The organism is Vibrio sp. RC2502 (assembly GCF_054850435.1).
Genome location: NZ_CM141453.1, coordinates 1 through 57,671, shown reverse-complemented (window position 1 = coordinate 57,671; position 57,671 = coordinate 1). Strand labels below are relative to the sequence as shown.

40 protein-coding genes, 8 tRNA genes and 3 rRNA genes (1 of these 51 running past the window's edge) are annotated in these 57,671 nt (G+C 47.1%); 20 read left to right on the top strand and 31 right to left on the bottom strand.

Translation table 11 applies throughout. The features are described from left to right. From ACYJZR_RS00255 to ACYJZR_RS00235, 5 genes are all read left to right on the top strand, one after another. On the top strand, positions 1-42 hold the final stretch of the coding sequence (locus ACYJZR_RS00255; RefSeq protein ID WP_406966242.1) for a serine/threonine-protein kinase. It extends 1,311 nt beyond the left edge of the window; the window shows 42 of its 1,353 coding nt (coding positions 1,312-1,353); its start codon lies beyond the left edge, outside the window; the stop codon is at positions 40-42. Positions 43-55: 13 nt separating this feature from the next. Continuing rightward, positions 56-1,528: a chromosome partitioning protein ParA gene (locus ACYJZR_RS00250; protein ID WP_406966241.1), complete on the top strand. Its 1,473-nt coding sequence runs from the start codon at positions 56-58 to the stop codon at positions 1,526-1,528. Between the two features lie 2 nt (positions 1,529-1,530). Then, the gene (locus ACYJZR_RS00245; protein ID WP_005455178.1) at positions 1,531-2,103 is read left to right on the top strand and encodes a sigma-70 family RNA polymerase sigma factor; all 573 of its coding nucleotides are present in this window, start codon (positions 1,531-1,533) and stop codon (positions 2,101-2,103) included. A 3-nt stretch (positions 2,104-2,106) separates the two neighbouring features. Further along, positions 2,107-3,708, top strand: a complete 1,602-nt coding sequence (locus tag ACYJZR_RS00240) for a hypothetical protein (RefSeq protein ID WP_406966240.1) — start codon at positions 2,107-2,109, stop codon at positions 3,706-3,708. 235 nt (positions 3,709-3,943) lie between these two features. Further along, positions 3,944-6,265, top strand: a complete 2,322-nt coding sequence (locus ACYJZR_RS00235) for an acid phosphatase (RefSeq protein ID WP_229619486.1) — start codon at positions 3,944-3,946, stop codon at positions 6,263-6,265. A gap of 237 nt (positions 6,266-6,502) precedes the next feature. On the opposite strand, the gene ACYJZR_RS00230 is transcribed toward ACYJZR_RS00235, so the two are convergent. From ACYJZR_RS00230 to ACYJZR_RS00210, 5 genes are all read right to left on the bottom strand, one after another. After that, entirely contained in the window at positions 6,503-7,507 is a 1,005-nt protein-coding gene (locus tag ACYJZR_RS00230; RefSeq protein WP_406966239.1) for an SPOR domain-containing protein, read from the bottom strand. Between the two features lie 156 nt (positions 7,508-7,663). Next, positions 7,664-8,620, bottom strand: a complete 957-nt coding sequence (locus ACYJZR_RS00225; protein WP_005455202.1) for an ABC transporter permease — start codon at positions 8,618-8,620, stop codon at positions 7,664-7,666. Positions 8,621-8,622: 2 nt separating this feature from the next. Beyond that, positions 8,623-9,600, bottom strand: coding sequence for an ABC transporter permease (locus ACYJZR_RS00220; protein ID WP_005455219.1), 978 nt, complete (start codon positions 9,598-9,600; stop codon positions 8,623-8,625). Between the two features lie 175 nt (positions 9,601-9,775). Further along, positions 9,776-11,329 carry an ABC transporter substrate-binding protein gene (locus ACYJZR_RS00215; protein WP_005478744.1) on the bottom strand — a complete coding sequence of 518 codons (1,554 nt, stop codon included), beginning with the start codon at positions 11,327-11,329 and terminating at the stop codon, positions 9,776-9,778. A gap of 92 nt (positions 11,330-11,421) precedes the next feature. Further along, complete coding sequence (locus ACYJZR_RS00210) at positions 11,422-13,137, bottom strand: ABC transporter ATP-binding protein (protein WP_005455179.1); 1,716 nt, start codon at positions 13,135-13,137, stop codon at positions 11,422-11,424. A 669-nt stretch (positions 13,138-13,806) separates the two neighbouring features. On the opposite strand from ACYJZR_RS00210, the gene ACYJZR_RS00205 reads away from it, so the two are divergent. Beyond that, positions 13,807-14,532 carry an HAD family hydrolase gene (locus ACYJZR_RS00205; RefSeq protein WP_005496615.1) on the top strand — a complete coding sequence of 242 codons (726 nt, stop codon included), beginning with the start codon at positions 13,807-13,809 and terminating at the stop codon, positions 14,530-14,532. A 243-nt stretch (positions 14,533-14,775) separates the two neighbouring features. Here ACYJZR_RS00205 and ACYJZR_RS00200 read toward each other — a convergent pair. From ACYJZR_RS00200 to ACYJZR_RS00180, 5 genes are all read right to left on the bottom strand, one after another. Further along, positions 14,776-14,852, bottom strand: a tRNA-Pro gene (locus tag ACYJZR_RS00200). 24 nt (positions 14,853-14,876) lie between these two features. Further along, positions 14,877-14,952, bottom strand: a tRNA-His gene (locus tag ACYJZR_RS00195). A 49-nt stretch (positions 14,953-15,001) separates the two neighbouring features. After that, positions 15,002-15,078 (bottom strand) — tRNA-Pro (locus ACYJZR_RS00190). A 72-nt stretch (positions 15,079-15,150) separates the two neighbouring features. Continuing rightward, positions 15,151-15,226 (bottom strand) — tRNA-His (locus ACYJZR_RS00185). A gap of 32 nt (positions 15,227-15,258) precedes the next feature. Continuing rightward, a tRNA-Arg gene (locus ACYJZR_RS00180) sits at positions 15,259-15,335 on the bottom strand. Positions 15,336-15,672: 337 nt separating this feature from the next. Here ACYJZR_RS00180 and ACYJZR_RS00175 point away from each other — a divergent pair. Beyond that, positions 15,673-16,086: a c-type cytochrome gene (locus ACYJZR_RS00175; protein WP_005455203.1), complete on the top strand. Its 414-nt coding sequence runs from the start codon at positions 15,673-15,675 to the stop codon at positions 16,084-16,086. 92 nt (positions 16,087-16,178) lie between these two features. On the opposite strand, the gene rep is transcribed toward ACYJZR_RS00175, so the two are convergent. Further along, positions 16,179-18,194, bottom strand: coding sequence for a DNA helicase Rep (rep, locus tag ACYJZR_RS00170; RefSeq protein WP_069497001.1), 2,016 nt, complete (start codon positions 18,192-18,194; stop codon positions 16,179-16,181). A gap of 169 nt (positions 18,195-18,363) precedes the next feature. Here rep and ACYJZR_RS00165 point away from each other — a divergent pair, with 169 nt between their 5' ends. From ACYJZR_RS00165 to ubiK, 4 genes are all read left to right on the top strand, one after another. Then, the gene (locus ACYJZR_RS00165; RefSeq protein WP_005487525.1) at positions 18,364-18,945 is read left to right on the top strand and encodes a TetR/AcrR family transcriptional regulator; all 582 of its coding nucleotides are present in this window, start codon (positions 18,364-18,366) and stop codon (positions 18,943-18,945) included. A gap of 18 nt (positions 18,946-18,963) precedes the next feature. Next, positions 18,964-20,070, top strand: coding sequence for a multidrug efflux RND transporter periplasmic adaptor subunit VmeC (gene vmeC, locus ACYJZR_RS00160; protein WP_005487557.1), 1,107 nt, complete (start codon positions 18,964-18,966; stop codon positions 20,068-20,070). An 11-nt stretch (positions 20,071-20,081) separates the two neighbouring features. After that, positions 20,082-23,204 (top strand): multidrug efflux RND transporter permease subunit VmeD, encoded by a 3,123-nt coding sequence (gene vmeD, locus ACYJZR_RS00155; protein ID WP_005478703.1) that lies wholly within the window; start codon positions 20,082-20,084, stop codon positions 23,202-23,204. A gap of 131 nt (positions 23,205-23,335) precedes the next feature. Beyond that, the gene (gene ubiK, locus ACYJZR_RS00150) at positions 23,336-23,587 is read left to right on the top strand and encodes a ubiquinone biosynthesis accessory factor UbiK (RefSeq protein ID WP_005487540.1); all 252 of its coding nucleotides are present in this window, start codon (positions 23,336-23,338) and stop codon (positions 23,585-23,587) included. Positions 23,588-23,770: 183 nt separating this feature from the next. Here the strand turns inward: ubiK and ilvC are convergent, their stop codons facing one another. After that, positions 23,771-25,255, bottom strand: a complete 1,485-nt coding sequence (ilvC, locus tag ACYJZR_RS00145) for a ketol-acid reductoisomerase (RefSeq protein ID WP_025501944.1) — start codon at positions 25,253-25,255, stop codon at positions 23,771-23,773. A 143-nt stretch (positions 25,256-25,398) separates the two neighbouring features. Here ilvC and ilvY point away from each other — a divergent pair, with 143 nt between their 5' ends. Beyond that, positions 25,399-26,289 (top strand): HTH-type transcriptional activator IlvY, encoded by an 891-nt coding sequence (gene ilvY, locus ACYJZR_RS00140; protein WP_005455228.1) that lies wholly within the window; start codon positions 25,399-25,401, stop codon positions 26,287-26,289. Positions 26,290-26,399: 110 nt separating this feature from the next. Here the strand turns inward: ilvY and rrf are convergent. The 9 genes from rrf to ACYJZR_RS00095 all read right to left on the bottom strand — a co-directional run bounded on the left by rrf (position 26,400) and on the right by ACYJZR_RS00095 (position 34,838). After that, a 5S ribosomal RNA gene (gene rrf, locus ACYJZR_RS00135) occupies positions 26,400-26,515 on the bottom strand. Positions 26,516-26,606: 91 nt separating this feature from the next. After that, positions 26,607-29,497 (bottom strand): 23S ribosomal RNA (locus ACYJZR_RS00130). Between the two features lie 319 nt (positions 29,498-29,816). Further along, positions 29,817-29,892, bottom strand: a tRNA-Val gene (locus tag ACYJZR_RS00125). A gap of 30 nt (positions 29,893-29,922) precedes the next feature. Beyond that, a tRNA-Lys gene (locus ACYJZR_RS00120) sits at positions 29,923-29,998 on the bottom strand. 2 nt (positions 29,999-30,000) lie between these two features. Continuing rightward, positions 30,001-30,076: transfer RNA gene (locus tag ACYJZR_RS00115), tRNA-Glu, on the bottom strand. A gap of 89 nt (positions 30,077-30,165) precedes the next feature. Continuing rightward, positions 30,166-31,718 (bottom strand): 16S ribosomal RNA (locus ACYJZR_RS00110). Together the 16S, 23S and 5S rRNA genes with 3 tRNA genes alongside form the textbook arrangement of a ribosomal RNA operon. A gap of 455 nt (positions 31,719-32,173) precedes the next feature. Next, positions 32,174-32,701, bottom strand: coding sequence for a menaquinone-dependent protoporphyrinogen IX dehydrogenase (gene hemG, locus ACYJZR_RS00105; protein ID WP_406966432.1), 528 nt, complete (start codon positions 32,699-32,701; stop codon positions 32,174-32,176). A 9-nt stretch (positions 32,702-32,710) separates the two neighbouring features. Next, positions 32,711-34,168, bottom strand: coding sequence for a TrkH family potassium uptake protein (locus tag ACYJZR_RS00100; protein ID WP_005465049.1), 1,458 nt, complete (start codon positions 34,166-34,168; stop codon positions 32,711-32,713). Positions 34,169-34,214: 46 nt separating this feature from the next. Beyond that, the gene (locus ACYJZR_RS00095; protein WP_017449305.1) at positions 34,215-34,838 is read right to left on the bottom strand and encodes a YigZ family protein; all 624 of its coding nucleotides are present in this window, start codon (positions 34,836-34,838) and stop codon (positions 34,215-34,217) included. 257 nt (positions 34,839-35,095) lie between these two features. Between ACYJZR_RS00095 and fadB the strand changes: the two genes are divergently transcribed. The 3 genes from fadB to acuI all read left to right on the top strand — a co-directional run bounded on the left by fadB (position 35,096) and on the right by acuI (position 39,678). Next, entirely contained in the window at positions 35,096-37,267 is a 2,172-nt protein-coding gene (fadB, locus tag ACYJZR_RS00090; protein ID WP_461715834.1) for a fatty acid oxidation complex subunit alpha FadB, read from the top strand. A gap of 15 nt (positions 37,268-37,282) precedes the next feature. Further along, the gene (fadA, locus tag ACYJZR_RS00085) at positions 37,283-38,458 is read left to right on the top strand and encodes an acetyl-CoA C-acyltransferase FadA (protein WP_005458696.1); all 1,176 of its coding nucleotides are present in this window, start codon (positions 37,283-37,285) and stop codon (positions 38,456-38,458) included. Between the two features lie 239 nt (positions 38,459-38,697). Next, complete coding sequence (gene acuI / locus ACYJZR_RS00080) at positions 38,698-39,678, top strand: acrylyl-CoA reductase (NADPH) (protein ID WP_021449039.1); 981 nt, start codon at positions 38,698-38,700, stop codon at positions 39,676-39,678. Between the two features lie 89 nt (positions 39,679-39,767). Here the strand turns inward: acuI and ACYJZR_RS00075 are convergent, their stop codons facing one another. Both ACYJZR_RS00075 and ACYJZR_RS00070 read right to left on the bottom strand, forming a co-directional pair. Beyond that, positions 39,768-40,709 carry a LysR family transcriptional regulator gene (locus ACYJZR_RS00075; RefSeq protein WP_005458693.1) on the bottom strand — a complete coding sequence of 314 codons (942 nt, stop codon included), beginning with the start codon at positions 40,707-40,709 and terminating at the stop codon, positions 39,768-39,770. Between the two features lie 165 nt (positions 40,710-40,874). Continuing rightward, positions 40,875-41,057 carry a hypothetical protein gene (locus ACYJZR_RS00070; RefSeq protein WP_005458692.1) on the bottom strand — a complete coding sequence of 61 codons (183 nt, stop codon included), beginning with the start codon at positions 41,055-41,057 and terminating at the stop codon, positions 40,875-40,877. 132 nt (positions 41,058-41,189) lie between these two features. On the opposite strand from ACYJZR_RS00070, the gene tusA reads away from it, so the two are divergent. Beyond that, positions 41,190-41,438, top strand: coding sequence for a sulfurtransferase TusA (tusA, locus tag ACYJZR_RS00065; protein WP_005426051.1), 249 nt, complete (start codon positions 41,190-41,192; stop codon positions 41,436-41,438). Positions 41,439-41,482: 44 nt separating this feature from the next. On the opposite strand, the gene ACYJZR_RS00060 is transcribed toward tusA, so the two are convergent. Beyond that, positions 41,483-41,743: a hypothetical protein gene (locus tag ACYJZR_RS00060; RefSeq protein ID WP_005497541.1), complete on the bottom strand. Its 261-nt coding sequence runs from the start codon at positions 41,741-41,743 to the stop codon at positions 41,483-41,485. A 206-nt stretch (positions 41,744-41,949) separates the two neighbouring features. Then, on the bottom strand, positions 41,950-42,504 hold the full coding sequence (locus tag ACYJZR_RS00055; protein ID WP_005458690.1) for a TMEM165/GDT1 family protein: 555 nt from the start codon (positions 42,502-42,504) through the stop codon (positions 41,950-41,952). A gap of 481 nt (positions 42,505-42,985) precedes the next feature. Here ACYJZR_RS00055 and glyQ point away from each other — a divergent pair, with 481 nt between their 5' ends. From glyQ to ACYJZR_RS00035, 4 genes are all read left to right on the top strand, one after another. After that, complete coding sequence (gene glyQ / locus ACYJZR_RS00050) at positions 42,986-43,903, top strand: glycine--tRNA ligase subunit alpha (RefSeq protein ID WP_005458688.1); 918 nt, start codon at positions 42,986-42,988, stop codon at positions 43,901-43,903. 13 nt (positions 43,904-43,916) lie between these two features. After that, complete coding sequence (glyS, locus tag ACYJZR_RS00045; RefSeq protein WP_406966434.1) at positions 43,917-45,983, top strand: glycine--tRNA ligase subunit beta; 2,067 nt, start codon at positions 43,917-43,919, stop codon at positions 45,981-45,983. A gap of 217 nt (positions 45,984-46,200) precedes the next feature. Beyond that, a complete protein-coding gene (locus ACYJZR_RS00040; RefSeq protein WP_461715833.1) occupies positions 46,201-48,285 on the top strand; it encodes an alpha-amylase in 2,085 nt (694 codons plus the stop codon). Between the two features lie 217 nt (positions 48,286-48,502). Then, complete coding sequence (locus ACYJZR_RS00035; RefSeq protein WP_005458682.1) at positions 48,503-49,756, top strand: valine--pyruvate transaminase; 1,254 nt, start codon at positions 48,503-48,505, stop codon at positions 49,754-49,756. An 84-nt stretch (positions 49,757-49,840) separates the two neighbouring features. Here ACYJZR_RS00035 and ACYJZR_RS00030 read toward each other — a convergent pair whose 3' ends face one another. From ACYJZR_RS00030 to dnaA, 6 genes are all read right to left on the bottom strand, one after another. Beyond that, positions 49,841-50,278, bottom strand: coding sequence for an Hsp20 family protein (locus tag ACYJZR_RS00030; RefSeq protein ID WP_005458680.1), 438 nt, complete (start codon positions 50,276-50,278; stop codon positions 49,841-49,843). Positions 50,279-50,815: 537 nt separating this feature from the next. Next, a complete protein-coding gene (locus tag ACYJZR_RS00025; protein ID WP_005486183.1) occupies positions 50,816-51,232 on the bottom strand; it encodes a GreA/GreB family elongation factor in 417 nt (138 codons plus the stop codon). A gap of 348 nt (positions 51,233-51,580) precedes the next feature. Further along, positions 51,581-53,998, bottom strand: a complete 2,418-nt coding sequence (gene gyrB, locus ACYJZR_RS00020) for a DNA topoisomerase (ATP-hydrolyzing) subunit B (RefSeq protein ID WP_020904416.1) — start codon at positions 53,996-53,998, stop codon at positions 51,581-51,583. A gap of 13 nt (positions 53,999-54,011) precedes the next feature. Next, the gene (gene recF, locus ACYJZR_RS00015) at positions 54,012-55,091 is read right to left on the bottom strand and encodes a DNA replication/repair protein RecF (RefSeq protein WP_005458661.1); all 1,080 of its coding nucleotides are present in this window, start codon (positions 55,089-55,091) and stop codon (positions 54,012-54,014) included. Between the two features lie 9 nt (positions 55,092-55,100). Further along, complete coding sequence (gene dnaN, locus ACYJZR_RS00010) at positions 55,101-56,201, bottom strand: DNA polymerase III subunit beta (protein ID WP_024703787.1); 1,101 nt, start codon at positions 56,199-56,201, stop codon at positions 55,101-55,103. A 63-nt stretch (positions 56,202-56,264) separates the two neighbouring features. After that, the gene (gene dnaA, locus ACYJZR_RS00005; RefSeq protein WP_005488867.1) at positions 56,265-57,671 is read right to left on the bottom strand and encodes a chromosomal replication initiator protein DnaA; all 1,407 of its coding nucleotides are present in this window, start codon (positions 57,669-57,671) and stop codon (positions 56,265-56,267) included.

Sequence of the window (57,671 nt, the reverse complement as noted above, 5' to 3'; positions counted from 1 at the left end):
TGTCAGCCAAATTGTGCGTCTAAGGACAGCACCAACCAATAAGGCTTAAAACAAGATGTATACACGTTCAGTGGTATTTTGGCTGTCTGCATTGACGGCTACGTCCACTTTGGCGGCAGATGCTTCTGCAGCCACTTCACACCCGCCAGCTTCAACCTTGAAGCAAGGCTACTTTATCGACTCTCCAGTGACTGGTCTGTATTACAAAACCAGTTCCAATATCACGGGAGTCACTCAGCAAGGCGCATTTCATTACCAACCAGGTGATGTGATCAGCTTCTTCCTTGGTAACGATGACAAAGGTTATCTGCTGACAACCTTATCGAGCCAAGAAGTGCTTACGCCAACGATGGCGACAACCAAACCCAGCCGCAGCATCAATATGACGCGTCTGCTGCTTTCTCTCGACAGCACGCCTGAGAATCGTGAGGAAATTGTCTTAGCCAACCGTGTGTTGTCTGATCCTCGCTTTCAAAGCCAGCTCAAGAGTCTCGATCTCAATTATCTGGATGACGCTAAACGACATCTCAACCTCGACTGGGTTTCTGTCGATGAGGCGATTGATCACTTGAACGAAAGCCAGCAGTACATTGAGGAAAACTTTGCCTCTGATGAGATCATCTTTGAACCTCGCGGCATCACGTTCAAAAACATCGTGATCAAAAAGAAAGATTGGCAGGGCCGCGCTTGTGCCTACGATCTGCGCTATAAACATCACCCCAAATATCGCCCCCCATTTGGTGAGACCCGATTCACCATCACCAAAGATTCGTTAATTGAACACCCGAGTGTTGGCGACCATTTTCAAGGTTGCTTCATATCACCGAATCACCAAATTACGGAAGATATTGTCGAGCCGATTAGCAAGTTTGCAGATTGGTTTAACCTTGTTGGTTGCTCTATCACAGGATGCACCCGCAACGACTTGAACGGCTTCTCTCTCGAAGACTTTGACGATGAAGGCGACTGGAAATATCGCTCAGTCGCGATGAATTTTGACCCAAGCACTGAGCTCTTTATGGAGAAAGTACAAGGTCTCGGGCGCAACAAACACATCCAACACAGCAACCGCACTGAAATGCTGTGGTTTTCCTACCCTAACACCAGCGAGCACGACATCGACTACCTCGGCGTGTGGCAGCAAACCCAATACCACCAGCAATCCATGACACAATCGTGTCTGTTAATGCGCCACCAACAAGTGATGCGATTGCCACGCAGCGCCGAGACCTGCCCAACCGATGCAAGCCTATACACCCAAGATGTCACCCGCGGGTTTGCCGATATGTGGTGGGTAAACAATGACGAACCGAAAGCCAATTTGGCGCAAATGAACATCATGGTGCGCTGGTCAACCACTCCGGCAGAAATCAACTACACCACTTGGGAGTACTTACCGGCGGGAGCCAACTGGGAGCAAGGCATTTTGTATCGCTACCAACAGAACGTTAGTCGTAACCGAGATGGTTCTGATCATATTGAAACGCATACGATTTCTGAATTTGTCAAAGTGAGCGAGGAGGTATAACCATGGCAACGACTTCAGCCCTAACCCACATTATTCAGCAGTGGCAGTCTGGTAATAAACAAGCCGAAAGCGAGCTGTACCAATTCGCCTATTTGCAACTGCGTAAAATCGCCCAACAAGAACGTGAGCGCAACGCCGAAAAATACGGCACCGACAACATGGTATTGGCAGACAGCGTCAACAGCACCACCGCATTGATTCATGATGCTTACCTAAAGATGTCAAACTGCGACATGAGTGAAATCGCGACCAAGCGTGATTTTTTCTTAATGGCCGCTAAAGTCATGCGCCAAATATTGATCGACAACGCTCGCTCACACCAAGCGCAAAAACGCCAACACATCACGTTGATGAAGGACGAAGAAGACCGCTTTGAGCAGTTGATCATCATGGACAAAGCCTTAGATAGCTTTAGCACACGCTACCCACGTCAATCGAGCGCCTTAAAACTCAAATACCTGATGGGCATGAAGAACCAGGAGATCAGCGAACTGCTAGAGTGCAGCGCAAGCCTAATCGAAAAAGACCTCAAGTTCTCACGCAGCTGGCTGCAATCAAGAATGGCACACGCATAAATCATGACCAAGAAACTGTGGATTATCGGCGCTATCGGCGCCGGTTTATTGGGTGTTTACTTGTTAAGTGACGAGAGCAGCATGGCGTCTGCGGCCAGCTCTTTAAATAGCTCTCCTGTCGATAAAAGAAAAAGCCAACATCACTATGGTGAACGTACGTCGTTAATTGAGGTGAAGCAGGCGCTCACAACATCGGCGTTGGATGGCTCGAGCTCTCTCGATTTAGATGCTGTGCTTAATGCCACCCCATTCGATCAACAAAACGTCGCCGAGAACCCTTTCGATACGTTTGATGGTTACTACCCTTACGATCTGACGGCGGTGACACCACAACCCAAGGTTGATGCGGCGAACAACAGCAAACCCATCATCAATCTATCGGTCGAACAGCAACTGCAAACCATCATTTATGGTTGGGAGCTGACGCAAAACAAGCCGATCAGCAATTCGTTAAGTCTGAACCAATTGTTTGAAGACCCCGATGGTGACCTGCTCACCACTCGGATCTGGTTAGAAAACGCCAATGGTCTTCAGGTGCTCAACCAAGGTCAAATCGTGGTACAAGGTGCGCCAGAAGAAATCGACCAAACCACTTACTTAGCCGTGGCAGCTCGTGACAATCATCATGGTGAAGAAGATTACGCCTGGGTCACGACCCGTTTTGAATTGCCAGTCGTTAAAGAAGAGCAAAACAACACCGACCATCCTTTGGTCGGTGACATTGTGTATCGCCTAGAAACCACACAAAACCTTGGCGGTATCGCGTACGCGTATGAAGTGGTGTATTGCGAAGCGTTTCAGTTTGAAAACGAAGAAGTGTACTTTGCCGCCTCCAACAACAAGCGCTTATGCCCAGAAAAGGGAGCACTAAAAAAAGTGGGCCATTACAAAATCAGTGATGACTCGTTGATTGTTAGCGCAAATGGTGCTCGTCAAATCTGGACCACCAAAAAGGTGTACCCATCTCAGGTTCATAAAGAGACTCAGAACTATTTCACCACCGTGTTTGATGGCAAACAATTCGAAAGCTATACCATGCAAAAGAACAAGCAATCGATGGAAAAACGCATCAACGCACCGACAGGACGATATTTATACCAGATATCCTTTTTTGACTATTTGCTACCTCGCCCAAACGGCGATTATCTCGTGGCTGAAATTGGCAATTATATTTATCACCATGGAACTCAAGTCATTGGGCCTCATGGTGAAAGCATCGATTCCGATCTCAACTTACGCACTTACAATCCAAACTTGTATTGTGCTGATGTCGCCATCTGGTACGGCAGCCATGTCATTGCTGGTCAAGGAGACTATCAGGTTGACATCATCTCCGATCCTAACCCCTACGATCCGACTTACCTAATTGACTGCTACGAATACATTAGTAACCCCACGACCAGACAACAATCGTTAGCATTTGATCTGAGCTACTCGCCTTACGACGAACTACTTGATGGCGAGGTGTACAGCTACATTTTGCGTCCAAAGCCTGAACTGGCTGATCGCGTTGAAGAATTTAAAATCAATATGATTTATCACAGCCCAAAGCCGTTACGCTCAAGCAAAAAAAATAACCACTTAAAATACATAATGTTATTTTGACCATTAAATCACTAAAAACAAAAAGTGGAACCGTGATCAAAGTCTCATTTCCTTCCTCATCGACAAAAAACTCAAATAAATTTTACGGGTTTTATGCGGTTTTTCGTGTCTTGAACACTTACTCAATAGTGATTAAAAAGACACAACTTTCTTAAATCTCACTAGTGAGATTTAAGAAAAACAACAATAAAAAAAGCGACTTTCTCATTCGGAAACGAACAAGGACAAATGAATAATGAATAAGGTGAGTTTATTAGCAGCGTCAGTGGCTATCGCTCTTACAGGCTGTGGCGGTTCAGATAGCGGTTCAAGCAGTGCAAGCAACGGTGTTGTGATCACAGGTTTTGACGGCTACTTCAAAAATGCAGTTGTTTTTGAAGACACGAACAACAACGGTCAATGGGACACTCAAGAATCTATTCTTGGTCTGACCGATGAGAAAGGTCAGCTTACACTGGCCGCTAAACCAGAAAAAACCTTAGCACTGCAAACTCTCGTTCCAAACGGTGCGAAACAGAAACAACTTATCGCCTTGGATGCCAAGAAATACGCTGGCACCTACACCGTAGATATGGACCACCCAAGCCAAGCTATGGCGCACGAAATCGTATTCCGCGCACCATCATCGTCTAACGTGATCTCACCTATCACGGACCTTGTGGCGATTGAAATGGCAAAAGACCCTTCAATTACTGAAGAAGACGCGAAAGCAAACGTAAACAAAGCATTGGGAGGCTCAGAGGAAGCTCCGATTGATCTGTACAGTGACTTTGTTGAAGGTGCGACAAAAAACGCCGAACTACATAAAACCGCTCAGATTCTGACAGAATCTAAAGCGCAAAACCCAACAAATTACGAGAAGAAAGCGACTGAGTTTGCTCAAGCGGCAAACCAAGAAGTGGATCGTCTTGTCGCGTCTGGCGAAAACATCAATGACCCAAGCCTACGTCCAGTCATCACTGATAGCACGCCAAATAGCGACAACTTGGCACCTGAAACGCTAGTCAACAACAAGCTAACCGTCAACGAAACCGTAGAAGACGCAGCTGAAGATAAATTGGATAAGCTACCAGAAATCGTAAAAGGTGCCGCATTTGATGGCGTTGAGCTAAACATCGAAGGTCTTTTCAAAGACAAAGACCAAAGCCTTGTGAGCACAAAACTGACGCACAATTTAGCGGGCACAGGCATTGAAGTTGAGCAAGTTGGTAACCTAATTGTTCTACACCCAACCGCTATCGTAGAAAAATCCGGTGATTTTGAGATTGTTCTAACGGCGCAGGACAAAAACTCTAACGGTGATGTGCTATCAACTGTGAGCACAGTATTCGAAATCGAAATCGAATCTGCAAACTTACCACCAATGGTTGTTGAAGCAGAGCAAGCTCGCCTGCAATCCATTGTCGATGGCTGGTACCTACAACAGGGCGAACTGTTTGAACAAACGCTCGATATTTCTGGTTTGTTCCAAGATAAAGACGGTCAGATCACCGACTACTCAGCGGACTACGTAGGCATTGAAGGCCTATCAGCAATTGAAGATGGCAATGCGATTATCACCATTAAAGGCACACCGACAAAAGCTGGTGAATCTGGTGCAGCACTTACCATTAGCGCAACAGATGGTCATACTGCGGTGCAGATTGCACTCAGCATGCCAGAAGTAAAAGAAGGCGTTACGCCACCACCAGTAGTACCGACTTTGGGCTTCACGCAAGCGCACTTCAACGGTCAAGAATGGAAAATGGGTAGCTTTGCACAAAAAGATGGTGAAATTGGCTATGCCATGTTGATGCAGGACTCTGAGGGCCTACTATTCTGCTGGGGTTCAAACCACGATGAGATGAACCAAGAGTACAAAGCGAACATCAGCGACGTCCTAGAAAACACATGGGAACACGATGCCTACGCCATTCTTGCAGATCTTGACCAACAAACCGGTTACGCGGAATACAACAACAAAGACTGTGAAGACGTCGAGCTAAAAGACGGCAAGCTATACAACAGCTACGGCGAAGAGTATGAAATGCTGTACCAGCACAAAACCGGGAATAACGGCACTCAGATTATCGTTAAAATCTCAGATGATGAACTGTTCTGGATGGATTCAAGCAACACACCGTTTGCGGAATCACTTTCGGTTGCAGAACACATCAAGCATGGCACGGTAGAGCATGACTTGATGGTAGAAAGTAAAGGCAAAGACGACGACAAAATCCTGAAATACTCTTCAGGTACATACGAATACGACGCTGACACTTACAATTACTCGTCGTTCATGCCGACCGGCTTCCAAACGCCAGGAAACTGGGAAATCAAGGATGATGAAGGTCGTGAACTGCTGATTCTAGAAGAAACGGGCTCACAATCAGATTACAAAACTCGTCATCGTTACATCAACCGTGATTTTGGTGATTTCTACATCGGTATTCATTGGAGTAAAGAGCAAAACGGTCATGAATCAGCGCCGGAATATGGCCTGTACTCTCACAACAAAGAAGTAATGACAAGCATCGCGGCTTCACTACCAATTTTGGAGCCAGGTGACGATGACTAAAGCAACCATCGTCAACCCTTGTTGCGACAGTGTGCATTTACGTAGAAGACGTCGAACCTTCTGGGAACGATTTGTCGGTATCAAAGAAGTGTACATTTGCTCAAACTGTCACAAAGAAACACCTCTCAAGTAGCAACAATATTTGAGACCGCCAAAAAGCCCCGCATCGCGGGGCTTTCTTCGTTTTGAAAAACGCGTTTCGTCCTAAAATGTGGATACATTAAGGATGAACAACCGCTACTTCACACACATCACATTCAACAACGACGTGCCGGTTAACTGATTTGGTTCTCGATCGGCAAACAAGCCTTTCTTATCTTTACCCCAATACGGCAATTGCAGCGGCCATTTGTTCTTCTCCATCACACCAGAATCTCGCAACGCTTTAAATTCAGTCGCCGTGGCGAGCGACATGCCCAACTGCTGACAAATCTGTTGCGAGCTTTCGTAGTTGAGTCGATTCCACGGCTTACCATATTCCATATAAAACTGATTATCTAACAGGTAAGGCACGACATACGTTTTGCCATGTAGAGACGCTCGCAAGCGCACTTCCACCTCTCCATTGCCTTTTACGCTCGGTGCTGGTTTTGCTTTCGCTACCGGTTTTGTTGTCGTGCTTGATTTCGGCTCTTTTGCCGTAACTGGCTGCGCCGTCGTTTCTGTCGCAGAAGCTTTAAACGCCTCGGTATCTGGACGACTGGCCACGACTGGCGCAACAGGCTTCGGTGCGACGTTTGGTTTGGCGACAGGAGTCGACTTTGATGACGGCTGCATTTGCTTCACGGTGTTGTCACTCCCTTTGCCAACCACACGAATAAATGCCTCGCGATAGTTCGACAAGGTTTTGACTCCTCGCAAATCAGCAGACGCTTTAGAAAATTCTGTATAAGGCCCAATAAGACAACGATAGCCCTTTGCTTCGGGCTTCATCCAAACATCGGTGGTGATTTTGCTGTAAATGGGTTTGGCTTTGGCAAGTGGCATTGGTTTAGGCAGCAAGCCACATTGAATCCAATAGAAATCATTGCCTCTTTGCGGCACTTTCTTTCCCCAAACACCCTGACCGATTGGGCAACTTTTCTCTAGCATCGGCAGTTCTTTGTCGCTCGCTTGAGTCGCCTGACAAAGAAAGTCATCGGCCAATACCGGGGCTGAAAATTGGGCGCACAGCAATAGCCCTCCTAAGCTGAGGCCTGATTGGACAATGCGTGATGAGAGGTGTGCCTTCTTCATTTCCATACGCTTCACTCTGAACTAGTGGGTAAGGTCATTATGGCGGCAAAGCGCCAAAAAAATGTGAATAAAGAATAACAAGCAAAAAAAGAGCCGGAATTGCATCCGGCTCTCAGTTTAGGAAGGAAATGAGCGATTTAACAATGCTCTATGTCTAAATTCTTAACCTTTGTACAGTTTCGGGTTAAATACATCGCGTAACCAGTCACCCAGAAGGTTAATAACCAGTACCAAAGTAACTAGCACAATACCTGGGAAGGCTGTAATCCACCAAGCACCAGAGAAGATGTAGTTAAAGCCGATGCTGATCAACGCGCCCAAAGATGGTTGGTCAACAGGCAGACCCAAGCCTAGGAACGACAGCGCCGCTTCCGACATGATGGCGTTGGCCACCTGAACGGTTGAGATAACCAAGATTGGTGACAAACAGTTCGGCAAAATATGGCGGAACATGATGCGCGGAGCTTTAAAGCCCATCACACGTGCCGCTTCTACATATTCTTTCTTCTTCTCTGCCAGTACCGATGCACGAATCGTACGCGCGTACTGTGGCCATTCAGCCACACCAATGATCACCACCAGCATCACGACCGCGTATTGGCTGTAAAAATCGCTGCCAAAGCTGGCTTTGAAAATGGCCGAGACGATGATCGCTACCATCATGGTTGAAAACGACAACTGCACATCTGCAAAACGCATCAAGAAGCTATCGATACGACCGCCGAAGTAGCCTGCCGACAAACCAATGATGATGCCCAGTACAAGCTGTAGACCGACCGCTAGAAAACCGATCGTCAGCGACAAACGAGAGCCGTAAAGAATGGTCGATAAAATATCACGGCCTTGCTCATCCGTACCGAGCACAAAGCGTTCTTCACCGCCGTCCATCCAAGATGGTGGTAATTCTGAATCCATGATATCGATAGATGTCAGATCATACGGGTCAGTCGGTGCCAGAATTGGCGCCGCCAGTGCTAGCACCAAGAACATCAAAAACACCGTAAAACTCGCCATCGCCACTTTGTCGCGCTTGAAGTAGTACAAGAAATCCGAGTTTTTAAAGCGCTCCCACGCAGATGGAACGGCTGAAGGAGCAGCAGGAGTATTGGTTTGGCTCATGATTAAGCTCCTTTTCCAGTTAGGTTCACAGTTGGGTTGATGATGCCGTACAGCAAGTCAACGATGGTATTGGTTACCACGAAGATCAGACCAACAAAGATTACGTAGGCTGTGATTAGCGGTGTATCAACACGGTTAATCGCCTCTAGGAAAAGGAAGCCAGTGCCCGGCCATTGGAACACGGTTTCTGTGAGGATGGTGTAGGCCACCATGGTACCAATTTGCACGCCACCTACCGTCAGTACCGGTAGCATGGTGTTCTTAAGTGCATGTTGGTAATAAATCTTTTGTAAGTTCAGTCCTTTAGCCTTAGCGAACTTGATGTATTCCGAACTCAGTACTTCCAGCATTTCTGAACGAACCAGACGGATAAACAACGGCAACATGATCGATGCCAGCGCAATACACGGCAAGATCAGGTGCTTGATGCCATCAATGGTAAAGAAGCCAGATTCCCAACCGAGCACGTTGACGGTCTCGCCCCGTCCGTAGGAAGGCAGCCAACCAAGCTCTATGGAGAAGACGTACATCAGCATGATCGCCGTCAGGAAGACCGGAATCGAGATGCCGACGCTACTCATCGCCATGACAAATTTGGTGAAGATACTTTTCGGGTGAATCGCGGAGTACACCCCAAGTGGTATCGATAAAACAATAATGATGAGCGTCGCGCCAAATACGAGCTCTAGTGTCGCCACCAGCTTATCAAGAATAACCTCAACCGCTGGGCGCTTGAAAAAGTAAGACGTACCTAAATCACCTTGCAGTGCATTACCGACAAAGCGAGTGTACTTTGTGATAAAGGGATCGTTCAGGCCCAGTTCATCACGCAGCGCTTGACGCTCCGACTCTGAAACCGACTGACCTACAAGCTCACGCAGCGGGTCACCCAGGTTGTCCTGAATGGCAAACGCCACCAAACTGATCACAAACATCACTATCAGTGCCTGAAACAGGCGCTTGACCAGAAACGAAAACATTCCTTGCCCCTTAACTATCCATAGATCTCTAAATTTAGAGAGAAAATTCAGTCTGTAAAACTCGCTCAATCCGACTGAAACAAAACTGAGCTGAGTGATGAGCCTCATCAAGCATTCCTTGAGAGAAGCTCATGAAGGAGGGAATACGTCCCCTCCTTCTAACTACATCATGTGATTATTCAACCACTAGGTCACCGAAGTAAGGCATAACCATTGGGTTCACAATGTCTGCTGCTTTCACGTTAGACTTCGCGCCCCATGCTTCACTTTGCCAGTGTAGCGGTACAAATGCTGCGTCGTTGTAAAGCGTCGCTTCAACGCCTTTTAGCATTTCTGCACGTTTCGCTGGATCCGTTTCCACGTTCGCTGCTTCTACAATTTTGTCCATTTCTGGGTTTGAGTAGTAACCACAGTTGTACTGACCACGACCTGTCTCTTCGTTACGAGTCATTGTTAGGAACTCGTTGAAGTTCGCAGAGTCTTCAGTGTCTGAGTGCCAACCGATCATCAGCATGTCACCCGCACATTTATCAAACTCTGGCCAGTATTGCGCTTTTGGCATGGTTTTCAGATCAACCTTAATACCAATCTTAGACAACATTGCCGCCGCAGCCTGTGCAACTTTTGCATCGTTCACGTAACGGTTGTTTGGCGCAATCATAGTTAGGGCAAAGCCGTTCTCGTAGCCCGCTTCTTTCATCAGCTCTTTAGCTTTCTTCAGATCGTAGCGAGGAACCAGTTTTTCGTTGTGACCAACGTAACCCGCAGGGCTTTGCTGACCAGCAGCTGTCGCGAAACCTTTCATGATTTTCTTCACGATGCCTTCGTTGTTGATCGCATGCACGATAGCTTGACGAACGCGCACGTCTTTCAACGCTTCATTGCTGTTTTGGTTCATTTGGAACGTGATGATTCGCGTACCAGGTAGTGTCACGAGATCGATGCCTTTCGCATCTTTCACACGTTGGTGATCGTTTGGCGCTACTGGGTGAATCATATCGACGCCACCAGAAAGAAGCGCAGCCACACGAGTCGCGTCTTCTTTGATTGGTACTAGCGTTAGCTTATCAACGTTACCTTTCGACGCTTTATCCCAGTAATCTTTGAAGCGTTCAAATTCCACTTTTACGCCTTGTTCACGTGATGTCACGATGAATGGGCCAGTACCGGAAACGTGAGTCGATGCAAATGAGTTACCGTGCTTCACTAGTTCAGACTTGTCTTTGCCGTCTTCTGTCTTACCTGAGTAGAACTTGCTGTCCATAGGGAAGATGTACGTCGCCGTTTGCAGAACAAGTGGGTATGGACCTTTAGTAACCAAATCGAACGTGTAGTCATCCACTTTTACGATTTTCTCGTACGGGTCGAAGATCGCTTTAAAGTCTGGAGAGCTTTGTAGACGCTCAAATGTCCACACCACATCATCCGCTGTTAGCGAGTTACCAGAGTGGAACTTCACGCCTTCACGCAGTTTGAAGCGTACCGTTGTGTCGTTAACACGTTCCCAGCTTTCTGCTAGACGAGGTTCGAAGTCCATTGTTTGAGTGAAACGAACTAGAGGGTCAAATACCATGTGTGACATTTGCAGTGTACCGCCAGACAATTGCTCATGCGGGTCAAGCGATACTGGGTCAGCAGCGTAGCCAACTTTAATATCTGCTGCTAGCGCATTAAAACTAAGGCCCGCAGCCATTAGCGCCACTGCTAATTTGCTTTTCATGGTTTTCATTTGCATAACTCCTTCATGCGGGGATCCGGATCCCTTGTTATTGTGTTTGCGTCTTTATAATGACTAAAGATCAGCCAAGCGAAATACTTGGTTTATGCCGTTTTGATTTCTTCTCGCAAGCCCGTAAATTCAGGCATTAGAGAGATCAATTTTTTGCTGTATTCGTGCTGTGGAGCAGTAAAGAGCTGCTCGGTAGGCGCGACTTCCAATAACGTGCCCATCTGCATTACACCTACTCGGTCACACATCTGACGAATCACCGGTAAATCGTGACTGATAAACAACATCGTTAGGTTCAGTTCACTTTGCAGATCTTTTAGCAAGTTCAGAATTTGTGCCTGTACCGACACATCCAACGCTGATGTCGGTTCATCACAAATCAAAAGTCGAGGACGAGTTGCCAGAGCGCGCGCAATCGAAATACGCTGACGCTGACCACCAGAGAATTCATGAGGATATTTCACGCCAGCCATGCGACCTAAACCAACATGATCAAGCAAATCATTCACGATTTGACGTGTTTCTGCTTCATTTTTGGTGAGTTTATGGAAACGAATTGGCTCGGCAATAATGTCTGCCACCTTCATACGAGGGTTCATAGACGTGTATGGATTTTGGAACACCATCTGCATTTGACGTCGCATCGGACGACGCTCTTTTTCCGACTTCATCGCCGTGAGATCGATGCCTTCAAATTTCACTTGGCCAGAGTTTGGCTCATACAAGCCAGCAATCACGCGCGCGATGGTCGACTTACCCGAACCTGACTCACCCACCAGACCAAACGTCTCACCTTCGTGCACCTCAAAACTCACATTGTTCGATGCCTGCACGTACTCACGGCGGCTTTCAAACAAAGAGTCCTTAGTCACAAACCTTAGGTTGACGTTTTTTACATCCAACAACGGGCCAGTGTACTCACGCTGATCTTGGCTTTGACCCAGCCAGTGATTCTTAATGTCTAGCGACTTCATTTCTGTCGCTTCTTCGATGTAACTCACCAGAGGGAAACGGTCGAGCTTTCTGTCTGAGCGAGGAACCGCCGAAATCAAGCTGCGCGTGTATGGATGATCTGGGTTGCCCAACACTTTTGCCGTTGGCCCAAACTCAACAAGATCGCCACGGTACATTACCGCCACGCGGTCTGTAACGTTTGAAACCACCCCCATGTCGTGCGTAACCAACATACAACCAACATTGTTCTGGATACACAACTCACGGATAAGATTCAGGATTTGGTCTTGGATTGATACGTCCAGTGCCGTGGTTGGCTCATCGGCGATGATCAGATCTGGCTCACCAGCCAAAGCGATCGCGATAACCACACGCTGACGCATACCACCAGAAAACTGGTGAGGATACTGTTTAAGACGGTTTTCAGGCTGAGGGATGCCGACTTGCTGCATCAGAGACAACGCGCGTTGATACGCCTCGTCGTCAGACACTTTCATGTTGGCATGAATGGTTTCTTTTAGCTGCTGCTCAACCGTAAACAAAGGGTTAAGAGAGGTCATAGGGTCTTGGAAGATAAAACCAATCTTCGAGCCACGCACCTTACGCATCGCTTCTGGTGTTAAGCCAGAGATTTTTTCACCATCCAAAAAGACATCGCCACTGGCAACGCGTCCCGGAGGGCTCAGCAAATCGATAACGGCGTTACCAACGGTGGACTTACCCGCACCGGATTCGCCAACAACACCCACGATTTCACCTCGTTCAATATTAAACGAAAGTGATTTCACGGCCGCGTGAACGCCGTGTCGGGATGGATACTCAATACGAAGGTTTTTCACCTCTAATAGTGACATTTCAGACCTCTACTGCCTTGTCTGTGGTATCGAATCGCACTGGGAAAGCCCGTGCCATTCATCACCTGAATGAATCCGTTCAAATTCAGAATAATACTCTGAAATCTTAATGCGGAAACAATTTGGCAAAAATCACACAAAAAAGCAACAATTAAAGTATATTCAGCCGTAAAAACATTGAATACACGCACAATGAGCGAATAAAAATGCATTAACAAGTATTTAACCACTTTCATATCACCCCATTTTTGTGCGCCATGCACCATTAAAACTAGAAAAATGCTCTAAATATAGGCACAACATCACCTCACACTATAACCGCACTATTCATGTGTGATTATTAACATTTACCAAACAATATATCGTACCAAAAGCAATTTTTCGGCATAAAATGTTACTAACAAAATAGTCGGCAAACATAAAAAACCAAAGTTAACTGGCTTCACCTAAGGCTAAAACGTGAGCACCACAACAAAACAGAGGAAACCTCCTCAAAGTTGCGATTATGCGCCCGTTATGCGGTTTAATGATTAAGCCAAAAGAACAGCATCACTTAAGCGTAAACGAAACTGCACAATTTGCTGACGGATTGCCTCTTTACGATGCGATTTAGAGTGGGATAATAGGCTTTCGACGCCAGTGACTAAGTAGTGAATGAAAGGAGCCCCTGTGCTTAAAGCGATTTTTTTTGATATGGACGAGACGTTATGTGGCACATCCCAAGCAGACAAAGCTGCAGGGCAAAAATTTGCTGCCTGGATTCAACAAACGTATCCCCAAGTCTCTGATCCTCAAGCATTCTTACAACGCTACTTGCAAGGGGTATATAAAAAGCTCAACGCAGAGTTTCCTCAGCTGGTTGCTCTTCTTCCAGACGAAAATGCTTTTCGCTGTGGTCTGATCCAAACGATTTTGGCAGAGAACGGCATCCACATCGATGCAGAGCAAGCTCAGCAAGCACAACACTATTTTGATTCAGCACGTATGGGCGCGTTCACTTTCTTCCCTGGCGTAAAAGAAATGCTGACGGATCTACGTAAGCACTACAAACTCGTAGTGATCACTAACGGTCCAATTTTCTCGCAGCACCCCAAATTGAAAGCAACACAAATGGATGAATGGGTGGACCATATTATTGTGGGTGGCGAAGAGCCAGAAGAAAAACCAGCGGCCAGCATATTCCAAAAAGCCTTGAATCTTGTCGACATCAAACCAGAAGAAGCCTTACACATCGGTGACTCTCTAGCGGCAGACATCGCAGGCGCAAACAACATGGGTATTTTGAGTGTGTGGGTGAATGCGACTGGCGCAAGTAATCCAACAGAGATAACGCCGAACTTTGAAATCCGAGAAACCGTCGAGCTAAAAGAAATCCTGAAAACACTCGCCCAATAACAACAGCGGATTAAGAAAATCACAACCCCAGACATTGAGCTGGGGTTTATTTTATCTGCGCGAAAAGCTCTGGGATCATGGGTGGTCTAAAGCACCAAAAGCTGCACCAACCTTACAATTCGAACGCAAAGCGAGATTCTGCTGATAGAAATCTTCTGGCTAGCCATTCTCAGCTAATATGGAGGAAAATAGAGTGGCTAAAATGCAAAAAAGCCTCAGTCTTTCGACTGAGGCTTTAAATAGTGGTCGGTGAAGAGGGATTCGAACCCCCGACCCTCTGGTCCCAAACCAGATGCGCTACCAAGCTGCGCTATTCACCGAGCATGTATTCTTTATAGAAAGAATGGGGTGGCTAACGAGACTTGAACTCGCGACAACCGGAATCACAATCCGGGGCTCTACCAACTGAGCTATAGCCACCATCAAATTTTTATGTTCACCGCTACTTATGTAGCCATAAACTAGATAGTGGTCGGTGAAGAGGGATTCGAACCCCCGACCCTCTGGTCCCAAACCAGATGCGCTACCAAGCTGCGCTATTCACCGACTTATGTTTTATCCTGATTCAACATCAAGATGGGAAGCAATGCTACCGTATTCTATCCAAAAAGGAAAGAATGGGGTGGCTAACGAGACTTGAACTCGCGACAACCGGAATCACAATCCGGGGCTCTACCAACTGAGCTATAGCCACCATTGAGTTTTACCGACTTTTCCTCCGGGGTATGGTACGCCCGAAAGGATTCGAACCTTCGACCTTTGGCTCCGGAGGCCAACGCTCTATCCAACTGAGCTACGGGCGCATGCCCTATCGGCGGAGTGGAATAATACGGATATCACACTATGCCGTCTAGTACTTTTTTTACTTTTTTTATCGTTTGGTCTCTTTTTCGACAGTTATCTGCCTTTAAAGTGTATTTTTGATGTGATTCACGCCCTGTCATGGATAAGTTGTTGTTTATTGCAACAAGTTATCGGGATATAATCACCCATTATTTACATTGATTTAACAGCCGCAACCAAGTTGTTTAATCATTTTATGCCATCGGAGAGATTTCGAATGATTTTCTCGACGCGGTATCAATACTCTAACTATATAAATAGGTAAGTCACTTACCTCGGGAATGTGAAGTGGGTTTAATGGATATGTCTCGACAAATGATTAGCGTTTTGTTCGCTGCCTTAACTTTCTCTACGGCAGCTTTAGCTTCTGACATCAGCCAAACTGAATACGATGCGATCGCAGAACGCATCAAACCTGTCGGTGATGTTTATCTAGCAGGTTCAGAGCCTGTGAAGGAAGAACCAACCGGTCCACGTGATGGCGCCAAAGTTTACGGTACTTTTTGTATTGCTTGTCACGCATCTGGTGTAAACGGCGCGCCAAAATCGGGCAATGCTGACGATTGGGCTCCGCGTATCGCGCAAGGCAAAGACGTGCTAGTGAAGCACGCGCTTGAAGGCTTCAACGCGATGCCAGCAAAAGGTACATGTATGGACTGTTCTGATGATGAAATCATTGCAGCCATCGACCACATGATTGATGGCTTGTAATCCAGCGGCCACTCATCTGAAATAAGAAAGGCTTGCCAATCGGCAAGCCTTTTTGTTTGGAGTGAACTTGATTTACAGTGATACCAAAGTGATCACTTCTTAAACATCGAGCGCAGGTTTGCAATGTGCGCCTGACCTTTTGCCATTCGTTCTTCTTGAGACACAGGCTTTTTGTTCACTTCCCATTCGACATCATCAAACGGCAGCTCATCCAAAAAACGACTTTGAGTCGGCTTGATCAACTCACCAAACTGGCGACGCTCTTTACACATGGTAAACGTCAGCTCTCGCTGTGCGCGGGTGATGCCTACGTACATCAAGCGTCGCTCTTCTTCGACGTTATCTTCATCAATACTGGTTTGATGCGGCAATATGCCCTCTTCCGAACCAATCAAATAAACGTAAGGAAACTCTAGACCTTTTGATGCGTGTAATGTCATCAATTGAACGGCATCGCTGTCTTCGTCTTCTTCGCCGCGTTCCATCATGTCACGCAAGGTCAAACGTTGAACCACTTCTTTTAGCGTTTTCTCTTCTTGGTCGTAATTGTCACCTTCTAAGTCAGCCACAATCCAAGAGTAGAGATCCGAAACGTTCTTCATGCGCATTTCAGCAGCTTTCGGGCTGGCTGATGTTTCGTACAGCCAATCTTCGTAATGAATGTCACGAACCAAGGAGCGAACAGCTTCTACTGTGTTACCTCGCTCAGCTTGATCGGCTATCGCCACCAACCATTGTGTAAAGCAACGCAGATTTTCGAGACCACGTCCCGATAGGTGTTGCTCTAATCCCATTTCAAAGCTTGCTTCAAATAGGCTTTTGCCGCGCATATTGGCGTAACTGCCCAATTTTTCTAACGTTACCGGGCCAATTTCGCGTCGCGGCGTGTTCACAATTCGCAGAAATGCGTTGTCATCGTCAGGGTTCACCAACACTCGAAGATACGCCATGATGTCTTTGATTTCGGCACGCGCGAAAAACGACGTACCGCCAGACAGTTTGTAGGGTACGCGGTTTTGCATCAGTGATTTTTCAATCAAACGCGATTGATGGTTACCACGATACAAAATCGCATAATCTCGATATTCCGTGCGATTTAAGAACTTGTGCGCAATCAACTCACCCGTGACCCTTTCTGCTTCGTGCTCTTCGTTCTTGGCTAGCAACACTTTCAGTTTTTCGCCGTCAGGAATTTCTGAGAACAGTGATTTTTCATACACGTGCGGGTTATTGGCAATCAAAATGTTTGCAGCACGAAGAATTCGACTGGTCGAGCGATAGTTCTGCTCCAGCTTGATCAGACGCAGATTCGGGTAATCTTGCCCGAGCAGCACCAAGTTTTGCGGTTTGGCACCACGCCACGAATAAATCGATTGGTCATCATCACCCACGACGGTCAAGCGACCGCGCTCACCCACAATCAATTTGACCAGTTCATACTGACTGGTGTTGGTATCTTGGTATTCATCAACCAATAGATAGCGGATGCGATTTTGCCAACGCTGACGCACGTCTTCATTATTACGCAGCAGCAATACCGGCAGCAGGATCAGGTCGTCAAAATCGAGCGCGTTGTACGCCTTCATCTGCTTCTGATACATCTCAAAACAAAAAGCGAACAGCTGTTGTTGCTCGCCTTTCGCCATCGCTTTGGCTTGCTCTGGCGTTAACATGTCGTTTTTCCAGTTGGAGATCGTACTCAATAGTTGTTTGAGTAGGTCTTTATCACCGTCGAGTTGCTTTTCCGTCAACTCTTTCAACAGCGCCATCTGGTCTTGATCATCAAACAACGAAAAGCCCGCTTTTAACCCAAGCTGCTTGTACTCACGTTTGATGATATTCAAACCCAAGGTATGGAAAGTAGAAACCATCAAACCTTTCGACTCGGCTTTACCCAAGGTTTGACCAACACGCTCTTTCATTTCGCGCGCGGCTTTGTTGGTAAAGGTCACGGCCGCGATGTTTCTTGCTTTGTAACCACATTGCTGAACCAAGTAAGCAATTTTATTAGTAATTACGCGCGTTTTACCTGAGCCTGCGCCGGCAAGCACTAAGCATGGACCAGACACGTATTTTACGGCTTCATCTTGTCTAGGGTTCAGCTTCATACAAATTCTCTGCGGGTGACAAATGTGGCGCCTATGATAAAGGGGTGGCTCTTTGAATGCTACGGTGATTTTCTCGTAAATTTTACCCCGATTGGTGCAACATTCTGTTGCATAGTAGACCAGACTTTAAGCTATAATGAATGAACGTTCATTCACTGGTAGTAGGATTATGACGGACAACCCTGCTGTAGATAAACGCGATCAAATACTTGCCGCTGCGGAGCAGTTAATTGCAGAGTCTGGCTTTCAAGGGCTTTCTATGCAAAAGCTGGCCAACGAAGCGGGTGTCGCCGCCGGGACGATTTATCGCTATTTCTCAGACAAAGAACATCTATTGGAAGAAGTGCGTCTTAACGTAGCCAAACGCATTGCCTCTGCAGTGCAAGCGGGCGTTAATGACGACATGCCATTGAAGGAACGCTATCGAACCATGTGGCTCAACATCTGGAATTTGGCGGGTTCCAACTTAAACGCCATCAGTAATCGAGTTCAATATGATTCGTTACCTTGCACAACAAGAAACAAGACGTGGGAACTTGAGCGAAAAATGTTTGCCCAAGTAGATCGCCTTTTCAACCAGGGCAAAGAAGAAGGGGTTTTTAAGCCTCTCGATAACGAAGTGCTCTCTGGATTAAGCTTTGAAGCAAGCGTCGCGCTTGCGAGAAAACATGCTTTGGGATTTTATCAATTGGACGACGATGCGCTGGAAGCAGCCATTGAAGCCAGTTGGGATGCAATTATTAAACACTAACTTGGAGTTCTTAATAGAATGAAAAAGTGGACTTTCTTTATGTTACTTATCGCCGTTCTCTTGTTCGGCAGCGTGATAGGTTTCAATTTATTTAAGCAACAAAAGATCGCTGAATACATGGCAAACCGTCCTGAACCTGAGTTCCCAGTAACCGTTACGGAAGTAAAAGCGGTGGATTGGGTACCAGTGATCGAGGCTATCGGTTTTATCGAGCCAAACCAAGGTGTGACGGTAGCGAACGAAACGAGCGGTGTTATCGACAAGATCGCTTTTGAATCAGGTACTCAAGTTGAAGCTGGCCAACCCCTCGTTTTGCTTGATTCTGAAGTGGAAAAAGCGAACTTGAAGAGTTCACAAGCGAAACTTCCTGCAGCAGAAGCGAAATACAAACGTTACCAAGGTCTGTTTAAGAAAGGTTCTATTTCTAAAGAAGCTTACGATGAAGCTGAAGCAAACTACTACTCGCTTAAAGCAGATATCGAGAGTTTAAAAGCAACCATCGATCGTCGTGAAATCAAAGCGCCATTTGCAGGTGTGGTTGGTATCCGTAACGTTTATCTTGGTCAATACATCCAAGCTGGTAGCGACATTGTTCGTCTAGAAGATAGCAGTGTAATGCGTCTGCGCTTTACCGTGCCTCAAACAGACATCTCGCGTATCAAACTTGACCAAGAAGTGGATATTTTTGTAGATGCCTACCCAGATCAGCCATTCAAAGGCTCAATTTCTGCCATTGAACCTGCAGTAAATGTACAAAGTGGTCTGATCCAAGTACAAGCTGACATTCCAAACAGCGATGGCAAACTTCGCAGCGGTATGTTCGCACGTGCAAACATCATCATGCCTAAATTGGCAAACCAAGTGACGCTACCTCAAACAGCAATCACCTTCACTTTGTACGGCGATAACGTCTACATCGTGACAGAAGAAGATGGTGAAAAGCGCGTGAAACAACACGTAGTTAAAGTGGGCGAACGTACTAAAGACATCGCACACATCTTGGAAGGCGTGAAACCAGGTGATGTTGTGGTGACGTCGGGCCAAGTCCGTTTAAGTAACCACGCGAAAGTTAGCATTGTTGAAAGCAATGCCATTACTCCACCTGCTGAAACACCAATGCTTTAATTGGAGGCATCATGCGCTTTACTGATGTTTTTATAAAACGTCCAGTTTTAGCGGTATCGATCAGCTTTTTGATTGCACTACTTGGTTTGCAAGCAGTGTTCAAAATGCAGGTTCGTGAATACCCTGAAATGACAAATACGGTGGTTACCGTAACCACCAGTTACTACGGTGCAAGTGCCAACTTAATCCAAGGCTTTATTACTCAGCCTTTGGAGCAAGCAGTAGCACAAGCCGACAACATTGATTACATGACTTCTCAATCGGTACTGGGTAAATCGACCATTACTGTAAACATGAAGTTGAATACTGACCCGAATGCGGCGTTGTCTGACATTCTGGCGAAAACCAACTCGGTACGTTCACAGCTTCCAAAAGAAGCCGAAGACCCAACCGTAACCATGTCGACTGGTTCGACAACGGCAGTACTGTACATCGGCTTTACGAGTGACGAGTTATCTTCAAGCCAGATCACTGACTACCTTGAGCGTGTAATCAACCCGCAGTTGTTCACCGTAAACGGTGTGTCCAAAGTTGATCTCTATGGTGGTATGAAATACGCACTACGCGTATGGCTAGATCCTGCCAAAATGGGCGCTTTGAAGCTGACTGCAACGGATGTGATGAGCGTTCTTAACGCCAACAACTACCAATCTGCAACGGGTCAAGCAACGGGTGAGTTCGTGCTTTACAACGGTAGCGCAGATACTCAGGTATCAAACGTTGCTGAACTTGAAGCTTTAGTTGTGAAAACTGGTGAAGGGGATGTGATTCGCCTAGGTGATATCGCTAAAGTAACGCTAGAGAAGAGTCACGACGTTTACCGTGCAAGTGCAAACGGTCAAGAAGCCGTGGTTGCGGCGATCAACGCAGCGCCAAGTGCTAACCCGATCAACATCGCGGCAGACGTGCTTGATCTGTTGCCTCAACTTGAGCGCAACCTACCAAGCAACATCAAAATGAACGTGATGTACGACTCTACGATTGCGATCAACGAATCGATTCACGAGGTGGTGAAAACCATCCTGGAAGCGGCGGTCATCGTACTTGTGGTTATCACACTGTTCCTGGGCTCATTCCGTGCGGTAATCATTCCTATCGTAACCATTCCACTTTCATTGATTGGTGTGGCAATGGTGATGCAGGCAATGGGTTTCTCTTGGAACTTGATGACGCTACTAGCAATGGTTCTTGCCATCGGTCTGGTGGTGGATGACGCGATCGTTGTACTAGAAAACGTTGACCGTCACATCAAAGAAGGGGAGTCGCCATTCCGAGCTGCAATCATTGGTACGCGTGAAATTGCGGTTCCAGTTATCGCGATGACATTGACGCTAGGTGCAGTGTACGCACCGATCGCATTGATGGGTGGTATCACCGGTTCATTGTTCAAAGAGTTCGCTTTGACACTGGCAGGTTCAGTATTCGTATCCGGCATCATCGCTTTGACACTATCACCAATGATGTGTTCGAAGATGCTGAAAGCGAACGAGAAGCCAAGCAAGTTTGAGCAAAAAGTTCACCATATCCTTGATGGCATGACCACTCGTTACGAAGGCATGTTGAAAGCGGTAATGGCTCATCGTCCGGTTGTTATTGCGTTTGCAATCATTGTATTTGCAAGCTTACCAGTCTTGTTCAAGTTCATTCCTAGTGAACTTGCACCTTCGGAAGATAAAGGTGTGGTTGTACTAATGGGTACGGCGCCTTCGAACGCGAACTTGGATTACATCCAAAACACCATGAACGATGTAAACAAGATTCTGTCGGATCAACCAGAGGTAGAATACGCGCAGGTATTTAACGGTGTTCCTAACTCGAACCAAGCGTTTGGTCTAGCAACACTTAAACCTTGGAGTGAGCGTGAAGCCAGCCAATCTGAGATCACCAAACGTGTTGGTGGATTAGTTGCAAGCGTACCAGGCATGTCAATCACGGCATTCCAGATGCCAGAACTGCCTGGTGCGGGTTCAGGTCTACCAATTCAGTTCGTTATCACGACACCAAACAGCTTCGAAAGCTTGTTTACGATCGCAAGCGACGTTCTGACAGACGTAGCCAGCAGTCCAATGTTCGTCTACTCGGACTTAGATCTGAACTACGACTCTGCAACCATGAAGATCAAGATCGATAAAGACAAGGCGGGCGCATACGGTGTGACGATGCAAGACATCGGTATCACGCTAAGCACCATGATGGCTGATGGCTACGTAAACCGTATCGACCTAAATGGCCGTTCATACGAGGTAATTCCTCAAGTTGAACGTAAATGGCGTTTAAATCCAGAATCAATGAAGAACTACTACGTTCGTTCTGTGGATGGAAAAGCAGTACCACTTGGTAGCCTGATCACTATTGATGTTGTCGCCGAGCCTCGCTCACTGCCTCACTTCAACCAGCTGAACTCAGCAACCGTTGGTGCTGTACCATCGCCTGGCGTCGCAATGGGTGATGCAATTAACTGGTTCGAGGACGTAGCGCAGAACAAACTGCCTGCCGGTTACAACCACGACTACATGGGTGAAGCACGTCAGTTCGTGACGGAAGGTAGCGCGCTATACGCAACATTTGGTCTTGCGTTAGCCATCATCTTCTTGGTTCTTGCGATTCAATTTGAATCACTTCGTGACCCGATTGTTATCATGGTATCGGTACCGCTAGCGGTGTGTGGTGCGTTGATCGCCTTGGCTTGGGGCACAGCCTCGATGAACATCTACTCGCAGGTCGGTCTGATCACGTTGGTCGGTCTGATCACCAAACACGGTATCTTGATCTGTGAAGTAGCAAAAGAAGAGCAATTGCACAACAAACTGTCTCGAATTGATGCGGTAATGGAAGCGGCGAAAGTTCGTCTACGTCCAATTCTTATGACCACTGCGGCGATGATTGCGGGTCTTATCCCACTCATGTACGCAACGGGTGCAGGCGCAGCACAGCGCTTTAGTATCGGTATCGTAATCGTGGCTGGTTTGGCAATTGGTACGTTGTTCACACTATTCGTACTACCTGTGATTTACAGCTACTTAGCTGAAAAACACAAACCACTGCCAGTTTTTGTTGAAGATAAAGACTTGGAAAAGTTAGCTCGAGTTGATGAAGCGAAAGCAGCGCACCGCGAACTAGCAGAAAACAAATAAGCTCAAGAAGCTAAGAAAAAGGTCACTTCGGTGGCCTTTTTTATTGCTGCTCTCTTTTTTACCATCTAAATGGCGACTTTCCCGTATCATTTACTTAGAATGTCGGCAAATCAAAAGGAGTTTTAGCCACTATGTTTGACCCAAAGAAATTAGAGCAAATTGCTAAACAAATTCATGACTCAATGCCAGCACCAGTAAAAGAGCTAGGCGCAGACGTTGATCAAAAAGTTCGCCAAGTAATCCAAGGCCAACTAAATAAGCTAGATGTAGTAAGCCGCGAAGAATTTGATGTTCAAACTCAAGTTTTACTACGCACGCGTCAAAAGCTGACGGAAATGGAAAAGAAATTAGCCGAGCTTGAAGAAAAGCTAGCTGATAAATAAGCCCCTAAACGCTCCTTCGACAGGAGCGTTTTTCTTATCAGCACATGGACAAATCGACTAAAAACGAAAAGGCTTGGTCAACGGAGACCAAGCCTTTTAATTAGATGTCGTGTTTTTTGTATTTATCGACTCCACTCTGTCTGGAGTTCATTTAATATCTTCAATGCTGTACAGCGAAGAGAATTAGCCACCAACCGCGATGCGCTTCATATCCGTCATATAGCCACGTAGTTCTTCGCCAATGTATTCCACTGGGTGGTTACGGATAGTCTCGTTCACTGCGATAAGAGTCGCGTTATCCACTTGGTTAGACGTTTCGCCTAAACCTTTACCAATAACCTCTGTACCAACAGAAGGCATGAATTTCTCACGTAATAAAGGCGTTGCTACGTTAGCAAATAGGTAGTTACCGTATTCAGCCGTATCAGAGATAACCACGTTCATCTCATATAGACGCTTACGTGCGATAGTATTAGCAATCAGCGGAAGTTCATGTAGAGACTCGTAGTACGCTGATTCATCGATGATTCCAGAAGCTGTCATCGCTTCAAATGCCAGTTCAACCCCAGCACGAACCATTGCAATCATTAGAATGCCGTTGTCGAAGTACTCTTGCTCAGAAATCTCAACGTCCGTTTCTGGGTAATTTTCAAATGCAGTTTCACCAGTTTCTGCACGCCATCCTAGAAGATTTTTATCATCATTTGCCCAGTCAGCCATCATGGTGCTAGAGAAATGACCAGAAATAATGTCGTCCATGTGCTTGTTATACAGTGGACGCATTAGGTCTTTTAATTCTTCAGAAAGCTCGAACGCCTTGATTTTCGCTGGATTAGATAGACGGTCCATCATGTGAGTGATACCACCGAATTTCAGAGCTTCCGTAATGGTTTCCCAACCGTACTGCAGTAGCTTACCTGCATAACCCGGATCAATGCCTTCAGCAATCATCTTCTCGTAACATACGATAGACCCCGCTTGTAGCATGCCACATAGAATGGTTTGCTCACCCATTAGGTCTGATTTCACCTCAGCGACAAAAGAAGACTCAAGACAACCCGCACGGTGACCACCTGTAGCTGCAGCCCAAGCTTTCGCGATATCCCAACCTTCACCTTTCGGATCATTCTCTGGATGAACCGCGATTAGGGTAGGAACGCCAAAACCACGTTTGTATTCTTCACGAACCTCTGTACCAGGACACTTAGGAGCAACCATGACAACGGTCAGATCTTTACGAATCTGCATGCCTTCTTCCACAACGTTGAAACCGTGAGAGTAACCTAGTGCAGCGCCTTCTTTCATTAGTGGCATCACCGTCTCAACAACGTTAGTGTGCTGTTTGTCTGGAGTTAAGTTAACAACCAGATCTGCTTGAGGAATTAGCGTTTCGTAGCTACCAACTTCAAAGCCATTATCTTTGGCGTTTTTAAACGATTGACGCTGTTCATCGATCGCAGCTTGACGTAGCGCGTAAGACACATCAAGACCAGAATCGCGCATGTTTAGGCCTTGGTTTAGACCTTGAGCACCACAGCCCACAATGACCACTTTTTTACCTTTCAGGTAATCCGCTTCAGATACAAATTCTTCACGGTCCATAAAGCGACAACGACCAAGTTGATCCAATTGCTCGCGCAAGTTTAGGGTATTGAAATAGTTAGCCATCTGGGTGCTCCTTAAACATTCTTCCATAAAGGTCGGTAACCGTCTTACCGAATAACTTCATACTAAAACAGACATAACGTTGCTTAAAGTGATATATTCACAATTACTTATTGCAATTTATGCAACATGGAAATGAAGATTTAATGAATATCAAAAGCCTGCAACTTTTCATTCATCTCTGTGAGAGTAAAAGTTTTGCCAAAACCGCTGCAGCCATGCACATCAGTCCTTCTGCCCTCAGTCGGCAAATACAAAAGTTGGAAGAAGAAACAAATCAACAGCTGTTTGTTCGCGATAACCGCAGTGTAGAGCTGACAACCCAAGGCAAAAAATTAATGCCTGTCGCGTTAAAAATTCTTAGTGAATGGCAACAGTATCAAAACCATATAAAAGGAACCGAAGGCGAGCTAAAGGGGGAAATCCGTCTCTTTTGTTCGGTGACCGCCAGCTACAGCCATTTACCAGAGTTAATTTCCGATTTTCGTCTTCAGCATCCTTTTATTGAATTTAAGCTATCAACCGGTGACCCAGCTCAAGCAATCGACAAAATACTAGCAGATGAAGCCGATATTGCCATCTCAGCCAAATCGGAGCAGATGCCAAACAAAATCGCGTTTGAAACGATCAGTGAAATCCCTCTGTCTGTCATCGCTCCTGTCGGTGTCAGTTCATTTGCTGAGGAATTGCAAAAGGAGCAGCCAGATTGGTCAATCATTCCATTCATTCTTCCGGAAGCAGGCACAGCAAGGGACAGGGCTAATACTTGGCTCAAAAAAATGAAAATAAAACCGAATATCTACGCGCAAACGTCTGGACATGAGGCCATCGTAAGCATGGTTGCATTGGGATGTGGGGTGGGTATCGCACCGGATGTCGTAATCAACAACAGTCCAGTAAGGGAAAAGATTAATCGCTTAAAAGTATTGCCAATTAAGCCATTTGAACTTGGCGTCTGTTGCACCAAAAACCAGTTAGAAAACCCATTAGTGAAAGCTTTTTGGAAGGTAGCGGAGAGCAAATACATTGCACCTTAATAATAGGTATATGGATTCGAATTACTTGGGTTATTTTTTATAACCCTAATTTTCAGAACTCTGAAATGCAAAAAAGCCCACTCTTTCGAGTGGGCTTCTTCAAATTTAAAGCCTGGCGATGTCCTACTCTCACATGGGGAAACCCCACACTACCATCGGCGCTATTTCGTTTCACTTCTGAGTTCGGAATGGAGTCAGGTGGGTCCAAAACGCTATGGTCGCCAAGCAAATTCTTTAATTCGGAAAGCTGTTTTTGTGTTCTCTACACATTCAATTCTGTTCTTGCTTCGAGTCCATCAAAACCCCTTGGGTGTTGTATGGTTAAGCCTCACGGGCAATTAGTATCAGTTAGCTCAATGCCTCACAGCACTTACACACCTGACCTATCAACGTCGTAGTCTCCGACAACCCTTTAGGATACTTAAAGTATCAGGGAAGACTCATCTCAGGGCTCGCTTCCCGCTTAGATGCTTTCAGCGGTTATCGATTCCGAACTTAGCTACCGGGCAATGCGTCTGGCGACACAACCCGAACACCAGAGGTTCGTCCACTCCGGTCCTCTCGTACTAGGAGCAGCCCCCTTCAATCTTCCAACGCCCACGGCAGATAGGGACCGAACTGTCTCACGACGTTCTAAACCCAGCTCGCGTACCACTTTAAATGGCGAACAGCCATACCCTTGGGACCGACTTCAGCCCCAGGATGTGATGAGCCGACATCGAGGTGCCAAACACCGCCGTCGATATGAACTCTTGGGCGGTATCAGCCTGTTATCCCCGGAGTACCTTTTATCCGTTGAGCGATGGCCCTTCCATTCAGAACCACCGGATCACTATGACCTGCTTTCGCACCTGCTCGAATTGTCATTCTCGCAGTCAAGCGGGCTTATGCCATTGCACTAACCTCACGATGTCCAACCGTGATTAGCCCACCTTCGTGCTCCTCCGTTACTCTTTGGGAGGAGACCGCCCCAGTCAAACTACCCACCAGGCACTGTCCGCAACCCCGATTAGGGGTCGACGTTAGAACATCAACACTACAAGGGTGGTATTTCAAGGACGGCTCCACACATACTGGCGTACGTGCTTCAAAGCCTCCCACCTATCCTACACATGTAGGGTCAATGTTCAGTGCCAAGCTGTAGTAAAGGTTCACGGGGTCTTTCCGTCTAGCCGCGGGTACACTGCATCTTCACAGCGATTTCAATTTCACTGAGTCTCGGGTGGAGACAGCGTGGCCATCATTACGCCATTCGTGCAGGTCGGAACTTACCCGACAAGGAATTTCGCTACCTTAGGACCGTTATAGTTACGGCCGCCGTTTACCGGGGCTTCGATCAAGAGCTTCGACCGAAGTCTAACCCCATCAATTAACCTTCCGGCACCGGGCAGGCGTCACACCGTATACGTCATCTTACGATTTTGCACAGTGCTGTGTTTTTAATAAACAGTTGCAGCCACCTGGTATCTGCGACTCTCGTCAGCTCCATCCGCGAGGGACTTCACCATCAAGAGCGTACCTTCTCCCGAAGTTACGGTACCATTTTGCCTAGTTCCTTCACCCGAGTTCTCTCAAGCGCCTTGGTATTCTCTACCCGACCACCTGTGTCGGTTTGGGGTACGATTCCTTACAATCTGAAGCTTAGAGGCTTTTCCTGGAAGCATGGCATCAATGACTTCACACCCGTAGGTGCTCGACGTCGTGTCTCAGCCTTAAAAAGAGCCGGATTTACCTAACTCTTAAGCCTACGCACTTGAACCTGGACAACCGTCGCCAGGCCCACCTAGCCTTCTCCGTCCCCCCATCGCAATTGTAAGAAGTACGGGAATATTAACCCGTTTCCCATCGACTACGCCTTTCGGCCTCGCCTTAGGGGTCGACTTACCCTGCCCCGATTAACGTTGGACAGGAACCCTTGGTCTTCCGGCGAGGAGGTTTTTCACCCCCTTTATCGTTACTCATGTCAGCATTCGCACTTCTGATACGTCCAGCATGCGTTACCACACACCTTCAACCGCTTACAGAACGCTCCCCTACCCAATGTGCAAAAGCACATTGCCGCAGCTTCGGTTTACTACTTAGCCCCGTTACATCTTCCGCGCAGGCCGACTCGACCAGTGAGCTATTACGCTTTCTTTAAATGATGGCTGCTTCTAAGCCAACATCCTGGCTGTCTGAGCCTTCCCACATCGTTTCCCACTTAGTAGTAATTTGGGACCTTAGCTGGCGGTCTGGGTTGTTTCCCTCTCCACGACGGACGTTAGCACCCGCCGTGTGTCTCCCGGATAGTACTTACTGGTATTCGGAGTTTGCAAAGGGTTGGTAAGTCGGGATGACCCCCTAGCCTTAACAGTGCTCTACCCCCAGTAGTATTCGTCCGAGGCGCTACCTAAATAGCTTTCGGGGAGAACCAGCTATCTCCAGGTTTGATTGGCCTTTCACCCCTAGCCACAAGTCATCCGCTAATTTTTCAACATTAGTCGGTTCGGTCCTCCAGTTGATGTTACTCAACCTTCAACCTGCCCATGGCTAGATCACCTGGTTTCGGGTCTATATCCAGAGACTGAACGCCCAGTTAAGACTCGGTTTCCCTACGGCTCCCCTAGATGGTTAACCTTGCCACTGAATATAAGTCGCTGACCCATTATACAAAAGGTACGCAGTCACAGGACAAAGCCTGCTCCTACTGCTTGTACGTACACGGTTTCAGGTTCTATTTCACTCCCCTCACAGGGGTTCTTTTCGCCTTTCCCTCACGGTACTGGTTCACTATCGGTCAGTCAGTAGTATTTAGCCTTGGAGGATGGTCCCCCCATATTCAGACAGGATATCACGTGTCCCGCCCTACTCGATTTCACTGAACACACGTCGTCAACTACGGGACTATCACCCTGTATCGTCGGACTTTCCAGACCGTTCGTCTAACGCGTGTAAAGCTTAAGGGCTAGTCCAATTTCGCTCGCCGCTACTTTCGGAATCTCGGTTGATTTCTTTTCCTCGGGGTACTTAGATGTTTCAGTTCCCCCGGTTCGCCTCCTTACCCTATGTATTCAGGTAAGGATACGTGCTTATGCACGTGGGTTTCCCCATTCAGAAATCCCAGACTCAAATGGTTGTTACTACCTAATCTGGGCTTATCGCAAGTTACTACGTCTTTCATCGCCTCTGACTGCCAAGGCATCCACCGTGTACGCTTAGTCACTTAACCATACAACCCGAAGGAGTTTCGAGTTGATGAACAAGTCACCAAAGTTGTCTGCAATTTTTATACATGATGCAGACTCGATTTTGCCGGACTCAAATTCCAAGAACACTTGAATGTGTTATTTTGGTGTTTGTCATAAAGACAAACATTGAGAACTTTACAAACAACAATAAATTGTTGTTTTGTCAGCTTTCCAAATTGTTAAAGAGCAATGTTTCTTCACAAGGAAGTACATTTTCTAAAGACTTTCAGAGTCGAAGATTCTAACCACATACGTCTTACTGAAGTGGTTTGGAATTCCTATCCAAAAATACTTAGAGAATGGTGGGCGATACCGGGCTCGAACCAGTGACCCCCTGCTTGTAAGGCAGGTGCTCTCCCAACTGAGCTAATCGCCCACATAAGTTTTAATTCTTCGTGGAGAAGAATGGTGGGTCGTGCAGGATTCGAACCTGCGACCAATTGATTAAAAGTCAACTGCTCTACCAACTGAGCTAACGACCCAATGGTATCCCGTAGGGGAGTCGAACCCCTGTTACCGCCGTGAAAGGGCGGTGTCCTAGGCCTCTAGACGAACGGGACACTGGATTGAAGAGTTTGGGAACTCTTCTTCTCTTTACTTTATAAACCGTATCAATCTGTGTGGACACTCATCGTGAGTAATCATCGTTTAAGGAGGTGATCCAGCGCCAGGTTCCCCTAGCGCTACCTTGTTACGACTTCACCCCAGTCATGAACCACAAAGTGGTAAGCGTCCCCCCGAAGGTTAAACTACCTACTTCTTTTGCAGCCCACTCCCATGGTGTGACGGGCGGTGTGTACAAGGCCCGGGAACGTATTCACCGTGGCATTCTGATCCACGATTACTAGCGATTCCGACTTCATGGAGTCGAGTTGCAGACTCCAATCCGGACTACGACGCACTTTTTGGGATTCGCTCACTTTCGCAAGTTGGCTGCCCTCTGTATGCGCCATTGTAGCACGTGTGTAGCCCTACTCGTAAGGGCCATGATGACTTGACGTCGTCCCCACCTTCCTCCGGTTTATCACCGGCAGTCTCCCTGGAGTTCCCGACATTACTCGCTGGCAAACAAGGATAAGGGTTGCGCTCGTTGCGGGACTTAACCCAACATTTCACAACACGAGCTGACGACAGCCATGCAGCACCTGTCTCAGAGTTCCCGAAGGCACCAATCCATCTCTGGAAAGTTCTCTGGATGTCAAGAGTAGGTAAGGTTCTTCGCGTTGCATCGAATTAAACCACATGCTCCACCGCTTGTGCGGGCCCCCGTCAATTCATTTGAGTTTTAATCTTGCGACCGTACTCCCCAGGCGGTCTACTTAACGCGTTAGCTCCGAAAGCCACGGCTCAAGGCCACAACCTCCAAGTAGACATCGTTTACGGCGTGGACTACCAGGGTATCTAATCCTGTTTGCTCCCCACGCTTTCGCATCTGAGTGTCAGTATCTGTCCAGGGGGCCGCCTTCGCCACCGGTATTCCTTCAGATCTCTACGCATTTCACCGCTACACCTGAAATTCTACCCCCCTCTACAGTACTCTAGTCTGCCAGTTTCAAATGCAATTCCGAGGTTGAGCCCCGGGCTTTCACATCTGACTTAACAAACCACCTGCATGCGCTTTACGCCCAGTAATTCCGATTAACGCTCGCACCCTCCGTATTACCGCGGCTGCTGGCACGGAGTTAGCCGGTGCTTCTTCTGTCGCTAACGTCAAATAATGCAGCTATTAACTACACTACCTTCCTCACGACTGAAAGTGCTTTACAACCCGAAGGCCTTCTTCACACACGCGGCATGGCTGCATCAGGCTTGCGCCCATTGTGCAATATTCCCCACTGCTGCCTCCCGTAGGAGTCTGGACCGTGTCTCAGTTCCAGTGTGGCTGATCATCCTCTCAGACCAGCTAGGGATCGTCGCCTTGGTGAGCCCTTACCTCACCAACTAGCTAATCCCACCTAGGCATATCCTGACGCGAGAGGCCCGAAGGTCCCCCTCTTTGGCCCGTAGGCATCATGCGGTATTAGCCATCGTTTCCAATGGTTATCCCCCACATCAGGGCAATTTCCTAGGCATTACTCACCCGTCCGCCGCTCGACGCCGTTATCGTTCCCCGAAGGTTCAGATAACTCGTTTCCGCTCGACTTGCATGTGTTAGGCCTGCCGCCAGCGTTCAATCTGAGCCATGATCAAACTCTTCAATTTAAGATTTTGTTCGGCTCAATGAATACTGAACATTACATAAAGTAATGTTTGAATTGACTGTGCTGAATCCGAAGATTCAATGGTCACTTCGTTTCATTGAAACCTAATTTGATACCGAAGTATCGAATTGGATTATCATCAACGAGTGCCCACACAGATTGATAGGTCTATATTGTTAAAGAGCTTTTCCTGATGAGCTTTGCTCAAAACAGGACGGCCATTTTAGCGAGTTAAAGTTTAGTGTCAATCACTTTTTTCAAACTTTCTTCAAGCGTTTCCGCTTGGCTAATTTGGCTTGCTAACCTCGACTTCGTTTCTTTCGAAGCGTTGCCGTGTCAGCGAGGTGGCATTATAGAGATTGCGATCACATTGGCAAGCCCTTTTTCACGTTTTTTTTGATTTTTTTATCGTTCGGATGAAATTGCAGCAAAACCACTTAAAAGAGCACGTTATTTCTACAGTTCTTTGAATTTATCCGCGAAAAGAGCCACTTTTTCCCAGTTGGTGTACTCCACTTCTTTAGTCGTGTCCGTTTCACCACCAGTCATCGACATAATGAACTTAATCATCATTTTGTCGAACCAACCGTAGCGCGGATAATAAAGGGCACCAGCGAAGACTCCAATTAATGTTGGCTTCCAAGGAGATTTGATTAGGAACTTACGAATGTAGGCACTTCCTTCTGGGGTATCTTTCCCTTGGTCTTCTTTGCGAGCGATTAAGTTCACACAGAAGAAAGCCACTTTATTCTGTTCTAGCTGAGTGAGGTTGCGTTCAATAAATTGGTATAGCTTCTTATTTAGGTGACCATAACGAATAGAGGCACCAATGAGCACTTTTTCATATTGGCTGAAATCCATCGTCTCTACATTATGTAAATCCACCAGCTCACATTCAAAGTCTGTTAATTGCTCTTCTATATAATGGAAGATTTTTTTGGTTTGCCCTTCACGAGAAGAGTATAGAAATAATGCTTTTGCCACGATTTCCCCTTAACTACGCCAAAACGTCGGCGTGAGTAGAATAAGTAAGGTAAATATTTCCAGACGACCAAATAGCATGGAGACGATCAGCACCCATTTCGCTTTGTCGTTTACATCACCAAAGTGAAGTGCGACTTCGCCCAATCCAGGGCCAAGGTTGTTGAGTGTCGCTGCTACGGCAGAAAATGCACTTAACTCGTCCATGCCTGTTGCAATCAAACCCAACATACATACCACAAACACTAACGCGTATGCTGAGAAGAATCCCCATACAGCATCGACCACACGTTGCGGTAGCGCACTACCTCCGACTTTGATGGTGTACACCGCTCTTGGGTGAACTAGACGTTTAAGCTCACGCGCACCTTGTAAGGTAAGAAGCAAAATGCGGATCACTTTCATACCACCACCGGTCGAACCTGCGCATCCTCCTATAAAAGAGGAGAACAGTAACAGCACTGGCAAAAACAATGGCCAATCTGCAAAACCGGTTGTGGTGAAACCTGCGGTTGTCGATATTGAGACAGTTTGGAATAACGCTTGGTCAAACGCATCATAAGGTGATGTGTAAGAGTGGTGCTTCAATAGTAGTAAGAAGCAAACCAAAAACAGTAACACCTGAATAAAGATGAACGCGCGGAACTCCGGGTCTTTCCAGTAATACTTAGGATGAACCCCACCAGAGGCAAATGCCGCAAAGTGCAGAGTGAAGTTACAAGCAGAGATCAGCAAGAACACCACGGTAATCAGGTTAATCGCGTAGCTGTCGAAGTAGCCCATGCTGGCATCGTGAGTGGAGAAGCCACCAATTGCAATGGTAGAGAAGCTGTGGCTGATGGCATCAAACGGCGTCATGCCCGCGAGCCAAAAAGCAACCGCACAAGCGATTGTCAGGCTTAAATAGATGTACCACAGCGCTTTTGCTGTCTCGGCTATGCGCGGGGTCATTTTGGTATCTTTCACTGGACCCGGAATTTCTGCGCGGTACAACTGCATCCCACCGATGCCCAACACTGGCAAAATAGCGACCGCAAGTACGATGATCCCCATCCCACCAAACCATTGTAGAAATTGGCGGTAGAACAAAATCGCTTTAGGTAACTCGTCAAGTCCGACAATAACGGTCGCCCCTGTCGTAGTTAAAGCAGAGAAGGATTCAAAAAAAGCGTCAGTCACAGAAATGTTGGGATTATCTGCGATTAAAAATGGAAGCGAACCCGCGCTGCCCAAAACCGTCCAGAAAAGAACAACAATAAGAAAGCCATCACGTGATTTGAGCTCATGTTTATGCCGACGGTTAGGAAACCAACACATCGCTCCACAAAAAAGCAGCACAAAAAAAGTCGTGACAAAAGGTACACCAGCGCCGTCTCGATAAAGAAGCGCAACCAGTGCGGGTGCCAACATGGTGACACTAAAAAGCGCGAGCAAAAGCCCGACGATTCGAATAATTGAACGAAATTGCATGGATTGATTGACTAGCGAAGCTGTCCCTGTTGCTTCCTGGTTTTCATTATTGTCCGTCGAGTGGGGTTACAATTGCCTTTGCCCCACTTTTATTGATGATAGCTTGGGTAAACGCGCTCACTTCACGAAGCTCAATTTCCACCACTAATATTACCTGATCGCTATATTCAGCAGCGACTTCTACCGCACCAAATTGAGGCATGATCGACTGTGCGATAGGCATAAACCCATAGTCTAACGTTAGTCTGAGTTTTGTGGTTATTTTTTTCTCAATAGTTTGAAGCAGCTTGAGAGCTTGCTGCACCCCACCGCCGTAAGCTTTGACTAAACCGCCAGTACCAAGCTTGATGCCCCCTGAATATCGCGTCACTACCGCAGTGATTTCTCCCACGCCAGAGCCCGATAGCTGCGCCAAAATTGGCTTGCCAGCAGTCCCGGACGGCTCGCCGTCATCGCTAAAGCCCCATTTCATTGAATCTTCAGGTCTGCCCGCTACGAATCCCCAGCAATTGTGTCTTGCATCCGAGTGTTTGGCTTTAATTTGATCAACAAACGCCTTCGCCGCATCAACGCTTGGCGTGTGTGCGAGGTAGGTAATAAAGACACTTTTTTTGATTTCTTCTTCAAACAGAGCTGGCGCTGAGGGAATCAGATAAGGCTGGTCATTCATAGCATTAGGTCAATGTTTACTTTGCTCGAAGTCTATCACGAGAGTGAATTCAGAGTCGCATAAGATCTGCCACAGCGCACAATGTTAAACACTTGTTTAAAAAATGTATTGAAATTAAACAATCCGCGATCCAAACTAACTTTACTGGTCAAACCAGAATAAGAATAAACGACTTCCTCGATACTTATTTGCCGACGAATTCAGCACTAACAATAGGTATACAGACAATCCACGATTGTATGTCATGGAGATAGACAATGATTTACCAAGCCGACACCCTACAGGTAAAGGAAATACAAGATGGCATAGCAGAGCTGAGCTTCTGCTCCCCTAAATCCGTAAACAAGCTCGACCTAGCAACGCTAGAGTCTCTCGATAAGGCTCTTGATGCGTTGACTTCACATCAAGGTCTAAAAGGCTTAATGCTCACTTCAGATAAAGACGCGTTCATCGTTGGCGCAGACATCACTGAATTCTTGGGCCTCTTCGCTAAAACAAACGCCGAGCTCGATCAATGGCTACAATTTGCCAATAGCATCTTCAATAAACTAGAAGACTTACCCGTTCCGACAATCTCAGTACTTAAAGGTCACACACTTGGCGGCGGCTGCGAATGCGTACTGGCTACCGACATGCGTATCGGTGATAAAACCACCAGCATTGGCCTACCAGAAACCAAACTGGGCATCATGCCAGGCTTTGGTGGTTGTATGCGTTTGCCGCGCGTTATCGGTGCAGATAGCGCGATGGAAATCATCACGCAAGGCAAAGCATGTCGTGCAGATGAGGCCTTGAAGATTGGTTTATTGGATGCTGTGGTTGAAACTGATGCGTTGTATGAATCCGCATTGCAAACACTGACTTCAGCTATCAACGAAAAGATCGATTGGCAAGCACGTCGTAAACAAAAAACCTCGCCACTGACACTCAGCAAGCTAGAGTCGATGATGAGCTTCACAATGGCAAAAGGCCTAGTGGCACAAAAAGCAGGTCCACACTACCCTGCGCCAATGACTGCAGTTATTACGATTGAAGAAGGCGCACGCTTTGCACGTAGCGAAGCACTCGACATTGAACGCAAATACTTCGTTAAACTCGCGAAATCAGAAGAAGCCAAAGCTCTGGTTGGTCTGTTCCTCAACGACCAATACATCAAAGGCATCGCGAAAAAAGCGGCGAAATCAGCAAGCAAAGACACTGAGCGAGCAGCGGTATTAGGTGCAGGCATCATGGGTGGTGGCATCGCTTACCAATCTGCGCTGAAAGGCGTGCCAGTATTGATGAAAGACATCGCCCAACCATCTCTCGATTTAGGCATGACCGAAGCGTCTAAACTGCTAAACAAACGCCTTGCTCAAGGTCGTATCGACGGCTTCAAGATGGCGGGAATTTTGGCATCAATTACCCCAAGCCTACATTACGCAGGCATCGAAAACTCAGATGTGATTGTTGAAGCCGTTGTCGAAAATCCAAAAGTAAAAGCAGCGGTACTGAGCGAAGTCGAATCGCACGTTGGTGAAGACACCGTCATTACATCAAACACATCGACGATTCCAATCAACCTATTGGCACAATCACTTAAACGCCCAGAAAACTTCTGTGGTATGCACTTCTTTAACCCTGTGCATCGCATGCCTTTGGTTGAAATCATCCGTGGTGAGAAAACTTCTGATGAAACCATCAACCGCGTAGTGGCTTACGCAGCGAAAATGGGTAAATCCCCAATCGTCGTGAACGACTGTCCGGGATTCTTCGTCAACCGCGTATTATTCCCGTACTTTGGCGGTTTCAGCATGTTGCTTCGTGACGGTGCAGACTTCACTAAAGTCGACAAAGTCATGGAACGCAAATTTGGCTGGCCGATGGGCCCGGCGTACTTACTTGATGTAGTCGGCATCGATACTGCGCACCACGCACAAGCGGTAATGGCAGAAGGTTTCCCTGAGCGAATGGGAAAACAAGGTCGTGACGCGATTGATGCTCTATTCGAAGCCAACAAATACGGTCAGAAGAATGGCAACGGTTTCTACAGCTACACCATTGATAAAAAAGGTAAGCCTAAGAAAACCTTCACTGAAGATATCTTGCCAGTACTGGCAGACGTCTGCGCGGATAAACAAGAGTTCGATGAGCAAACCATCATCCAACGTATGATGATTCCGATGATCAACGAAGTGGTGCTGTGTCTGCAAGAAGGCATTATTGCAACTCCTCAAGAAGCAGATATGGCGCTGGTTTACGGCCTTGGTTTCCCTCCATTCCGCGGCGGTGTATTCCGCTACCTAGACAGCGTAGGTATTGCTGAATTTGTTGAAATGGCAAAACAGCACGCTGATCTAGGCGCGATGTACCATGTTCCGCAAATGTTGATTGATATGGCGGCGAAAGGCGAAAGCTTCTACGGCGCGCAACAGCAAGGTTCTATCTAAGGAGGGATTCCCAAAATGACTAATCAAACCAGAAACGTTGTCGTAGTCGATTGTCTACGTACCCCAATGGGTCGCTCTAAAGGTGGTGCTTTCCGTCATACTCGTGCAGAAGACCTTTCTGCGCACCTAATGAAAGGCATTCTGGCACGCAACCCGCAAGTGAACCCAAGTGAGATTGAAGACATCTACTGGGGCTGTGTGCAACAAACGCTTGAGCAAGGCTTTAACATCGCGCGTAATGCAGCGCTGCTTGCTGGCCTACCAATTGAGATTGGCGCGGTAACCGTGAACCGTCTGTGTGGCTCATCTATGCAAGCCCTGCATGATGGTACTCGTGCAATCATGACAGGTGACGCGGAAATTTGCCTGATCGGCGGTGTCGAGCACATGGGTCACGTACCAATGAACCACGGTGTAGACTTCCATCCTGGCATGTCGAAAAATGTCGCCAAAGCCGCTGGTATGATGGGTTTAACCGCTGAAATGCTTGGTAAGCTTCATGGTATCAGCCGTGAGCAACAAGATGAGTTTGCGGCGCGCTCTCACGCTCGTGCTCACGCAGCAACATTGGAAGGTCGCTTTAAAAACGAAATCCTACCAACCGAAGGCCACGCAGCAGACGGTACGTTGTTCCAGTTAGATTACGATGAAGTGATTCGTCCAGAGACCACCGTTGAAGGTCTGTCTCAACTTCGCCCGGTATTCGACCCAGCGAACGGTACCGTAACAGCCGGTACATCTTCAGCCCTATCCGATGGTGCATCCGCAATGCTGATCATGAGCGAAGAGAAAGCCAATGAACTTGGTTTGAAGATTCGCGCACGAATCAAAGGCATGGCGATCGCAGGTTGCGATCCATCCATCATGGGTTACGGCCCTGTACCTGCAACGCAAAAAGCGCTGAAACGTGCAGGTCTTGCAATTGAAGATATGGACGTTGTCGAGCTAAACGAAGCGTTTGCAGCGCAATCTCTGCCATGTGCGAAAGACCTAGGTCTGCTTGAGGTGATGGACGAAAAAGTGAACCTGAATGGCGGCGCGATTGCTCTAGGTCACCCATTGGGTTGTTCTGGCGCACGTATCTCAACAACGCTTATCAACCTAATGGAAGCCAAGGACGCCAAATACGGCCTTGCGACCATGTGTATCGGTCTTGGTCAGGGTATCGCAACAGTCTTTGAGCGCCCGTAGTCCTTAACATCACCAGTTAGGTAATCAACCAATACCAGCAAAATTTGGTATTACACTTAAGGCGGCATCTTATGTCGCCTTTTCTTTTATTAGGCACCCTATAATTTATGCACAAAACGCATAAATTAGATGATGAAGTTTCATTTTATTCATAAATAAAGAAGGCATACACTTACAGGCAGTTAATGGCTTGCTGCTCGTGGCATTCCTGCCGCGCTATCGCACACTCGGAGAACCTTATGTTTAATGCTCTAGTTCTAAACCAAGAAGACAAACGTACTATCGCAAACATCGAACAAATCGATGAAACACAACTGCCGGAAGGCGACGTACTGATTGACGTTGATTACTCATCGTTAAACTACAAGGACGGCCTTGCGATCACAGGGAAAGGTAAAATCATCCGCAACTTCCCAATGGTACCAGGCATTGATCTAGCAGGTACGGTCGTAAGCTCTGACGATGCACGCTACCAAGCAGGCGATAAAGTCGTTCTTACTGGCTGGGGTGTCGGCGAAAACCACTGGGGCGGTATGGCGCAACGTGCACGTCTAAAGGCGGATTGGTTGGTTCCACTACCAAAAGGCTTAGACAGCAAAAAAGCAATGATGGTCGGTACAGCTGGCTTTACCGCAATGCTGTGTGTTCAAGCTCTGCTGGATGCTGACATCAAACCAGAAGCTGGCGAAATCCTTGTCACTGGCGCCAGTGGCGGCGTAGGTTCGGTGGCAGTGACGCTTCTGGCTCAACTGGGCTACAAAGTGGCAGCCGTTACTGGTCGTGTTGAACAAAACGGTCCACTTTTAGAAAAACTGGGCGCAAGTCGCATCATCGACCGTGTTGAATTTGAAGAGCCTGCACGCCCACTAGAAAAACAAATTTGGGCTGGCGCAGTCGACACCGTTGGCAGCAAAGTGCTAGCGAAAGTATTGGCGCAAATGGATTACAACAGCGCCGTCGCGGCGTGTGGTCTTGCTGGCGGTTTTGACCTGCCAACCACAGTAATGCCGTTCATCCTACGTAATGTGCGTCTGCAAGGTGTGGATTCCGTGATGTGCCCAACCGAAAAACGCATCGCAGCGTGGGAAAAACTGGTTGAGCTACTACCAGACAGCTACTTCGAGCAAGCGTGTACTGAAGTAGGGCTCGCTGAAGCGCCAAAATACGCCGAAGATATTACCAACGGCCAAGTAACCGGTCGCATTGTTATCAAGCTATAGTCATCAAGCTGTAGCTATAAAGCTATCGTTATCAAGCTACAAATCAGCACTTCACGTAAATAGAGCCAGCGTTGCTGGCTCTTTTGTTATCAGTTTAATCCCATGTCTTCGATTCGCTTCGCAATCAGCCTGCTGCACTCTTCACGCACAACGGAGCGCAACCATTCTTGAGCAGGAGAATGCTCACAGCGCGCATGCCAAATCATCGAATAATCAAAAGGCGTAAATTGGAATGGCAACGGTTTTACGACTAGGTCATAGCGCTCAGCAACCAGATACGCCAAATCTGCCGGAACGGTAATGATGATAGGCAGAGTATCCACAATCGCCAGCGCAGCTTCTAAATGGTACGCACGCAGCACCATTTTGCGTTGCGGCTTGTCGATTAAAGCTTGCTCAATCAACGCTTTCACTCCGTCACTGATGGCAATCATCGCGTGAGGGTGGCTCAAATAGTCGTCCAAACTCATCTCTTGATTCGCCAAAGGATGCTGTTTGGACAGTAAACACAACACGCCAACGCGACCAAGAATCTCGCTACGCAGCGGCTCTACGGGGCCAGTTGGGCGACAAATGGCGAGATCAGCCCCTTCATAAGTCAACTGATCGGATAAACGGTCATGCTGTAAAGGCAAAAAGTTAAACGACACATTCGGCGCTTCTTGATAAATGCGCGGTAAAGCAAACGGCAGGATAGTTTGCATAGCGTAGTCCGTGGTCGCGATGGTGAACGTCTGATCGCACTGCTGAGGATCGAACTCGACGGGCGACAACAATTGGCGCAGCGATTCCAACGGTTCACCTAAAGAGCGATCAATTTCTAGCGCTTTTTGGGTTGGGATCAAGTGCTGACCTTGGCGCGTAAACAGCGGATCGCCAAGCAGATCGCGTAATCGCCCTAACACACGACTCATCGCCGATTGGCTTAAATTAAGGCGAGTTGCCGCCTTACTGACGCTGCTTTCTTCAATCAGTACACGCAACGCGACTAATAAATTCAGATCTCGGCGATAGATGTCTTCTAGTTCCACGATTTGCCACTTACAATGCGAGGGTTTTATCAAATTGTACTCTTCAGGCAAAAAAAATCCCGCCTTTCAGCGGGGAAGCCCAAGAAAAATGGGGATAGTGTCGGAATGAAGTGTTGGTAAAAATAGGTGAGCGGTATTGTTCATGTTTGATTGAGGCAAGAAGCGCTAATTCTCTTGCTCTGATGCACCTGACCATTTGTGCATCTCAATCCAAATCCCAATAATGGTTGCACTCATGCCTGCTAAAGGCATCAATGAGGTTTCAGCTGGCGTTCTAAGTACCAATGCACAGAACGAGATAAAACACAGCACTGAGTAAATCGTGAGTCTGTCTAACGCTGTTAACATCGCCTCTCCCTGCCAGTTGTTACCAAATTGTTAATTTAAGGTAAAACAAAAAAATCCGTTTGCCAAGTGGTTATTGAATATTTTTTCAACGAACGTAAAATTCACCGCTAAGTTAGTTACGAGAATCACACTATGAGCTTTAATCCTGAACTGGCAACAAAGACGTTAGAGGCGGAAGGACTGCGCTGCCCAGAGCCAGTGATGATGGTCAGGAAGACAATTCGCAACATGCAAGATGGTGAGGTTTTGCTAGTAAAAGCGGACGACCCATCGACAACTCGAGATATTCCGAGTTTCTGCCGCTTTATGGATCACCAGTTGATTGCAGCGCAAACAGAACAACTGCCTTATCAGTACCTGATTAAGAAAGGTTTGGAATAATCTCAGTGAGATCAAAAACGGCAGCCCAGTGGGCTGCCGTTTGTTTATTCGTCATATTCTAGTGTGCGAACTTCAGATTGGAGTTTGTTAAGTTGTTTCTGCATCGCACGTATTTCTTCATGCATTGGAATAATGTGCGCCACCCGAATCCACGCTTCAACCGTCAAGCCAGTAAGAATGAACGTCCCTGCCACAATCGGCAACCACATATCAGTCAGTACCATCGCTAACAAGCACAGCGCCAAACCAAAGGTGAATAAATAACTCTGACTCTTTGGGGTCATCCCCATGTAACGTGTAAGCATAAACTTGCCCTCTCGCTATCATTCACACCATTAAACTACCATGACAAGTATGACACTAATATGTCATCCGTCACGCTACGGAGCGATTTTAAGTCAGAGTTTGAGCTGCGCCACTAATTCGCTAGTTATTGATAATTCGCACCATTTTAACGATTGTTCGCAGATAGCGTTTTTCCTTTTCAGGCTACTTTATCTGCTTCAAACCATTAAAAGAAGGCCGCACCAATCGCCAACAACACGAATAAAATAGCGGTTACTTTACGGATCAAACCCAATGGCATCTTGTCTGCTGAAAGCTTACCAATCAACACCACTGGCACGTTGGCCAACAGCATACCAATGGTCGTGCCAAGTATGACCCAACTCAGCGCATCCGCGTATTGCGCGCCTAGAATGGAAGTCGCAATCTGAGTTTTATCACCGATTTCAGCAACAAAGAAGGCAATAAAGCTGGCAATGAATGGTCCACGATTCGAGATCTCTTCGTCGTCATCCAGTTTGTCTGGGATCAGAACCCAAGCTGCCATGGCAACAAAACTGACCACCAGCACCCATTTTAAAACATCAGGAGATAGATAGTCGGCCACTACCACACCTAACCATGCAGCTAAAGCGTGGTTGGCAATGGTGGCTAAAAAGATGGCTGCAATAATTGGAATGGGTTTGCGGTAACGACTGGCAAGTAATAGGGATAGCAATTGGGTCTTATCGCCAATTTCTGCTAACGCTACAGTAGTAATTGAAATAGCTAAAACGCTCACGACATGCTCATTGGGGCGGGATAATTATTTTAACCATAGACAAACCTCACGCCCCACCCCGGTTCGTGATGATTTGTCTAAGGTCTTGCTAAACTTGAAAGGCTTCAAGTCTCGAACGCCATGGTGATTTTGCACCAATTATGTTGACGAACGAACCGGATGAAACAGAGACTTCATCAGGTAAGCTACTCCCCAAAGACAGGCGCAATTCTAGCCACCTTTGTTGCGCATCACAAGAGTCAAAGCAGGTGAAAACTCCCTTTTAGGAAAAATACAGCAGATAACGCGGTAAAAATTCATTAAAGGAGAAAATTGCCCACGAATTAATCAAGATTAGCTCTACTCCCATGCTCAATATCTGGTTATACTTGATTGTTATTTTATTCAACCGTAATTACTCTTTATCACCCTTGTTTGAGTTGAAAAACTCGGCATACGAGACGAATTAATGAGTAACTAGAGAATCGCGCGAACCTGACTTATGCAAAAATACGATATCAAAACCTTCCAGGGAATGATCCTCGCGCTGCAGGATTATTGGGCTCAAAATGGTTGTACCATTGTTCAACCGCTAGATATGGAAGTGGGTGCGGGTACCTCTCACCCAATGACCTGTCTACGAGCGCTTGGCCCAGAGCCAATGTCGACAGCTTACGTACAACCTTCACGTCGTCCTACTGATGGCCGTTACGGTGAAAACCCTAACCGTCTTCAGCACTACTACCAATTCCAAGTAGCGCTAAAACCATCGCCTGACAATATTCAAGAGTTGTACCTTGGCTCCCTTGAAGTTCTTGGTATTGACCCACTTGTACACGACATCCGTTTTGTAGAAGACAACTGGGAAAACCCAACACTAGGCGCATGGGGTCTAGGCTGGGAAGTTTGGCTAAACGGCATGGAAGTAACTCAGTTTACTTACTTCCAACAAGTTGGCGGCCTTGAGTGTAAACCAGTGACTGGTGAGATCACTTACGGTATCGAACGTCTAGCAATGTACATCCAAGAAGTAGACTCGGTTTACGATCTAACTTGGAACATCGCGCCAGACGGCAGCAAGGTAACTTACGGTGACATTTTCCACCAAAACGAAGTTGAGCAATCAACTTACAACTTCGAACACGCAGACGTTGATTTCCTATTCAGCTTCTTCGACCAGTGTGAAAAAGAATCGAAAGAACTACTCGAGCTAGAAAAACCGCTACCTCTGCCTGCTTACGAGCGCATCTTGAAAGCGGCACACGCGTTCAACTTGTTAGACGCACGCAAAGCAATCTCGGTTACAGAGCGTCAACGTTACATCCTGCGCATCCGCAATCTGACTAAAGCAGTAGCAGAAGCATACTACGCATCGCGTGAAGCTCTTGGCTTCCCAATGTGTAAGAAAGAACAAGCGTAAGGGGTAGAGTCACATGGCAAAAGAATTTCTAATCGAGCTAGGTACAGAAGAGCTACCACCAACGCAACTTCGTACTCTAGCTGAAGCATTCGCAGCAAACTTCGAAGCAGAACTAAAAGGCGCTGAGCTTGCTCACGAAGGCGTAAAATGGTTCGCGGCACCTCGTCGTCTTGCATTAAAAGTCGCAGCATTGGCAGAAAGCCAATCAGACAAAGTTGTTGAAAAACGTGGTCCTGCGGTTTCTGCAGCATTTGACGCGGAAGGCAATCCGACCAAAGCAGCTCAAGGCTGGGCACGCGGTTGTGGCATCACTGTTGACCAAGCTGATCGCATGGTAACCGACAAAGGCGAATGGCTACTGTTCAAACAAGAAGTGAAAGGTCAGCCAACGTCTGAGATCGTAGTTGAACTTGCAGCAAAAGCACTAGCAAACCTACCTATCGCAAAACCAATGCGCTGGGGTAACAAAACGACTCAATTTATCCGTCCAGTTAAGACGCTAACCATGCTAATGGGCAGCGACCTAATCGAAGGCGAGATCCTAGGCGTAGCATCAAGCCGCACTATTCGTGGCCACCGCTTCATGGGTGAAAAAGAGTTCACTATCGATTCTGCTGAGCAATACCCTGCAATCCTAGAAGAGCGCGGTAAAGTCATGGCAGATTACGAAGCGCGTAAAGCAATCATCCTAGCTGACGCACAAAAAGCAGCAGCAGCGGTTGGCGGTATCGCTGACCTAGAAGATGACCTAGTCGAAGAAGTAACGTCTCTGGTTGAATGGCCAGTAGTTCTAACAGCGAAGTTCGAAGAAGAGTTCCTAAAAGTGCCTTCTGAAGCGTTGGTTTACACCATGAAAGGTGACCAGAAGTACTTCCCTGTCTACGATGAAAACAAGAAGTTACTACCGAACTTCATCTTCGTATCGAACATCGAATCAAAAGAGCCTCGTTACGTAATCGAAGGTAATGAGAAAGTGGTTCGTCCTCGTCTTGCTGACGCAGAGTTCTTCTTCAACACAGACCGTAAGCGTCCGCTTATCGACCGTCTGCCTGAGCTAGAACAAGCGATCTTCCAAAAGCAACTGGGTACGATCAAAGACAAAACAGACCGCATCACAGAACTTGCTGGCTACATTGCTGAGCAAATCGGTGCTGACGTTGAGAAATCAAAGCGTGCTGGTCTACTAGCAAAATGTGACCTAATGACCTCAATGGTATTCGAATTCACGGATACTCAAGGTGTGATGGGTATGCACTATGCTCGTCACGACGGTGAAGCAGAAGAAGTTGCAGTCGCGCTGAACGAGCAATACATGCCTCGTTTCGCAGGTGATGAACTGCCATCAAACGGCGTTTCAACCGCAGTTGCAATGGCAGATAAGCTAGACACTATCGTCGGTATCTTCGGTATTGGTCAAGCGCCTAAAGGTTCTGACCCATTCGCACTACGTCGCGCATCTCTAGGTGTACTACGTATCATCGTTGAATACGGCTACAACCTAGATCTTGTTGACCTAGTAGCGAAAGCGAAGTCACTGTTTGGTGAGCGTCTAACCAACGTAAACGTTGAGCAAGACGTGATTGAATTCATGCTTGGTCGTTTCCGTGCTTGGTACCAAGACGAAGGCTTCAGCGTAGACATCATTCAAGCGGTACTAGCGCGTCGCCCGACGAAACCAGCAGACTTCGACCAACGTGTTAAAGCGGTTTCTCACTTCCGTGAACTAGAAGCAGCAGAGTCTCTAGCAGCAGCGAACAAACGTGTAGGTAACATCCTAGCGAAATTCGACGGCGAACTAGCAGAAGAAATTGACCTAGCACTTCTACAAGAAGACGCAGAGAAAGCGCTAGCAGAAAGCGTTGAAGTAATGACTGAAGCACTAGAGCCTGCATTTGCAACCGGTAACTACCAAGAAGCCCTAAGCAAACTAGCTGACCTACGTGAGCCAGTGGATGCGTTCTTCGATAACGTAATGGTAATGGCAGACGACGAAGCGCTTAAGAAGAACCGTCTGACACTGCTAAACAACCTGCGTAACCTGTTCCTACAGATCGCAGACATTTCTTTGCTTCAAAAGTAATTCATTACTCTTCGAAGTGATTAAGAGATAAGTAAAAGGGAAGCGTCAGCTTCCCTTTTTTGTTGCCTTCAAACGGAGATAACCGGTTCTTATTATTCATTTTGTGAACAAGGCAAAAATTTGTAGGGTGAGACGCGTTGAACTTGTTGGTGCAGAGCTCGGATTGTAGAGGCACAGTTTTGCTATAACTGGGTTGTTTATTCGGGGGAAGGACACAATGAAAAAAACAATTCTCGCACTCTCTATCGGCCTACTGAGCGCCTGCAGCCAAATTCCAGAAAATGCCATCGTATTAAGCGTTGGAGACGATACTGCCGTCTTCGAACCAAACTCAGACGGTTTACTCGTCGCAGAGCAAAAACTAGAAAAAGGCAACCACACCTTTACCATTGCCGACAGCAAACAAACCTGTGGCAACAGCTTTGCGCTAGCGGAAGAAAGCCGCATCAAATTCAATACACCATTAAAAATGGATAACTGTGCAACCGACACATCTATGCCGCTGCGCATTTTCAAAGCCAATACCTACCTCTTCACGCTCAATCCAGACACCAATGAGCTAACCGTTAAAATCAAACCAAAACAAAGTCAGGACATCACCTATTCTTGCCCTGTCGCAACTGACACACCAAAAACCATCAATGTTGCCAACACCTTTACTGACGGCACGGTTGTTCGTGATGCCTTAACCGGACAAGAAACGACAGTCGCCAATGGCAGCGTAACCATGCAGCCGGGGCCTATGAGCCAAGGTCTGTTATTGCTAGAAGAGGTTGATCAGCAAGCCGAAAAACCTTTCAGCTGGGACAACGCGACGGTGTATTTTGTCATGACCGACCGCTTCTATAACGGCAACCCGGACAACGACAACAGCTACGGTCGCAACAAAGACGGAAAATACGAGATTGGTACCTTCCACGGTGGCGACTTAGCGGGTCTGACGAAAAAACTCGATTACATCGAATCACTTGGTGTGAATGCCATCTGGATAACCTCACCACTGGAACAAATCCACGGCTGGGTTGGCGGCGGCGATAAAGGCGACTTTAAGCACTACGGCTACCACGGCTACTACCACCAAGATTGGACCAAGCTTGATGCCAACATGGGTACCAAAGATGAGCTGAGAACCTTCATCGATACCGCGCACAAGAAAGGCATCCGCGTGATTTGGGATGTGGTCATGAACCACACTGGCTACGCCACATTAGCCGACATGCAGGAATTCGGCTTTGGTCAACTTTACCTTGATGACCAAGAAGCCAAACAAGTACTTGGTGAAAAATGGACCGACTGGCAACCAAAATCAGGACAAAGCTGGCACAGCTTCAACGACTACATCAAATACGGTGATAGTGAAGCGTGGGAAAAATGGTGGGGCAAAGATTGGATTCGCACCGACATTGGCGATTACGATGCGCCGGGATACAACGACATCACCATGTCTTTGAACTACCTACCGGATCTCAAAACCGAATCGACGCAGAAAACCGGACTACCAAACTTCTTCCGCAATAAAAACACCAATGCGCAAGATGAGTTGAAAACCCCACGAGAACATCTGATCACATGGCTATCGGATTGGGTACGTGATTACGGCATTGATGGCTTCCGCGTCGATACCGCCAAACACGTTGAGATGGAAGCGTGGGCAGAGCTCAAAGCAAGTACCACTCAAGCCCTCGCCGAATGGAAACAAAACCACCCCGACAAAGCACTAGACGATCTGCCATTTTGGATGACCGGCGAAGTGTGGGCACACAGCGTGGTGAAGAGCCCGTATTTCGATAACGGCTTCGATTCGATCATCAACTTCGAGTTCCAATCTGACGTGGCTCCAAAAGCGCTAAAGTGTTTCGCTCAACTTGATAATGATTACCGCCGCTATGCAGAACGTATTAACTCCGATCCTGAATTCAACGTGTTGAGTTACCTGTCTTCGCACGATACTCAACTGTTTTGGTCGGCACGCAGCCGCAGCTTTGATGACCAAGCTCGCGCCGCCAATGCGTTAATGCTGGCACCGGGTGCAGTACAAATCTACTATGGCGATGAGATTGCCCGTGACTTTGGCGTGACTGGATCCGATCCGACCCAAGGTACACGTTCCGACATGCCATGGGACAAGATTCATGGCGAGCGTGAAGACTTACTACAACATTGGCAGAAATTGGGCGAATTCCGTCAACGCCACCCAGCGGTTGCTCAAGGTAAGCACATCACTCGTAATCAAGAAGGCTACTACGCGTTCGAACGCCAATATCAAGACGACAAAGTACTGATTGTTTACACTGGCGAATAACCGACTCACTCCACCAGCAAGGGAAGCATTTCGCTTCCCTTTTTTAATTCCAAATCCTCTCCATCTGGTCTGATGACAAACTTTTTTCTTCTTCGAGTAAATTCACACTTTGCGTCGTAATAACATTAGGGTAAGGTCAAGTATTACTCTATAAGCTGATGTTTCGTCAGCAATCAAGACACATAAAGCAATCACAATGAATTAGGTATATGTAAGCATGCAGTTCTCAAAGTTTGGTGAAAAATTTAATCAGTATTCAGGTATTACGCAGTTAATGGACGATTTGAATGATGGCCTACGCACGCCAGGTGCCATCATGCTCGGTGGGGGTAACCCGGCCGCCATTCCTGCCATGCTCGATTACTTTCACCAAGCCAGTGAAGAAATGCTCGCCAGTGGCGAACTCGTCGCCGCGCTCACTAATTATGATGGCCCTCAGGGTAAAGACGTGTTCGTCAAAGCGCTCGCACAGCTGTTTCGTGAAACATACGGCTGGGACATCAGTGAGAAGAATATTAGCCTGACGAATGGCAGCCAAAGCGGGTTCTTCTACCTATTTAATTTGTTTGCTGGTCAGCAGCCAGATGGTTCGCACAAAAAAGTCCTGTTGCCTATCGCACCGGAATACATTGGCTACGGTGATGCAGGTATCGATGAAGACATTTTTGTTTCGTACCATCCAGAAATAGAGCTACTCGACAACGGCCTATTCAAATATCACGTTGATTTTGAAAAGCTCACCGTCGATGACTCCGTCGCAGCAATTTGTGCATCTCGCCCAACCAACCCAACAGGTAACGTACTGACTGACGAAGAAGTGCGTAAACTGGACAAATTGGCGCGCGAGAACAACATCCCACTGATCATCGACAATGCGTACGGCTTGCCGTTCCCGAACATCATTTTTGAAGATGTCGAACCGTTCTGGAATGAAAACACCATCCTGTGCATGAGCTTATCTAAGCTTGGCTTACCGGGTGTGCGATGTGGGATTGTGATTGCGAGTGAAGAAATCACCCAAGCACTCACCAATATGAATGGCATCATCAGCTTAGCGCCAGGCAGTGTTGGCCCAGCATTGGCAAACCACATCATCGCTAAAGGCGATCTACTCAAACTGAGTTCAGAGGTGATTAAGCCGTTCTACAAGCAGAAATCACAACGCGCGGTAGAACTGCTACAACAGGCGATTACCGATGAGAGATTCCGTATCCACAAACCTGAAGGGGCGATCTTCTTGTGGTTATGGTTTGATGAGTTGCCAATTACGACAATGGAGTTGTACCAACGCTTGAAAGCGCGTGGTGTATTGATTGTTCCGGGTGAGTACTTCTTTATTGGTCAGAAAGACGAGTGGGACCATGCTCATCAGTGCTTGCGCATGAACTACGTTCAAGACGATGAGATGATGCAGAAAGGTATCGCGATTATCGCGGAAGAAGTCGAAAAGGCTTACCAACAAGGTCAGTAAAGCAAACTCCCGCATCAAAGACACAAATTAAAAAGAGCGCCAACTGGCGCTCTTTCTCACTCTATAGGGCAAATAACTTGCTGATTAGTTGCTTTCTAGCAGGTTGTTGCCACCGATAGCAATTTTACGTGGTTGCATTGCTTCTGGAATTTCACGAACCAAGTCAATGTGTAGTAGGCCGTTTTCCATTGAAGCGCCAGTCACTTTTACATAGTCCGCTAATTGGAACTTACGTTCAAAATCGCGCTCTGCAATGCCTTGGTACACGTAGTTTTTGCCTTCTTCTGCTTTACGCTCGCCCTTCACGATCAACATGTTTTCATTTTGAGTTAGATCGAGTTGGTCTTCAGAGAAACCAGCAACTGCCATAGTAATACGGTAGTTGTGCTCATCTTTTTGCTCGATGTTGTACGGAGGGTAACCGCCAGAAGTATTTTTCGCTGTATTTGCTTCCATCAGGTTTAGCAGACGATCAAAGCCAATTGCATTACGGTATAGTGGTGAGAAATCTACGTTACGCATAAATCTATCCTCTTAATTAAGCAATAGTCTTAGTTCGGATGAACTTCATCCTACTGGCGTGTTTATGCAAAAACCGACGCCGAACTAAGAGATTCTTATCATTCCACTGGCCTTGGTTTGGCTCGGAGACATGATATTGAATCTAAAGGTTTAAGTTGTGTGCTAAAACACCATATCCTCTTTTGAGCGATCTCGTTTTAGCGATTCCAGAGGGCTGGTCTTCTAGTCTCTAGCAAGCCAGTCATCCTCTTCACAACTAGATATAAGGTCATCAAAAATCGCTTTCAAGGGACAAAATGAAAAAAATTTCAACGCACCTATCAAAGACCTCAAATTAAGCTCGCTTTTCCTACGCGACAACAATACAAAGCCCACCTCTTACGGCGGGCTTATAAGCCGCAATTTTTATTTGCGAGATGGTTTACGCGCTTTCACCATTCCTTGCTCGGCCGCTTTCTCTTGCTTCAACTTACGTTTTTCTTTCAAGCTTAACTGGGGTTGCTTCTTGTCTTTTTTACTCATGACTTCACCTCTATTTTACTGACATAACATACAGCTACACACCAGATGCGGTGTTGGCGGCTGTGATTGATGAATGATTTCGGTAATCACAAAGCAGCGGCGCTGGTTGAATATCTCGAGTTCTAAGACCTCATCCTGAGAACGCCCCAACAATCGGGAACCTAAGTACGAGTCAACAGCTAGCATCCCCGCAAGAGGTTGGCTCTTACGTGAATCAACTAACGTCATGCGATATTGATAGGAGCGGTCAAGATCCACTAAGCGAACGGTGTCGCCAATCGCAATTCGGGCTAAGTTGCGACACTGGGTTTGCTGTTCGTAGGCTTCAAACAGCGACAGTAATCTTAGTGGTGATTGATAGGTTAAAAAGCGACTGGTTAACCACCAAGTTCGCAGCGCTAAGCAGTACGCAGTGAACCAGCGTTCAAACATGATATTTTCCTTCTTAATGCCTTGTCTTACAGATAATTGCAGTGCATTGAACCGGAAGTGCGTCACCTCCGGCTTAGTTCAGGAAAATCGTCACCATGTTTTCTAACCTCGTATGATTGGAAAGCTCTACAGCACTATAGCGAGCAGGAAAAAGAAAGCAAAAGCACTCAAGCGAACAAAATGGCAAGAAAAACAGAAAAGGGAAACAAAATGGTGCCGCTACTCAAGCCTCTGGCAGTTAGTAGCAGAAAAGCCAAAGTCTTGGCATAAAGTGGTGATTTTCATACCACCAAGAAACAAAAAAGCAGCGATGGCTCGCTGCTTTTTTCTATCCAAAAACGCTTGTCGCTACACGTCTAGGTTTGCAACCTTCAGTGCGTTCTCTTCGATGAAGTGACGACGAGGTTCAACTTGGTCACCCATTAGCGTTGTAAACAATTGGTCTGCGCCTACCGCATCTTCAATCGTTACTTGCATCATGCGACGCGTCTCTGGGTCCATTGTGGTTTCCCAAAGCTGATCTGGGTTCATCTCACCTAGACCTTTGTAGCGCTGACGGCTTAGACCACGCATCGATTCTTTAACCAACCACTCAAGTGCTTCAGCAAAGCTTGATACTGGCAGAGTACGTTCACCACGTTTGATGTACGCGCCCTCTTCTAGAAGACCGTCTAGGACTTCAGAAAGGTCCGCCAGCTTGCCATATTCTTTTGAGTTTAGGAAATCAACACTTAGCGCGTGCTCGTGAGTCACACCGTGTGTACGAACGATGATCTTCGGCAGGCTCAAACCAAGCTCTGCGTGCAGCTCCACTTCGTAGCTGTATTGGCTTGCACCCACTTCTTTCGCGTTTAGTTGCTCAACAAGTTGTTTTGTCCAAGCTTCTACTACTGCTGCATCATGACACTGCTCAGCCGTTAGACGAGATGTGTAGATAAGCTCATGCACTAAGGCGCGAGGGTAACGACGGCTCATACGGTCAGCAAGCTTGATACCTGCATTGTATTGTTGAACCAGTTTTTCTAGCGCTTCGCCAGCTAGAGCTGGAGCTTCTGCGTTTACGTGCAGTGATGCGTTGTCCAATGCCAATGATACTTGGTATTGGTTCATCGCTTCTTCATCTTTGATGTACTGCTCTTGTTTGCCCTTCTTCACTTTGTATAGTGGAGGCTGAGCGATGTACACGTAACCACGCTCGATAAGCTCTGGCATTTGACGGTAGAAGAAAGTCAACAGTAGCGTACGGATGTGCGAACCATCGACGTCAGCATCGGTCATGATGATGATGTTGTGGTAACGCAGTTTGTCCGGGTTGTACTCGTCACGACCGATACCACAGCCAAGTGCTGTAATAAGCGTTGCAACTTCTTGCGAAGACAACATCTTGTCGAAACGTGCTTTTTCTACGTTCAGGATCTTACCTTTCAGCGGTAGGATTGCCTGATTCTTACGGTTACGACCCTGCTTAGCTGAACCACCCGCAGAGTCACCCTCCACAATGTATAGTTCAGAGAGTGCCGGATCTTTTTCCTGACAGTCTGCAAGTTTGCCTGGTAGGCCTGCTAGGTCTAGCGCACCTTTACGACGAGTCATTTCACGCGCTTTACGTGCGGCTTCACGTGCACGTGCTGCATCGATGATTTTCGAACAAACCATCTTCGCTTCGCTTGGGTTTTCGACCAAGAACTCAGATAGCTTCTCACCCATCGCCGATTCAACCGCTGATTTCACTTCAGAAGAAACCAGTTTGTCTTTGGTTTGGCTCGAGAATTTTGGATCAGGAACTTTTACTGAAACAACGGCAGTCAAACCTTCACGCGCATCGTCGCCTGACGTTGCCGTTTTCGCTTTCTTCGAGAAGCCTTCTTTATCCATAAAGCTGTTTAGCGTACGTGTTAGTGCCGCACGGAAACCAGCAAGGTGAGTACCACCATCGCGCTGTGGAATGTTGTTGGTGAAACAGAAGATGTTCTCTTGGAAACCATCGTTCCACTGCATTGCCACTTCTACCGAGATGCCGTCTTCACGTTCTAAGTCGAAGTGGAAGATTTTCTCGATGATTGGTGTTTTGTTGGTGTTTAAGTGCTGAACGAACGCTTGAATACCACCTTCATACATGAAGTGGTCTTGCTTGTCCGCTTCGCGCTCATCAATAAGCTTGATAGAAACGCCTGAGTTCAAGAACGATAGCTCACGCAGACGTTTTGCTAGGATGTCGTAATGGAATTCAGTGTTAGAGAAAGTTTCTGCACTTGGCCAGAAACGAATTTGTGTACCGGTTTTATCCGTATCACCCACAACCGCTAGAGGCGCTTCAGGCTCACCATGACGGTAAGTTTGCGTGTGGATATGACCGCCACGATGGATGGTTAGTACCACTTTTTCTGACAGTGCGTTTACTACCGAAACACCCACGCCGTGAAGACCGCCTGATACTTTGTACGAGTTATCATCGAACTTACCACCAGCGTGCAGTACGGTCATGATAACTTCTGCTGCTGATACTTTTTCTTCTGGGTGCATTTCTGTTGGAATGCCACGACCATCATCGCTAACGGAAACCGAGTTGTCCTCATGAATTGTCACAACGATGTCTTTACAGTGACCTGCCAACGCTTCATCAATTGAGTTATCCACCACCTCGAAAACCATGTGGTGAAGGCCGGTGCCGTCGTCCGTGTCCCCGATGTACATACCTGGACGCTTACGTACCGCATCCAGACCCTTCAGTACCTTAATACTCGATGAATCGTAATTTTCAGACATGAGTTTCTCTCTTCTAGTTTGACTCTATCCTGCCATGTTCCACATGAAACAATTTGCCATTATCGTCGAGCATGTCGGCGATTTGGTTTTCAGTGATAGAGCTTACAAATACTTGTGCGCCTGTCTCTTTCAAGCAATCTGCAAGACGCTTGCGACGTTGGCTATCTAATTCCGACGCAAAGTCGTCAATTAGGTAAATGCATTGTTTACCGGTCATCGCTGTAAGATGTTGCCCTTGCGCCACACGCAACGCACACACCATCAGCTTTAACTGACCGCGTGACAGAACATCCTCAACGGGCGTTCCATTCACTTTAATGCGCAAATCAGCTTTATTCGGGCCACTAAAGGTGTACCCCAAAGACTGATCACGCTCGAAATTCTTTTCTAGTATTTCTTGGTATGGGGTGTCTTTATCCCAACCACGATAATACTTCAATTGGATCTCAAATTCTGGCAAAAATGTCTGACAGATCGTTTCTGCGACGGTTTTCATCTGTTCAATGTACAGTGACCGCCACTGGCTGATGTTTTCCGCCAAACGCGCCATCTCTTGATCCCAATAACTGAGCTCACGATAGCTACTCGCGGTCTTCAACAACGCGTTTCTCTGTTTGTTGAGACGCTTAAAACGACCCCATGCATCATAAAATGCTGGCTCGGTATGAAACACGCCCCAATCGATGAATGCACGGCGATGTTTTGGACCATCCGTCAGTAAATCAAACCCTTCTGGATGTATCAACTGCAGCGGTAACACTTGCGCCAATTGCGCCAATTTTTGCCCAGATTGACCGCCTATTTTAACCTCTGTCGAGCCATCGCGCTGCTTATTAATGCCGATAGGTAGCTCAAATTGATCCGAGTTCAAAAAACGACCATGAACAAACAGTTCATCACACTCATTTTGAATCACACGACCAGTGAGAGAGCTTTTGAATGAGCGACCATGCCCGAGTAAATAAATCGCTTCTAGGACACTGGTTTTGCCGCTACCGTTCGGTCCAATAAGAAAGTTAAAGCCTGCTGATAACTGAATATCACAGGCTTTAATGTTGCGAAACTGCTGAATGATGAGACGAGAAAGAGGCATTCAGTTGGCTTATAGACGAATTGGCATCACCACGTACATGGCACTGTCATCGTCGGCATTTTCAATCAATGCACTGGCATTGGCATCCGACATCGACACTTGTACCTTCTCGCAACGTAGCGTGTTCAGCACATCCAACACGTAGCTAACGTTGAAGCCGATTTCGATTGGGTCACCTTCAAAGGTCACATCCAGCATCTCTTCGGCTTCTTCCTGCTCTGGGTTGTTTGCCGTAATGCGCATTTCGCTGCCCGCTAAGTTAACACGCACACCACGGAACTTTTCGTTAGAAAGAATCGCAGCACGCGAGAACGCTTGGCGCAATTCATCACAACTTGCGATCAGTGTTTTGTTGGTATGTTGCGGTAATACGCGGCGATAGTCAGGGAAACGGCCATCAACCAGTTTAGATGTGAAGATAAAGTTGTTCACTTCTGCACGCACGTTTGAGCTGCCAATTTGCAAAACGACAGGTTGCTCTGGCGCATCCATCAGCTTAACCAATTCCTGCACACCTTTGCGTGGCACTATGATTTGCTTTTGGGCGAAGTCAGCACCTAGTTGAGTTTGCGATACTGCCATACGGTGACCGTCGGTCGCCACACTACGCAGTGTCGTGCCATCGATTTCAAACAACATACCGTTGAGGTAGTAACGTACGTCTTGGTTTGCCATCGAGAACTGAGTTTTGTCGATAAGCGTACGCAGATCCGCTTGGCTCAGTGATACTTCAACTTCACTTTGCCAATCTTCAATGTTCGGGAAGTCATTCGCTGGTAGCGTTGCCAGTGAGAAACGGCTGCGACCAGAACGAACTTGCACGCGATCGCCTTCTAACACAAAAGTGATGATCGCATCGTCTGGTAAGCCACGGCAAATATCGAGAAACTTACGCGAAGGAACGGTAATGCTACCCGCTTCGAAATCCCCTTCTAGAGTCACTTTGCTCACCAATTCCACTTCTAGGTCAGTCGCGGTCATTGATAGCACGTTCTCATCTACTTTAATCAGTAGGTTGCCCAAAATAGGCAGGGTTGGTCGGCCACCCAAAGCGCCCGAAACCTGTTGTAGCGGTTTGATTAAATGACTACGTTCAATAGTAAATTTCATGCTTGGCTCTTTACGCTGTCAGCTCAAAAATTGATTTGCTTAGAATACCGTTATTCTAACCGATTAAGAAGACAGGGTGCGAATCAAGTTCGAGTAATCTTCCTTAATATCGTGGCTCTCTTCACGCAGCTGCTCAATCTTGCGACATGCATGCAAAACGGTCGTATGGTCTCGGCCACCAAACGCATCACCGATTTCTGGCAAGCTGTGGTTAGTTAGCTCTTTAGCCAGTGCCATCGCCAATTGACGAGGACGTGCAACGGAGCGAGAACGACGTTTAGACAGCAGATCCGCCACTTTGATTTTGTAGTACTCAGCAACCGTCTTTTGAATGTTGTCAATGGTCACCAACTTCTCTTGCAGCGCCAGCAGATCGCGCAGCGCTTCGCGAACGAAGTCGATGGTGATTGGGCGGCCAGTAAAGTTCGCGTTGGCAATGACTCGGTTCAACGCGCCTTCCAACTCACGAACGTTGGAACGCAGACGTTTTGCAATAAAGAACGCAACTTCGTCAGCCAAATGAATTTGATGGTCTTCAGCTTTCTTCATCAAGATCGCCACACGCGTCTCTAGCTCAGGCGGCTCGATCGCAACCGTTAGACCCCAACCAAAGCGCGATTTCAGACGATCCTCTACCCCGCTGATCTCTTTTGGATAACGGTCAGAAGTTAGGATGATCTGTTGGTTACCTTCCAACAATGCGTTGAAGGTATGGAAGAATTCTTCTTGTGAGCGCTCTTTGTTGGCAAAGAATTGGATGTCATCGATAAGGAGTGCATCCACACTACGGTAGTAGCGTTTGAATTCTTCAATCGCATTGTTTTGCAGTGCTTTTACCATGTCTTGCACGAAACGCTCAGAGTGCATGTACACCACTTTCGCGTTCGGGTTGTTATCCACAATCGCGTTACCCACAGCGTGAAGCAAGTGAGTTTTACCTAGACCAGTACCACCGTAAAGGAACAGTGGGTTGTAGGCTGCTCCTGGGTTATCCGATACCTGACGCGCCGCAGCCAAACCCAGTTGGTTCGATTTACCTTCTACGAAGTTGTCGAACTTATGTTTTGGGTTCATGTTTGAGCGGTGATTGATCGCTGCAATCGCTTGAGGGTCGTCATCCCATGTTTTGTGCACAGGTTTACGTGCTTGCAACTGCGCAGGCGCTGAAGATTCCGCAGCCACATCCGCCGGCGTACGTGTCGGTGCTGGCTTAGGCGCAGAAACTGGGCGACTGCCCACTTCAAAGCGTAAATTCGGGATGTCGTTACCACAGTATTCCTGCAGTAAACGAGTAATGCTGTTCAGATACTTATCACGCACCCAATCCAACACAAAGCGGTTTGGCGCGAATAGAGTGAGAGTATTGTCATTGAGCTCCGCTTGTAACGGACGAACCCACATACTGAATTCTGTAGCTGGTAGCTCTTCTTGAAGCTGCTGCAAACATTGCAGCCAAAGCGAAGATGACAC

Excerpts from the sequence above, each read along its gene's own strand:
- ACYJZR_RS00070 (WP_005458692.1), bottom strand. The coding sequence starts at position 41,057 with ATGTTAACAGCGTTAGACAGACTCACGATTTACTCAGTGCTGTGTTTT.
- ACYJZR_RS00025 (WP_005486183.1), bottom strand. The coding sequence starts at position 51,232 with ATGTTTGAACGCTGGTTCACTGCGTACTGCTTAGCGCTGCGAACTTGG.
- gyrB (WP_020904416.1), bottom strand. The coding sequence starts at position 53,998 with ATGTCTGAAAATTACGATTCATCGAGTATTAAGGTACTGAAGGGTCTG.
- glyS (WP_406966434.1), top strand. The coding sequence starts at position 43,917 with ATGGCAAAAGAATTTCTAATCGAGCTAGGTACAGAAGAGCTACCACCA.
- ACYJZR_RS00210 (WP_005455179.1), bottom strand. The coding sequence starts at position 13,137 with ATGTCACTATTAGAGGTGAAAAACCTTCGTATTGAGTATCCATCCCGA.
- ACYJZR_RS00240 (WP_406966240.1), top strand. The coding sequence starts at position 2,107 with ATGACCAAGAAACTGTGGATTATCGGCGCTATCGGCGCCGGTTTATTG.
- fadB (WP_461715834.1), top strand. The coding sequence starts at position 35,096 with ATGATTTACCAAGCCGACACCCTACAGGTAAAGGAAATACAAGATGGC.
- ilvY (WP_005455228.1), top strand. The coding sequence starts at position 25,399 with ATGAATATCAAAAGCCTGCAACTTTTCATTCATCTCTGTGAGAGTAAA.
- ACYJZR_RS00165 (WP_005487525.1), top strand. The coding sequence starts at position 18,364 with ATGACGGACAACCCTGCTGTAGATAAACGCGATCAAATACTTGCCGCT.
- tusA (WP_005426051.1), top strand. The coding sequence starts at position 41,190 with ATGAGCTTTAATCCTGAACTGGCAACAAAGACGTTAGAGGCGGAAGGA.
- vmeD (WP_005478703.1), top strand. The coding sequence starts at position 20,082 with ATGCGCTTTACTGATGTTTTTATAAAACGTCCAGTTTTAGCGGTATCG.
- glyQ (WP_005458688.1), top strand. The coding sequence starts at position 42,986 with ATGCAAAAATACGATATCAAAACCTTCCAGGGAATGATCCTCGCGCTG.
- vmeC (WP_005487557.1), top strand. The coding sequence starts at position 18,964 with ATGAAAAAGTGGACTTTCTTTATGTTACTTATCGCCGTTCTCTTGTTC.
- ACYJZR_RS00060 (WP_005497541.1), bottom strand. The coding sequence starts at position 41,743 with ATGCTTACACGTTACATGGGGATGACCCCAAAGAGTCAGAGTTATTTA.
- ACYJZR_RS00230 (WP_406966239.1), bottom strand. The coding sequence starts at position 7,507 with ATGGAAATGAAGAAGGCACACCTCTCATCACGCATTGTCCAATCAGGC.
- ACYJZR_RS00245 (WP_005455178.1), top strand. The coding sequence starts at position 1,531 with ATGGCAACGACTTCAGCCCTAACCCACATTATTCAGCAGTGGCAGTCT.
- ACYJZR_RS00095 (WP_017449305.1), bottom strand. The coding sequence starts at position 34,838 with ATGAATGACCAGCCTTATCTGATTCCCTCAGCGCCAGCTCTGTTTGAA.
- ACYJZR_RS00040 (WP_461715833.1), top strand. The coding sequence starts at position 46,201 with ATGAAAAAAACAATTCTCGCACTCTCTATCGGCCTACTGAGCGCCTGC.
- ACYJZR_RS00100 (WP_005465049.1), bottom strand. The coding sequence starts at position 34,168 with ATGCAATTTCGTTCAATTATTCGAATCGTCGGGCTTTTGCTCGCGCTT.
- ACYJZR_RS00225 (WP_005455202.1), bottom strand. The coding sequence starts at position 8,620 with ATGAGCCAAACCAATACTCCTGCTGCTCCTTCAGCCGTTCCATCTGCG.
- ACYJZR_RS00250 (WP_406966241.1), top strand. The coding sequence starts at position 56 with ATGTATACACGTTCAGTGGTATTTTGGCTGTCTGCATTGACGGCTACG.
- ACYJZR_RS00175 (WP_005455203.1), top strand. The coding sequence starts at position 15,673 with ATGGATATGTCTCGACAAATGATTAGCGTTTTGTTCGCTGCCTTAACT.
- rep (WP_069497001.1), bottom strand. The coding sequence starts at position 18,194 with ATGAAGCTGAACCCTAGACAAGATGAAGCCGTAAAATACGTGTCTGGT.
- fadA (WP_005458696.1), top strand. The coding sequence starts at position 37,283 with ATGACTAATCAAACCAGAAACGTTGTCGTAGTCGATTGTCTACGTACC.
- ACYJZR_RS00235 (WP_229619486.1), top strand. The coding sequence starts at position 3,944 with ATGAATAAGGTGAGTTTATTAGCAGCGTCAGTGGCTATCGCTCTTACA.
- ACYJZR_RS00030 (WP_005458680.1), bottom strand. The coding sequence starts at position 50,278 with ATGCGTAACGTAGATTTCTCACCACTATACCGTAATGCAATTGGCTTT.
- acuI (WP_021449039.1), top strand. The coding sequence starts at position 38,698 with ATGTTTAATGCTCTAGTTCTAAACCAAGAAGACAAACGTACTATCGCA.
- ilvC (WP_025501944.1), bottom strand. The coding sequence starts at position 25,255 with ATGGCTAACTATTTCAATACCCTAAACTTGCGCGAGCAATTGGATCAA.
- ACYJZR_RS00215 (WP_005478744.1), bottom strand. The coding sequence starts at position 11,329 with ATGAAAACCATGAAAAGCAAATTAGCAGTGGCGCTAATGGCTGCGGGC.
- ACYJZR_RS00035 (WP_005458682.1), top strand. The coding sequence starts at position 48,503 with ATGCAGTTCTCAAAGTTTGGTGAAAAATTTAATCAGTATTCAGGTATT.
- recF (WP_005458661.1), bottom strand. The coding sequence starts at position 55,091 with ATGCCTCTTTCTCGTCTCATCATTCAGCAGTTTCGCAACATTAAAGCC.
- dnaN (WP_024703787.1), bottom strand. The coding sequence starts at position 56,201 with ATGAAATTTACTATTGAACGTAGTCATTTAATCAAACCGCTACAACAG.
- ubiK (WP_005487540.1), top strand. The coding sequence starts at position 23,336 with ATGTTTGACCCAAAGAAATTAGAGCAAATTGCTAAACAAATTCATGAC.
- ACYJZR_RS00220 (WP_005455219.1), bottom strand. The coding sequence starts at position 9,600 with ATGTTTTCGTTTCTGGTCAAGCGCCTGTTTCAGGCACTGATAGTGATG.